Source organism: Cytobacillus sp. SAFR-174, from assembly GCF_051964675.1.
In the GTDB taxonomy this organism is placed as follows: Bacteria; Bacillota; Bacilli; order Bacillales; family Cytobacillaceae; genus Cytobacillus.
In genome coordinates this window covers 1-57,671 of the sequence record NZ_JBQCMZ010000003.1, presented here as the reverse complement: position 1 = coordinate 57,671, position 57,671 = coordinate 1, and the positions used below count along the sequence as shown (strand labels likewise).

Sequence of the window (57,671 nt, the reverse complement as noted above, 5' to 3'; positions counted from 1 at the left end):
TTGTAGACAGCTGTCTTGTACCTGTCTCCAATTTCATATGGCGGTTTGGATAAAGTGGTGTCAGACCAGGGAAGTGAACACGTTCTTTTGCTGATTCGGGATCATCGCCATTCACAGCTTCAACCTGCAGAAGGCCGAAATAACGCTCATTTTCTTTTGGAGGACGGACTTTTCCTGAAACTTTATCTCCGTTTCTCAAATCGAAACGGCGGATCTGGGAAGCGGAAATATAAATATCCTCTGAGCTTGGTGAATAGTTGATTGGACGAAGGAAACCAAACCCTTCAGACTGAATGATCTCCAGGACACCTTCCATGAAGAAGTAGCCTTCCTGCTCTGCTCTTGCTTTCAGGATGGCAAAGATTAATTCTTTTTTCGATAACTTGCTGTAATAAGAAACTTTATATTCACGGGCAAGTTCATAAAGCTCTTTAAGCTTCATATTTTCTAAACTTGAAATGTTTAAACCCATTTTTACACCACACTTTTGAAATTTTCAATTATTTCCTCCATATGCAGCTGTTCAAATGATTGGGCTTTATATGAAAGGAAAGGGAAAGATACTTTGAGGCACTGAAAATAGCTGAAGATTCTATCATTATGTTCTTAATTAAAGGTTTCGAGGAATGGAACGGTTTGCTGTCCGTTTTCGGTTAAAATTTTGAGGTATCCTATTCCATGAAAAACAATCTCTATTTTACCCCTTAATATGAAAATTAATCAATAACAAAATTTGATATGGAAAATATAGCAGGAAGGAAATGGAAATGAGCAGGCTGGCGCAATGCGGCCAGCACTCATTTTCTATCTGTTTATATATATTTATTTATTTCATAACAAGATTAGGCTTTTTCTTCAGACTATGGCGCCCCTCGACAAAGCGGACCGTTCCTGATTTGGCACGCATAACAATTGAATGGGTAGAACCATATGAGCCTTTAAACTGTACGCCTTTCAAAAGCTCTCCATCCGTTACGCCTGTTGCAGCAAAAATCGCGTCATCGCCTTTTACCAGGTCTTCCATAAGAAGGACTTTATTAATATCAAGGCCCATCTTCAAGCAGCGCTCAGCCTCTGCGTCATTTTGCGGAAGAAGTTTCCCTTGAATTTCCCCGCCAAGGCACTTTAGGGCAACAGCTGCCAGTACGCCTTCCGGTGCACCGCCTGATCCGAACAGAATATCGACACCTGTTTCATCAAAGGCAGTATTAATGGCTCCAGCCACGTCGCCATCATTGATTAATTTAATTCTGGCACCTGCTTCGCGAAGCTGGCTGATGATGTGTTCATGGCGCTCACGGTTAAGCACTGTCGCCACGACATCCTGGATATCTTTGTTTTTGGCTTTTGCGACCGCTTTCAAATTATCCAAAACAGAAGCGTTAATATCAATTTGTCCAACCGCTTCAGGACCGACTGCAATTTTGTCCATATACATATCAGGAGCATGCAGAAGATTTCCGTGGTCAGCTACAGCAAGAACAGCTAATGCATTCCAGCCGCCGGATGCTACGATGTTTGTTCCTTCAAGCGGATCAACAGCGACATCCACGCGCGGGCCATAGCCTGTTCCAAGCTTTTCCCCGATATAAAGCATTGGCGCTTCATCCATTTCGCCTTCCCCGATAACGACTGTTCCCTTCATTGGCACCGTATCGAATACATCTCTCATTGCAGAAGTTGCGGCATCATCCGCTTCATCCTTTAATCCGCGGCCCATCCAGCGTGCTGATGCTAAAGCGGCACCTTCTGTTACACGAACTAATTCCATTGACAAACTTCTTTCCATCGATTTTTCCTCCCCGGATTCTAAGGCTGGCAGCATGGCAAAAGCGGACCGGTTTCTTTCCTCCGGCACCGCATGCCTGCCTTAATTTATATTTTTCTGCTGATCTTACAAAGATCAGTCAGCTGTCAATATTCAAAGGTGTTCTATTTATGCGTTCTTCATTTGTTCCATTTCTTCTTTGCTCATTTCTTCGCGCCAGATTGTGGCACCAAGTCCATTCAGCTTTTCAACCAGGTGGCTGTAGCCTCTGTCGATATGCTCTAAGCCTGTGACTTCAGTAACTCCTTCCGCCATTAAGCCGGCAATTACCAGTGCAGCGCCTGCGCGCAAATCGCTCGCCTTAACTTTAGCACCCTGAAGCTGAACAGGCCCATTGATGATCGCAGAGCGCCCTTCCACTTTAATGTTGGCATTCATTCTGCGCAGCTCATCAATATGCTTAAAACGGGCACTATAAATGGTATCAGTGACCATGCTTGTCCCTTCTGCATTCGTTAACAGAGAAGTCAGCGGCTGCTGCAGGTCTGTAGGAAACCCTGGATAAACAAGTGTTTTAATGTCCACAGCTTTCATTTTCTCAGCTGGCCCGACAAATACCTGGTCATCGTTCGTTTCAATCTGAACGCCCATTTCGCGCAGCTTGGCAATTAAGGACTCCAGATGATGCGGAATGACATTGTCAATCAGCACGCCTTCTCCGGCCGCTGCACCAACAATCATATACGTTCCCGCTTCAATCCGGTCCGGGATGATCGTATGCTGGCAGCCATGCAGATGATCCACGCCATCAATGCGGATCACATCTGTGCCGGCACCCTTGATTTTTGCGCCCATATTGGTCAAAAGCGTAGCAACATCAATGATTTCAGGCTCTTTTGCTGCATTTTCGATAATGGTTCTGCCTTTTGCCCTGACAGCGGCAAGCATGATATTGATGGTTGCTCCCACACTGACAACGTCGAGATAAATACGGGCTCCGCGCAGTTCATCGGCACGAAGGTAAATGGCTCCCTGCTCATTGGTCACACGAGCGCCAAGAGCTTCAAACCCTTTTATATGCTGGTCGATCGGCCTTGGCCCGAGGTGGCACCCTCCTGGAAGTCCAATAACCGCTTTTTTAAACCGGCCGAGCATCGCTCCCATTAAATAATAGGAAGCGCGCAGTTTTTTTACTTTTCCGTTCGGCAAAGGCATGGAAATCATGGAAGAGGGATCCACTGTCATATCATTTTCAGAGAATTCGACAGTGCCCCCTATTTCTTCAAGCAAATCTTTTAGAATTTGTACATCCGAAATATCCGGCAAACCTTCAATTGTTACAGGCGATTCCGCTAAAATGGTAGCTGGAATCAGTGCGACGGCACTATTCTTCGCTCCGCTGATCCGGACAGTGCCTTTTAAAGGATATCCACCTGCAATCATTAGCTTTTCCATTTGTAACTCCCTTCTAAGCCGTTGTTAAACACATATGCTGGAATTTGACTTCAATATTTAAAAAATTGATAGCCCTTACAGCAAAAGCTACACACTACTTTTCTAACCAACTTTGGCAGGAAATAGCCATAGCTTCTATAAGAAACCCAATAGGCTTGTCTTTTTTTAATATCGGAAAAATATAGTCTTTGGGAAAATATGCACTTACATATTATCATGTATCTGCATTTTGCAACATTGCAAGTTGCATAAGGAACAATTTTCCATATGTTTTTTACAGAATCCGACATTATCTTTATCTTATAGTTTACACGAAAAATCAAATCTCATGTATTGTAATCAAAAAAAGTTAAAATTAGGCTCTTTTCAAATAAAATTATTTTTCACCTATCAATCTTGTCCGTTGATTTCCGCTCCAGGATGCTCAGCGAACCGCTTAGCAGACGGTGAGCCTCCTCGACGCCGCGCGTCTGCGGGGTCTCACCTGTCCCGCTACTCCCGCAGGACATTGAATAAGCTCCCTTGAGTAAACACCGCACGAAGAAAATGCGAATGCATTTTCGAGGATCTCGCACCTTCCGCTCCAATCAACTCAGTAAATAAGATACAAAAAGCAACAAACCTTGCTAAAACTGCCTAAAATTAAGAAAGAAGCACTAAAAAACCGAGGTACAAGTATTGGGGCTGGCTTGATCCGATTCAGCACCGAAACAAAGCCAGTTTTCTAGAGTATTTTTCCGAAGAACGCTTATCACAGTCTAACGTGCAGTAAGAACCCCCCACTTCAAGACTCAAAGAAATCATTGGAGGATAAGAGGGGGCAAACTGCCCGTAAAGGCCCGAAAAGAAGAACAAAGACTAATAACGCCATATCCTGTGGCAACGTCTTTGTGACCCACTCCTGTGGGCCTCAACTAACAATCAGCAGGGAGAAAAGCACTCCCAACTGATTGAGGTTTCACTTTATCCTCTTGAGTTCCAGTCTGCAAGGAACGCTTCGATTCCCTTATCTGTCAGAGGATGGTTGAATAATTGCTGGATGACTTTATAAGGAATTGTCGCGATATGAGCTCCTCTTAATGCTGCATCCGTCACATGCTGAGGATGTCTGATGGAAGCCGCGATGATTTCTGTATCAATGTCATGAATCGCAAAGATCTCTGCAATTGTGGAGATTAGATCAAGACCGTTGTGGCCAATATCGTCCAAACGTCCAAGGAATGGAGAAACGTATGTAGCACCTGCTCTTGCAGCAAGCAGCGCCTGGTTTGCACTGAAGATCAGCGTTACATTTGTTTTAATGCCTTCTTTTGAAAAAGCGCTTACGGCTTTCAGGCCATCCGGTGTCATTGGCACCTTGATTGTGATGTTTGGTGCAATCGCTGCAAGCTCTCTTCCTTCTTTAATCATGCCTTCAGCATCTAGAGCGATGACTTCGGCGCTGACTGAGCCTGGCACTAACTCCGTGATTTCGCGAAGGCGGTCAGGGAAGGATACATTCTTTTCCTTTGCGACCAATGATGGGTTCGTTGTTACTCCTGCAACCACCCCAAGGGCATATGCTTCTTTAATTTCGTCCATGTTCGCTGTATCGATGAAAAACTTCATATAAAATCCCACCTTATAAAATATTCTGATATCTATGTATTATTAAATAAAGCTGCGATTCTGTAAAGCCTTACATGCTAATTCGCCTCAATAAATAAGGCAAACCGCCCCTAATTCTAGAAGCGGTTTTTCGTGCAGTTATTTTATTATGCTTTGTTTGAAGAACCAAATTCGCGCATTTTGCCGATTACTGTTTCTTTAATCGCTTCGCGTGCCGGTCCTAAGTATTTGCGCGGATCGTATACTTCTGTATCTGCTGCCAATACTTCACGAACGCGTTTTGCGGAAGCAATTTGGTTTTCAGTGTTTACATTGATTTTAGCAGTTCCTAAAGAAACGGATTTTTGGATATCCTTTGTCGGGATTCCAGTACCGCCATGAAGAACCAGAGGAACACCTGTAAGGTTTCCGATCTCTTCCATTTCAGCAAAGCCAAGGTTAGGCTCACCTTTGTATGGTCCATGAACAGAACCCAGTGCCGGAGCAAGGCAGTCGATGCCTGTACGCTTAACCAGCTCTTCACATTCTTTTGCATCAGCATAAATAACGCCATCAGCAATAACATCGTCTTCCTGTCCGCCGACAGTTCCTAACTCTGCTTCTACTGAAACGCCTTTTGAATGTGCATATTCAACTACTTTTGAAGTAGTCTCCACGTTTTGTTCGAATGGATCATGGGAAGCATCGATCATAACAGATGTGAATCCGGCATCGATTGCTTCTTTACATTTATCAAAACTTGAACCGTGGTCTAAGTGAATAGCCACAGGAACGGTAATTTTGTAATCTTCAAGCAGTCCTTCAACCATTTTTACAACCGTTTTAAAACCGCCCATGTAGCGTGCAGCACCTTCGGAAACACCAAGGATAACCGGTGATTTTTCTTCTTCTGCCGCCTGCAGGATCGCTTGAGTGAACTCAAGGTTGTTTAAGTTAAATTGACCTACTGCATAGCCTTCTGATTTTGCTTTATTAAGCATTTCAGTCATAGAAACTAAAGGCATTTTTCTTCCTCCTTATTGATAATCGTTTAAGTTCAACAGACTAAATACTGTTAAAGTTTTCCCCTTAACACTATCGAATATGTACCCTTAAAATAGTCCGCTAAACTGAGACGACCCTTTGGAATTCATCTGTTATCATACCAAAAAGGACTTAGAAAAGCCATTATTCCAGCGCGTTTTTATGAATTGTCATAAAGCAAACGCTATCATTTTTATCGTGTTGGAATTTCAGGTTAAAAACGGATATTTTTGGCTTATTACGAGTTAGGGACCAGCAAATATTTCTTTACTGCCGCCCTGATATCATCAATATCGAATGGCTTCGCAAAGTGAGTAAGAGCACCCAGATCCTTTGCTTCCTGAATCATATCGAGTTCACCGTAAGCCGTCATGATAATAACGCGGATATCTTTATCCACTACTCTCATTCTTTTTAAAATTTCAATCCCGTCCATTCCCGGTATTTTCATATCAAGAAGAACAAGATCAGGCGAATGCTTGGAAACAATGTCGAGAGCCTGGACTCCATTGGCAGCCTGGTATGTGTCGTACCCTTCCTTCTGCAGTACCTCATTAAGTAAAATACGGATTCCGAACTGATCATCTACGATTAAAATTTTCCCTTTCATCAAGCCACCTCTTTCTGTCGTATTAAAAGCACTTAGGTTTAAAACCATACTGAATTATGACTGCAGGTCACTTAACTATACATTCTCCTACAGCTATTTTCTCTGTGAAACATGATTATTCCTTCTTATTTTAGCAATTACCTTTGAATATTTTACCTTTCTTTCTCTATTCTCTATAATAGAACCGCAGGAAGAGATGAAGGAGTGAACGGATTTGCTGAAGATGTTTTCTACCCAGCTGACAGGATTATTTAAAAGACTTCAGGAAAAAGAGGAATTTTCCATAGAGGACAGCGCCCGCCTTTTGGCCCAGGCTGCTGCCGGTGATGGAAAAATATATATTTACGGAACTAAAGAAATGGCTGCAATCGGCTATGAAGCCGTTCAAAGCCAGGAACCGCTTAGAGATGCAGCGATTTTGGAGAAAGATTCCGAAGTCTCTGAAACAGACCGGGTTATCATCTTTTCAAGATATTCGGATGACGAAGACGCAGCCGCTCTGGCAAAGTCTTTGTCCGAAAAAGGGATCCCATTTGTGGCAGTAAGCACTTTAAGAACTGAAAGTGGCGGCAGTCTGGCTGATTTGGCTGATGTTCATGTAGATTTAAAGCTTGCGAAAGGCCTTCTGCCTGACGAGGAGGGCAATCGCTTCGGCTATCCGGCCTCCATGGCTGCTTTGTTTGTGTATTATGGAATCAAGTTTACAATTGATGAGATTTTGGCGGAGTTTGAGTAGATTTTGGGGTTTCATCTGTAAAAAGGTTCGAAGCAAAAACAAAAAATCCCTCCGCATCCGGAGGGATTTTTCACATATTATAGTTTCTCGCTAACCTTCAATGATGCCCCGACAAATTCACGGAATAATGGCTGAGGGCGGGTTGGTCTTGAGATAAATTCAGGATGGAACTGGGAAGCGACGAACCAAGGGTGATCCTTGACTTCGATGATTTCCACCAGTCGGCCGTCCGGGCTTGTACCGGAGAAGACAAAGCCTGCTTTTTCCATATCCTGACGGTAGTGGTTGTTGAACTCATAGCGATGGCGATGACGCTCATATACCACTTCATCCTGGTATGCGTCAAAGGCTTTTGTATCCTCATTCAATTTACAAGCTTGTAAACCAAGTCTTAGAGTTCCGCCTAAATCCTCTATATCCTTTTGCTCAGGCAGAAGGTCGATAATTGGATGCGGTGTTTCAGGAGCAATTTCTGCTGAGTGCGCCCCTTCAAGACCCAGTACGTTTCTTGCAAATTCAATCGAAGCCAGCTGCATGCCCAGGCATATGCCAAGGAATGGCTTTTTGTTTTCTCGCGCATATTGAATGGCAAGGATTTTCCCTTCAATGCCGCGGTCGCCAAATCCGCCCGGAACCAGGATTCCGTCCACGTCCTGAAGCAGTTCATTCACGTTCGTGCTGTCCACTTCTTCAGAGTTGATCCATTTGATTTCAATATCAGAATCGTAGGCATAACCTGCATGTTTTAGGGCTTCCACAACAGAAATGTAAGCATCCTGCAATTCAACATATTTACCGACAAGGCCAATCTTGGTTTTCCTTGAAAGGTTTAGAACCTTGTCAACCAGCTGTTTCCACTCAGTCATCTCTGCTTCTCCGCAATCCAGCTTCAAATGCTTGCAGACGATTTCATCAAGCTTCTGATCTTGAAGAGATAGCGGGATAGAATATAAAGTATCCGCATCTGTTGCTTCAATAACTGCTTCTTTATCGATATCACAGAATAGCGCAATTTTGTCCTTCATATCCTGGGAAATTGGCATTTCTGTACGGAGAACGATGACGTTTGGCTGAATGCCAAGGCTTCTTAGTTCTTTAACACTGTGCTGTGTCGGCTTTGTTTTCATTTCGCCTGCTGCCTTGATGTAAGGAACCAGTGTACAGTGAATATACATGACATTATCGCGGCCGATATCGCTCTTGATCTGGCGAATCGCTTCAAGGAATGGAAGTGACTCAATATCCCCTACTGTTCCGCCGATTTCTGTGATGACCACATCAGAATTCGTTTCATGGCCTGCACGGAAAACTTTATCCTTGATTTCATTTGTGATATGCGGAATAACCTGTACCGTTCCGCCGTTATAGTCGCCGCGGCGCTCTTTTCTAAGGACAGTGGAGTAAATTTTACCAGTCGTTACACTGCTGTACTTTGTCAGGTTAATATCAACAAAGCGCTCGTAGTGGCCTAAGTCCAGGTCCGTCTCTGCGCCGTCACCTGTTACAAACACCTCACCATGCTGGTACGGGCTCATGGTTCCCGGATCCACATTTATGTAAGGATCGAATTTCTGAATCGTAACCGTTAACCCTCTGTTTTTCAGCAGGCGGCCAAGCGATGCTGCCGTGATTCCTTTTCCCAGTGACGAAACAACTCCGCCCGTAACAAAAATATACTTAGTCATGAAAAATTCCCCCTTGATATCAGTTTGTGCATAATGATGCCGGTTTAAAGACTTGATGAAAAAAATTCTATTGTTCAGCCTCCGTTTTTTTCAGCGGAAGCTTATCGCAAAGGGATGGTTTAGCTCTTCTTGAAAAGGCACATGGCCTGTAAAAAAAAATAAAAAGCGCTCCTCTTACTTAAGTAAGTAAGGGAGCGCTATTAGCGTCTAAACGAATCGTCCTTTTTTAAGGAGCCCAAAAAGTATTCTACAAGCCCTGAAACGAAAAGTCAAGGTTATAAATCTTCTTCCTCTTCATCAGCTTCGAGGTCATCTTCCTCAAGCTCTTCGTCATCATCGCCAAGGTCGAATTCTTCATCTTTTTCTACGATATCATCATCGTCTTCGAAATCATCATCATCTTCAAGATCATCGTCATCGTCGAGAAGATCTTCATCATCGTCATCAGTCAGATCATCATCATCGAATCCGTCGATATCATCGTAGTCGATATCCTCTTCATCCAGTTCATCATAATCTTCAAGATCGAGATCGTCGTCGTCCTTTTTCTTCGCCTTTTTCTTCTTAGGCTTGATTACCGTTACGACTTCTTCTTCATATTGGTCAACCGGATACCATGAACGAAGACCCCAGCGGTTATCACCTAATCCGATGAAATGGCCATCTATATTTAAATCTGTATAGAACTGTGCAATTTTCCCCTTGACTTGTTCCCCTGAAAGGTTCATAAGTTTAGCTACTTCATTCATGATGTCATTAAAGGCCATTGGTTCTTTTTTGCTTGTCAGAAGTTCATAAGCCACTTCGATTAATGACATTTCCTGCAATTCTTCTTTTGAGAACTGTTCCAAACTCAATATCAGCACTTCCTTTCCCTATGTAAACGCTCATACACGCGCAAATTATAAACTATAAAAGTTGAATTTCCGCAGGGCCCTGCAAATGCATGCGGACAGCCTGCAAGAAGGCATATTCTTCATTATAAACAAATTTTTACGGTTTATGCCAGTTATATCTGCTGTTCCGTACATTTTTATGGAGATTATTTTTCGTTCAGCATCTAAGGCCAGCAGGTAAAATCCATATGTGTCCGATTTACCTAATCTGCCCTTCTCCGCCTCCTGCCCCTCAGCGGCCGGTCCCATTTTTTATAGGCGAGCCAGGTGAAGTAGATGGAGAGCAGGAAGAATGCTATGGCTCCCAGCTGTTTTCCATATAAAAAGTAAACACCTGCAGCAGCGGCAAGTATGGCTGCGTAGAGCAAGATTTTTTTCATATTTTCACATCCCAGGTTTCCCGAAGTGCATTGCTATGTATTGATTCCATTATATAGGATATGGATGTATTTTATATTAATTCTATGTTAAAAAATAGTGCAGAAAACAAGGGCCTGCTGCTGCAGGCCCTGTTTTTACATATTCCGCCGGTACTGCCCGCCCACTTCGTATAATGCACGGGTAATCTGGCCGAGGCTTGCCACTTTGACGGTTTCCATCAGCTCGGCGAAGATGTTTCCGCCGCTGACTGCTGCTTCCTTCAATTGGTTCAGTGCCTCTTCCGATTTGTCTTTGTTGCGTTCCTGGAAGCTGCGCAGATTGCGGATTTGCGTTTCTTTTTCTTCCTTCGTTGCCCTTGCAAGCTCCATGTTGTTCATTTCATCCTCTGATGGAGGATTAGGGTTCAAGTAAGTGTTAACCCCGATGATCGGAAGCTCGCCGGTATGCTTTTTCATTTCATAGTACATGGACTCATCCTGGATTTTGCCGCGCTGATATTGAGTTTCCATGGCGCCGAGAACGCCGCCCCGGTCATTGATGCGTTCGAACTCTCTCAGCACCTGCTCTTCCACAAGATCTGTCAGCTCATCCACGATAAATGCGCCCTGAAGCGGATTTTCATTTTTCGACAAGCCATGCTCTTTTGTAATGATCATCTGGATGGCCATTGCCCGGCGGACAGACTCTTCCGTCGGTGTCGTGATGGCTTCATCATACGCATTGGTATGAAGCGAGTTGCAGTTATCCTGAAGCGCCATTAACGCCTGCAGCGTTGTGCGGATATCGTTAAAATCGATTTCCTGTGCATGCAGGGAACGTCCTGAAGTCTGGATATGGTACTTCAGCTTCTGGCTTCTCTCGTTCGCACCATATTTATCTCTCATAACCGTTGCCCAAATGCGGCGCGCCACACGGCCGAGCACGGTATACTCCGGATCCAGTCCATTCGAGAAGAAGAATGAAAGGTTTGGTGCAAAATCATTGATGTTCATGCCTCTGCTCAAATAGTACTCTACATACGTAAAGCCATTTGCCAGTGTAAAGGCAAGCTGTGAAATCGGGTTAGCGCCCGCTTCCGCGATATGGTAGCCGGAAATCGATACAGAGTAGTAATTGCGGACCTTGTGGTCAATGAAGTACTGTTGAATATCCCCCATCATTCTTAAAGCGAACTCTGTCGAGAAGATACAAGTATTTTGTCCCTGGTCCTCTTTTAAAATATCAGCCTGAACCGTCCCGCGGACAGTCTGCAGCGTTTGCGCCCTTACTTCGGTGAACTCTTCAAGTGTCAGCACATGGCCAAGCTCCTGCTCTTTTGCCTCAATCTGCTGTTCAATCGCCGTGTTCATGAACATGGCCAAAATAATCGGCGCCGGCCCATTAATCGTCATCGAAACAGATGTAGATGGATGGCACAAATCAAAACCGGCATACAGCTTCTTCATATCATCAAGCGTACAGATGCTGACGCCGCTTTCCCCGACTTTTCCGTAAATATCCGGGCGGTAGTCAGGATCTTCTCCGTAGAGGGTTACAGAATCAAAGGCTGTGCTTAAGCGCTTTGCGGCATCGTCTTTGGATAGATAATGGAAGCGGCGGTTTGTCCGTTCAGGCGTACCCTCTCCGGCAAACTGTCTTTTCGGATCTTCACCCTCGCGTTTGAATGGGAACACACCGGCTGTATAAGGGAAGGAACCCGGCACGTTTTCTCTGTATACCCAGCGGATGATTTCTCCGTAATCCTTGTACTTAGGCAGTGCCACTTTGGGAATAGACAGCCCGGATAAGCTCTTTGTTTTTAAAACCGTCACGATGTCTTTATCGCGGATTTTTGTTACAAATTGCTCGCCTGAGTACTTTTCCTTCAGATCTTCCCAGCCTGCCAGAATGTTCTTTGTTTCAGCCGTCAGCTTTTCTTCTGCTGCTGATTTAATGGCTTCAAGAGAAGCAATCACTTCTTCGTTTCCTTCTTGTTCTTTTACAGCAAGCATTGCCCCCTCAAGCTGGAACAGTTTGCGGGCAAGATCGGCCTGCTCTTCGGCTTTCTTATGGAAGCCGCGGACTGCTTCAGATACTTCGCGGAGATAATAGCGCTGTTCATTCGGGATAATGACATTCTGCTTTTCAACTTTTGCGTTCTTTGTAAAACTTGTTTTCCAGTCAGTTCCTGCTTTTTCATTAATCGTTTCCACCAGTGCCGCAAACACCGCATTTGTACCCGGGTCATTGAACTGGCTCGCAATGGTTCCGTAGACAGGCATGTCTTCAAGCTCTTTTTCAAAAAGCATCCGGCTGCGCTGGTACTGCTTTTGCACCTGGCGCATCGCATCCTCTGAGCCTTTGCGCTCAAATTTATTAATGACGATCAAATCTGCATAATCGATCATATCAATTTTTTCAAGCTGGGATGGCGCACCGAATTCACTTGTCATGACATACATCGAAGCATCACAAATTTCCGTAATGCCGGCATCCCCCTGCCCGATTCCGCTTGTTTCCACAATAATCAAATCAAAGCCGGCTGCTTTGACAACTGAAATCGCATCCTGAATCGCAAGCGACAGCTCACTGCGGGAATTTCTTGTTGCCAGGCTTCGCATATAGACTCGCGGATTAAAGATGGCGTTCATGCGGATTCGGTCGCCAAGAAGCGCACCGCCCGTTTTTTGCTTTGTCGGATCAACTGAAAGAATCGCGACCTTTTTCTCCGGAATTTCATTAATGAAACGGCGGATCAGCTCATCTGTCAGCGAGCTTTTTCCGGCACCGCCTGTTCCTGTAATCCCTACAACCGGAACCTGCTTTTCCAGGGATTTTACTTTCTCCATAACCGGCTCAAGCGCAGCTGCCGCTTCCTTGCCTACTGTTACCTGGTGCTCAGCCAGTGTAATGAGCTTCGCAATGGCATTTGTTTCCCCGTCCTGAAGCTTTTCGATCTGCTCGGATGCTTCAGCTGTGAACGTAGGGAAATCACACTCCTTGATCATTCGGTCAATCATTCCTTGGAGGCCGTATTGGCGGCCATCTTCCGGAGAAAAAATCCTCGCGATTCCGTAGTCATGTAATTCTTTGATTTCCTTCGGGATAATAACACCGCCCCCTCCGCCATAAATGCGGATGTGGGATGCGCCTCTTTCCTTCAGAAGATCATACATATATTTGAAATATTCTACATGTCCTCCCTGATAAGAGGAAATGGCGATTCCCTGCACATCTTCCTGAATCGCAGCATTTACGACTTCCTCCACAGAACGGTTATGCCCGAGGTGGATGACCTCTGCCCCGCTTGCCTGGATGATGCGTCGCATAATGTTGATGGAAGCATCATGCCCGTCAAATAGACTGGAAGCCGTTACAAAACGAATATGATTTTTCGGCTTATAGACTTCTGGATTGCTCATCGTTCTCCCCCTTGTCCGTAAACGCAAGGCTAATCCCTGCGCACTATTCTTAAGCTTTTTCCGAGACCTTGCCCGAATCCTTTATTCCCTGAAAAAGAAGATTGGTCTGCAGCTGGATATATTCCTCGATGCTGTACATTTTCTGCAGGGACCAGCGGCGGAATGCCCACATTTGCCCCTGAACAAAAATGTTATGGGCGATCATTTTGATTTTTTCCTCCGGCAGGTCCAGTTCCCCGTTTTCCACGCAAAGGGTTATGACATGCTCGAACATGCCAACCATTTCTATTTCTTTCTTGAGCACATATGGAAGGGCGTCCTTTGTCAGCGCCTTTACTTCCTGGTACATGACTAGCACTTCATCCTGCATTTCGTCGACCACTTTGAAGTAATCGGCGATGCCCTGCTTCAGGCTTTCAAGTGTGCCCTGTTTTGTATCAAGGCCTTTTTGAAGCCGCTCGGCGACCTGGTCGTAAATGCTGTCGCAAACCAGGTACAGCACGTCTTCCTTTGTCCGGATGTATTCATAAAGCGTTCCAATACTAAAACCAGATGCCTTTGCGATCTCTCTAGTTGTTGTACGATGGAACCCTTTTTGGATAAAAAGGGTGACGGCACCTTTAATCATCTGATCGCGTCTTTTTTTGACAAGACGCTCATCTTTAACAGAAGCCTGCACTTCCCGTTTTTTCATTGTTACCTACCGCCTCCCCCAGTCAGACATATTATTTCGTTACCATACGAGAGATTACAAGACGCTGGATTTCCTGTGTTCCCTCGTAAATCTGTGTGATTTTGGCATCGCGCATGTAGCGTTCTACCGGGTAGTCCTTTGTATATCCGTAGCCGCCAAAGATTTGAACGGCGTCAGTTGTCACTTTCATGGCCGTGTCACCGGCAAGAAGTTTGGACATGGCAGATTCTTTTCCGTATGGAAGTCCTTCTGATTCCAGCCATGCTGCCTGGTACGTTAATAGTCTTGAAGCTTCAATGCTTGTGGCCATGTCAGCCAGCTTAAAGCCGATTCCCTGCTGGGCAGCTATCGGCTTGCCGAACTGCTGGCGCTCTTTTGCATATTCAACCGAAGCATCCAGTGCGCCCTGAGCGATTCCGACTGCCTGGGCAGCGATGCCGTTGCGGCCGCCATCAAGTGTCATCATGGCAACTTTGAAGCCTTCGCCTACATTGCCCAGCACGTTCTCAACCGGAACCTTGCACTCTTCGAAAATAATCTCAGTTGTAGGTGAGGAGCGGATCCCCAATTTCTTTTCCTTCTTGCCGACAGAGAAGCCTTCAAAGCCTGCTTCCACGATGAACGCTGTTGTGCCTTTATGCTTGGATGATGGATCTGTCAGGGCAAACACGACATAGATATCTGCGATACCGCCGTTTGTGATGAATATTTTGCTGCCGTTTAAGACGTAATGATCGCCTTCAAGACGTGCTGTCGTTCTCATTCCGCCGGCATCAGATCCGCTGCCCGGCTCTGTAAGGCCGTATGCGCCGATTTTTTCACCTTGTGCCATTGGCTTTAAGTACTTTTGCTTTTGCTCTTCGTTTCCGAACTTGAAGATCGGCCAGCCTGCAAGGGACGTATGGGCAGAAAGAGTTACACCTGTAGAAGCACATACTCTGGAAAGCTCTTCAACTGCGATGCAATATGCCAGGTAATCACTGCCGATTCCGCCGTACTCTTCAGGCCACGGAATCCCTGTTAATCCAAGCTCCGCCATTTTGTCAAAAATCTCTCTGTCAAAGCGTTCTTCTTCGTCACGTTCAGCAGCAGTCGGTGCCACTTCATTCCTGGCAAAATCGCGCACCATTTTTCTGATCATTTCATGCTCTTCACTTAATTGGAAATTCATTGTTGGTCCCTCGCTTTATATGGATTCGTTGATTTTTTTATTAAAAGGCAGCTTTACAGCTGTTTGCTGATGACTATCCGCTGAATTTCGCTTGTGCCTTCATAGATTTCGGTAATTTTTGCATCGCGGAAGTAGCGCTCAACCGGGTAATCCTCTGTGTATCCATAGCCTCCGAATACCTGGATGGCCTCTGTTGTCACGTCTACTGCTGTTTTGGATGCAAACAGCTTTGCCATGGAGGCTTCTAGTCCGCACTTGATGCCGCGCTGGCGCATGTCTGCTGCGCGATAGATTAATAGTTTTGAAGCTTCAACGCTTGTCGCCATGTCTGCAAGCTTAAAACCGACACCCTGCTGAGCGGCGATCGGCTTGCCGAACTGTACGCGTTCCTTTGCATAACCTGCTGCTGCTTCAAAAGCTGCCTCTGCGATTCCAAGTGCCTGTGAAGCAATCCCGATCCGTCCGGCATCCAGATTAGCCATCGCAATCTTGAAGCCTTCTCCTTCATTGCCGAGGAGATTTTCAGCCGGAACCCGCATATCTTCAAATGTCAGCTGCAGAGTTCTGGAGCCATGCAGACCCATTTTGTGCTCATCTTTACCAAAGACAAGGCCTGGCGTATCCTTCTCGACAATGAAAGCGGAGATGCCTTTGCTGCCAAGCTCCGGATTTGTGGAAGCGAATACGATATATACGTCGGCTTCACCGGCATTCGTGATGAACACTTTTGAGCCATTAATGACATAATGATTTCCGTCTTTTACCGCGCGGGACTTTAAGCTTCCCGCATCCGAGCCTGCGCTCGGTTCCGTGAGGCAAAAAGCACCGAGATACTCGCCTGAAGCAAGCTTCGGAATATATTTCTGCTTTTGCTCTTCCGTACCGAAATAAAGGATTGGGTTTGTTCCAACCGATGTGTGAACCGATAAAATGACACCAACCGTCGCACTTACGCGGGACAGTTCATGGATGGCGATAATATACGAAGTAAAGTCCATTTCCGATCCGCCGTATTTTTCAGGAATGGGAATTCCCATCAGGCCAAGCTCGCCCATTTTGCGGAGAATCTCCCTTGGAAACTCGCCCTGCTCCATTTTTTCAACAAAAGGGGCGATTTCTGCCTGAGCAAAATCGCGCACCATTTTTCTCATCATTTCCTGCTCTTCTGTAAATCTCAGGTTCATTTGTATACCCTCCGATGCTGCCCGGGTCTGGTGGCCAAGGCTAATGGTTTATTCGTAAACGTAAAAGCCTCTGCCTGTCTTCTTGCCAAGCCAGCCTGCTTTTACATATTTTCTTAACAGCGGGCATGGGCGGTATTTATCATCGCCAAAGCCTTCATGCAGGGTTTCCATAATATACAGGCATGTATCTAGACCAATAAAGTCGGCCAAAGTGAGCGGCCCCATTGGATGGTTCATGCCAAGCTTCATCACTTCATCAATGGCCTCTTTTGTCGCGACCCCTTCGTAAAGCGTGAAGATTGCTTCATTGATCATCGGCATCAGGATGCGGTTGGATACAAACCCTGGGAAATCATTTACTTCTACTGGCACTTTTTTGAGTGTCTTCGTGATGTCTTCAATCGTTTGGTACACTTCGTCAGCAGTCGCAAGGCCGCGGATGATTTCCACTAGCTTCATCACCGGCACCGGGTTCATAAAATGCATGCCGATTACTTTTTCGGGACGTCTTGTTGCTGCTGCGATTTCTGTAATCGGAAGGGATGACGTGTTGCTTGCCAGAATCGCATGCTCTGGTGCAATTTCATCCAGCTGGCTGAAGATCTTCGTTTTAATCTCCATGTTTTCAACCGCTGCTTCGATGACGAGCTCTACGTTTTTGGCGTCCTGAAGATCGCTTGAAGCGGTTACATTTTTCAGGACTGCTTCCATCTCGTCCGCTGTCATGCGCTCTTTTTCCACCTGGCGGGAAAGATTCTTTTTAATCACAGCAAGGCCGCGTTCCACAAACTCCGGCTTTAAGTCATTTAAGATGACGCTATAGCCTGCCTGTGCACAAACCTGTGCTATTCCTGAACCCATTTGTCCAGCACCGATTACCATAATGTTTTTTACGTTCATTTTTGTATCCTCCGTTCTTGGGTTTGGCCGGTTGTTCTATATTTACTTTTATGGCCGCTGAACCGTTTTGGCTCGAATCGTGTTATCGCTAATCCCTATTCACTGCTGCTTTGGAACCTCAATCATCACCGCATCGCCCTGGCCGCCGCCGCTGCAGATGGCTGCGATGCCGATTCCGCCTCCGCGGCGCTTCAGTTCGTGCATCAGGGTCAGAATGATTCTTGCTCCGCTCGCTCCAATTGGGTGGCCAAGTGCCACAGCCCCGCCGTTGACGTTTACTTTTTCTGCATCAAGACCGGCAATTTTTCCGCTTGTAAGAGCAACGGCCGCAAATGCCTCATTTATTTCGAATAGATCAATCTCTTCCAGGGTTTTTCCTGTCTTTTTCAATAGAGCATTAATGACAAGGCCCGGTGTCTGCGGGAAGTCTTTGGCTTCCACCGCAAGGGCTGTATGGCCGAGAATATAAGCTTCCGGTTTTTTGCCTTCTCGTTCTGCACGTTCTTCGCTCATCAATACCAATGCTGCGGCCCCGTCGTTGACGCCAGGCGCATTCCCGGCAGTAATCGTTCCGTCAGAGTTAAAAACAGATCCGAGCCTGGCGAGCTTTTCCAAAGAAGTATCTTTACGAGGTGACTCATCCTGAGAAACAACGACCGGTTCCCCTTTTCGCTGCGGAACTTCCACCGGAACGATTTCTTCTGCCAGTTTGCCGGATTCGATTGCAGCAAGTGCACGTTCATGGCTTCTCAGAGCCCAATTGTCCTGCTCTTCACGGCTGATTTCGAATTCTTTCGCTGTGGAGTTTCCGTACGTTCCCATATGGACGCCTGTGAAGCTGCAGCTTAAACCGTCGTGGACCATTAAATCCTTGACCGTGGAATCACCCATGCGCAGGCCCCAGCGTGCTTTTGGCAAAATGTATGGCGCGTTGCTCATGGACTCCATGCCGCCTGCTACGATGACTTCCTCATCACCCGCACGAATAATCTGATCCCCTAATGTGACGCTTCGCATGCCGGAAGCACACACTTTATTGATCGTTTCCGTTTTCACTTCCCATGGCAAGCCTGCTTTTCTGGCAGCCTGGCGTGAAGGGATTTGCCCCTGTCCTCCCTGGAGAACGGTTCCGAGAATCACTTCGTCAACATCCTCCGGGTTAACGCCGGCACGGTTCAGCGCTTCTTTAACTGCAAATCCGCCAAGATCAGAAGCTGTAAAGCTGCTGAGACCTCCTGCAAATTTTCCAAAAGGTGTTCTTACTCCGCTAAGAATTACGGTTTTCCCCATAAAGAATCGCTCCTTTGTACTATCAATTTAAAATGTTCGAAAAATTATTTAGAAAAAAATAGAGTCTTTGCTGCAGATCTAGTTGAAGTTAACTGTTTGTGAAGGTGCTGGTCATTGACTGAACGCTCGCTCGAAAGGACCGCGTTAAAAAAGGATTTACCCGGTCTTCAGTCACCCGGTAAAATTGTAAGCGCTTTATCATTTTCTATTTTACTAGAAAAATAGCAGAAATTGAAACACTTTACACAAAATTCAGGCAAAAACATTTTTCGTCAAAATGCATTACATGAATTTTGCTGTGCTTCAATTTCCACTTTCAATATATTAGGATGCTACACTCCGGCTTTCACCTATAACGGACTTTTCCAGAATTTCAGCAACATCGTACGTATGAACCTGTTCTTCCACTTCTTTCGCTTTTGTTCCATCAGACAGCATGGTTAAGCAGTATGGACATCCTGAACTGATCACGGATGGATTTACTGCCAGTGCCTGCTCTGTACGTGATACGTTGATGCGGTGTCCGGTTTCTTCTTCCATCCACATCAGGCCGCCGCCCGCTCCGCAGCACATGCCGGTTTCGCGGTTTCTTTCCATTTCCACAAGCTTGACGCCCGGGATGCTCTTAAGGATTTCACGCGGAGGATCATATACCTCGTTGTAGCGTCCCAGATAGCAGGAATCATGGAAGGTAATCGTTTCTTCCACTGCATATTGCGGCTTCAGCTTGCCTTCTTCCACAAGCTGGGCAAGAACTTCAGTATGGTGATAAACCTCTGCCTCTAATCCGAAATCCGGATACTCATTTTTGAAAATGTTATAGGCATGAGGATCAATCGTGACAATCTTCTTCACTTCATTCTTCTCAAACTCTTCAATGTTCTTAGTGGCAAGCTCTTGGAACAGGAACTCGTTTCCAAGACGTCTTGGCGTGTCACCAGAGTTCTTTTCCTTGTTGCCAAGGATGGCGAACTTGACGCCCGCCTCATTCATTAGTTTCGCAAAGGAAAGCGCGATCTTCTGGCTGCGGTTGTCATAAGAGCCCATCGAACCAACCCAGAATAAGTATTCGAACTCTTCGCCCGCCTTTTTCATTTCCTTCACTGTCGGCACATGAACATCTTCACGTGCTTCTCTCCAGTCTTCACGCTCCTTGCGGTTCAGTCCCCAAGGATTGCCCTGGCGCTCGATATTAGTCATGGCGCGCTGTGCGTCAGCGTCCATTTTACCTTCAGTTAAAACAAGGTAGCGGCGCAGGTCGATAATTTTATCAACATGTTCATTCATTACCGGACATTGGTCTTCACAGTTTCGGCAAGTTGTACAAGCCCAGATTTCTTCTTCTGTAATGACTTCACCAATCAGGCTTGGGCTGTATGCAAGACCAGCCGCAGCTTCTTCTGCACCCTGGCCGGCAGCTGCAAGGGCAAGCTGATTGCCTTTCGTGCTGGAAAAAGCGAATGTCGGCACCCACGGCTGCTTCGACGTGACAACAGCGCCGTGATTTGTTAAATGATCACGCAATTTCAGGATTAAATCCATCGGCGAAAGCATCTTTCCAGTGCCGGTTGCCGGACACATATTGGTACAGCGTCCGCATTCTACACACGCATAGAAGTCAATCATCTGATGCTGTGTAAAATCTTCAATCTTTCCGACACCAAAGCTTTCCTGTGATTCATCTTCAAAGTCGATTGCCTTTAATTTCCCCGGATTGTCCAGACGGTTGAAATATACGTTGGCCGGTCCGGCGATTAAGTGAGCGTGCTTGGATTGAGGCACATACACCAGGAAGGCAAGCAGGAATAATAAATGAATCCACCATGCGATATAAAAGACAGCAATTGAGGCTGTCTCACCCATCCATGAGAATCCGCCGGCAATCAGGGAAGCAACCGGTTCTGTCCAGGTTCCTTCATGGCCATGCCAGATCATGCTCATGCCATTGCCAAGCAGGACGGAAAGCATGAGCCCTCCGATAAAAATAAGGACGAGACCTGATTTGAATCCGCGCTTTAAGCGGACAAGCTTTTCCACATAACGGCGGTAGAAAGCCCAGATTACCGCAACAAGGATCGTAAGGGTCACAATTTCCTGGAAAAAGGTGAACCCGGGATATAAAGGTCCAAGCGGCAGGTGTGCACCTGGCTTAATTCCTTTGATAATAAAATCAATCGCTCCGAATTGGACAAGAATGAAGCCGTAGAAAAACATCACGTGAATGATGCCGCTTTTCTTATCCTTTAAAAGCTTTTTCTGGCCAAAAACATTGACCCAGATCTTTTCAAGGCGCTCTTTCACCTTGCCGTCAAACTCCACCTTTTTGCCAAGCTTAATATATTCAATCCGCGTCTTCACAACATAGACAAACAGGCTGATAGCGTAAGCGGTTACAAGAAGGAATGCAATTAAGTTGATCCATAATAAACCGTTCATGGGCATGGTGCTCCTTTCCTCATCTTAGAAAATTTAAAAAACAGTATAATTTTCTGAATTTACTCTTACTCCCATTATATTATGAATGAGCATTCAGTCAACCACTTTTCTTAAAACTTGTTCGAAAAATTTTATTATTTCCATTTATTAATTTCTTTTTTAAAGCGGAAAAGTCCTTCCTGTTTGGAAATAATCCCTGATAGAAATGGAACGGCAGGAAATACTAACGGGAAAATCCTGTCGAGAGGAAGATTGCATTGACTGTCTGGAATATCCTTATGGCCGTTTTACTCGTCATATTCCTGTGGCTCTATATCGATTTTACATGGGGCCGGAAAAGCCATATGAAAAAGCTTGAGCGGACCGCCTTACCCATCCGGCAGTCTGATATGGAATTGTTTGCAGATGGGCCTTCATTATTTGATGATCTTTTCTCTGAGCTTAAGAAAGCCCAAAAGCACATTCATGTTTTATTTTATATTGTGAAGGATGATAAAATCAGCAAGGAGTTTTTATCCATTTTAATGGGTAAAGCAAAAGAAGGAGTGGAAGTCCGTCTTCTCTTGGATTGGGCAGGAAGTTTTCCTGTCAAAAGAAAAACCGTTAAGGAACTGAAAAGCAGCGGCATCAAATTTTCGTTTGCGCATGTGCCAAAGCTGCCTTTTCTCTTTTATTCATTTCAGGCCCGGAACCATCGGAAAATTACTGTTATTGATGGGAAGATCGGTTACAGCGGCGGTTTTAATATTGGCAAAGAATACATCAATCAGGACAAAAAGCTGAACCCGTGGCGTGACTACCATTTAAAATTTTTTGGGGAAGGCGTGCAGGATCTGCAAAGAGAGTTTCTGACTGACTGGTATAAGGCAACGAAGACCGACCTGCTCGCAAACAGCGTCTATTTCCCTGAGCTTCATGCAGGTAAATACCGCCATCAATTTGCGGCTTATAAAGGGGCTTTTCTGGAAGAAAGCTTCTCATCATTAATAAGGAATGCGAAAACGAGCATTACGATTGGGACCCCCTATTTTATTCCGGGCAAAAGACTTTTTAAGGATCTGCTCCATGCCCTGAAACGCGGCGTCACGGTCAAGATTCTCGTCCCATGCGTGACAGATCATATTCTTGTAAAAGAAGCCTCTTATTTTTATCTGAGAACCTTGATAAAAGAAGGCGCTTATGTGTATGAGTACAAAAAGGGCTTTTACCATGCAAAGGCGATTATAATCGATGATGAGATTAGTGATATCGGAACAGCCAATTTCGATAAGCGGAGCCTGTTCTTAAATTATGAAATCAATTGCTTTATTTATGACAAAGAGTTCATAGAGCAAATCCAGGCTGTTGTAGACAAAGACATACTAAATGCAAAGAGATTGACCCTAAAAGAATTAAACCGTCTGGATCCTTTACGGACATTTAAAGAGATGCTTGCCCGGTCTGTGGCAAGTTTTCTGTAAGAAAAGCGGAAGCGCCTTGCCCACCCCCGACAAGCACAAGACGAGCCTTCCGGAAAGGCGTTCTTTGCCTTTATGGAAGGTTTGGCTTGTGACCTCGAGGGGTAGGCGCTGGAGCTAGACAGCTCTCGAAATACAAAGATTTACATTCTGTCAGAATATAAATCGGCATAAAGAAGGTGCTGCAAATTGAAAATCAGACTGGGGTATGTTTCCCATGCGATCAGCCTGTGGGAGGCATCTCCTGCAAGAACATTAACATTTACACGCTATCAGCAGCTGCCTGAAGAGGAAAGGCTGGACAAGCTGAAGGCCGTCACAGCGGTGAATCTGCAAAATACGCTGCGAATGCTTTATTTTAATATCGCCCATGAAATTCAGCTGTATCGGCTCTCAAGCTCCATCGTGCCTTTGGCCACCCATCCGGAGGTTTTATGGGATTTTGTCACCCCCTTTAAAGAAAAATGGCTTGAGATTGGCGATTTGATTAAAAAACATGACCTCCGCGTGAGCTTTCATCCCAATCAATTCACCCTGTTCACTTCTCCGCGCGATGATGTGACCCGGAATGCAGTTAAAGATATGGAATACCATTATCGAATGTTCGAGGCCATGGGTGTTGAAAAGAAAAGCGTCATCAACATCCATATTGGCGGGGCTTACGGTGACAAGCTCTCGACCATTGACAGGTTCCATGAAAATCTGAAGACACTGCCGTCTCATATTAAAGAGCAGATGACACTTGAGAATGATGATAAAACCTATAATGCGGATGAAACCCTCCTGGCCTGCCAGAAGGAAAACATCCCTCTTGTATTCGATTATCATCACCATATGGCGAACCTCAGCACCCGCCCGCTGGAAGAAATTCTCCCGGAGATTTTTCAGACATGGGACAAAACAGGACTCAAGCCGAAAATTCATATTTCCTCGCCCAAATCGGAAAAGGCCTTTCGATCCCATGCCGACTATGTTGACCTGGATTTTATCCGGCCCCTTCTCGACGTGCTGAAGACCTTTAATCAGGATGTCGATTTTATGATCGAGGCGAAAGCCAAGGACAAGGCTGCACTTAAGCTGACAGAGGATATCAGCAGTATCCGCGGGGTGAAAAGGATCGGCGGAGCGGAAGTAGAGTGGAAATAATGAAGGCGTTCCATGTGCGGAACGCCTTTTATTTTAACTGAATCTCCCTCACCTTCTGTCTCTGCTCCTCCGGCCACCAGGCTCCGCAGTCTTCAGAGACTACACAGGCTGCACATTTTCCCAGGTCGTACACCCTCATTCCCGTAATCGGAGGCGAATAGAGGTGCAGTGTGACAAGGTTTTCCCTGCCTGCGCTCTTCATTTTGTGCACACCTTTTTTTGGCGCAAAAAAGAAGGAGCCTTGGGACTTAACCTCTGCAAAAAGCTCAATTGGGACATCTTCCTTCACTTCAAAAACAGTGTTTTCCGAATCTCCATTTAACACTTGAATCCATCCCTTTGAGTTTCCATGATCATGCGGAGCGCATTCGATATCCGACCAGTTCATAACGAGCAGCTCCACTTCATCATTTTGATAAAGCAGCTTGCGGTAATAGGGTTTTCCATCTGGCGGCTGCAGGTGTGGAACCAGGTCATCAAGCCTGATATTCAGTGAGGCCAAAGCTATTTTTAGTTCATCTGCAGAGGGTGATTTTAAAGAAGCCAAAATGCTTTGAAACCGTTCAATCATTAAACGATTCCCCCTTTTCATGTGGATTATCGTTTTCTCCCTGAAAAATATTTCAGCTGACCATTCACCATGATCACTCCTATAATAATTATGATTCCGCCCATACTGCTTATGAAGAAAATTTTTTCACGAAGCAGAAGAATGGCCGCAATAAGGGTAAATAACGGCTCCATATAGATAAACATCGATACCTTGGAGGCTTCCAAAACCTCGAGTGCCTTGGACCAGTACCAATAGCCGATCCCTGAAACAAATATGCCCAGAAATATTATATGGGCCCATTCAGAACCAGATAATAGATGGAATTTCTCCCATCCCCTATCTCTCAATAAAAAGGGAATCGTCAGCATGCACCCAAGCAGACTCATATAAAATGTGACCACAAGGGAAGGCAGCTTAATGTGCAGTTTTTTTACCAGGATGGAATATACGGCCCAATTCAGTGTACTTAGAATCATTAGGAAATATCCTATATTTAAAGCAAATCCCAGCGTCTGACCGCTCCTCGCTCCCGTTACCATGAGCACGCCGGAAATCGCAGTTATAATGCCCAGTGTCTTAAGGAATGTCAATTTTTCATGAAGAAAGATCATGGAGAGAAGCACAGTAAATACAGGTGAAAAAGAAATAATCCATCCCGCAGAGGAGGCGTCTATCGTCTCTAAGGCTGTGACCTGGATGACCTGATGGATGAAAACGCCAAGTACACCGAGAACAATTAAATGGGGAATATATTCAAGCGGAATCCGGAGCGGATATCTTTTCAAGAGAAGCACAAGGAGCAGAAAAGCGGCTCCGATGGCAAACCGGAGCATGATTAAAGTATAAGGGTCCAGCTTATCCAAAACCGCTTTTGTGGAGACAAAAGAGACTCCCCAAAAACTGATCGAAATGGTTGCATAAAGTGAGGCTGCAAACTGTGGCTTCATGGGCGGGCATGTCCTTTCCGGAAGGGTTTTTACCATGATATGCTCGTCCGGAAGTAACATGCGGTGTTTTTTTGGCGGTTTTGACAGGTTAGTTCCTAAATTTATCATTTGGCTGCTGATTTGGCTGGTTTGCTGACTACTTTTTTGAGAATTGCTCCTTAGCTTTCGGTTTGCTGTCTGGATTTCGGTTTTTGCGGGGTTTGTTTGTAGTTTTCCGAATCTATTTGCTGATTTCCCAGGTTTATTTGCAAAAATCCCGGATCTATTTGCTGATTTCCTATGTTTATTTGCAGACATTCCAGATCTATTTGCAAAGTTCACATTTAAACCAAAAAGGATGCCCAAAACTCCCTCGGACATCCTTTCCCAATCTATCTCAATATCCCCTGCAGCCAGGGCAGAACCACTTCATATGCTTTAAACCCAAGATAAATGCCGACAATTCCCATAATCCCGGGAAGCGCTGGCGGTGCGGGAATCGGCAGCTTCATGAAAGCAAAGACGAATCCGACTACAAATCCTGTAAGAATAGATAATAGAACGATTTTCATGAGACCCTCCTAAAATGACCTACTATGTTTTACCAGTTTCACAATACCCTTAAACATATGGCTTTAGCTTTCCCTTTTTCGTCTAAAACATGAAAAAAGCCGGCACCAATAAGTGCCAGCTTCCATCATTACATTTTTTCCGGAGCAGATACGCCGATTAATTTCAGTGAGTTCTTTAAAGTAGTCTGAACCGCTTTGATCAGTGCCAGACGGGCTTTCGTTCTTTCCGGATTTTCCGCATCCAATACTTTTTCAGCATTATAGAAGCTGTGGAAAGAGGAAGCCAGTTCATAAATATAGTTCGTAATTCTGTGCGGCATGCGCTTTTGCGCTGCTTCGCCGACAGCCTGCGGGAATTCGCCGATTTTCTTCAGAACGTCGATTTCCTTTTCCGCAGAAATCAGGGAGTAATCTGCCGCTTCAGCAGACATGCCCTGTTCTTCACCCTGGCGCAGAATGCTGGAAATACGCGCATGTGCATACTGTGCATAGTAAACAGGGTTTTCATTGGATTGGGATACAGCCAGATCAAGGTCGAAATCAAGATGTGTATCCGCACTTCTCATCGCGAAGAAATAGCGTGTTGCGTCCAGTCCTACTTCTTCTACAAGGTCACGCATTGTTACAGCTTTGCCGGTACGTTTGCTCATCTTCATTTTTTCGCCGTTTTTGTACAGATGTACAAGCTGGATGATCTCGACTTCAAGAGCATCACGGTCATAACCAAGAGCCTGGATGGCCGCCTTCATGCGCGGAATGTAGCCATGGTGGTCAGCGCCCCAAATGTTGATCAGCTTTTCAAAGCCTCTTTCAAGTTTGTCTTTATGGTAAGCGATATCTGGAGTCAGATACGTGTAAGAGCCGTCATTTTTAATAAGGACACGGTCTTTGTCATCACCGAAAGTGGTGGAACGGAACCATGTTGCGCCCTCTTCCTCGTAAATGTGGCCGTTATCCTTTAATGCCTGAAGAGCTGTGTCGATTTTGCCATTATGATAAAGGGATGTTTCCGAATACCAGACATCGAATGGAACGCGGAAATCTTCAAGATCCTGCTTAAGCTTCGCCATTTCATATTTCAAGCCGTATTCACGGAAAAAGTCAAAACGCTCTTTTTCATCCGCATTTACATATTTATCGCCGTGCTCCTCAGCGAGCTTTTTGCCGATGCCGATGATGTCTTCGCCATGATAGCCGTCAGCAGGCATTTCTTTTTCTAAGCCAAGAGCCTGAAAATAACGGGCTTCAACTGATAGAGCCAGATTGTTGATCTGGTTTCCGGCATCATTGATATAGTACTCACGGGACACATCGTAGCCGGCTTTGTCTAAAATGTTGCATAGAGAGTCGCCGACAGCTGCTCCGCGGGCATGTCCAAGATGCAGGTCCCCTGTCGGGTTAGCGGAAACAAACTCCACCTGGATCTTCTGATTGTTGCCAACTGTTGTTTCTCCATACTGATCTCCTGCTTCCAGAACGGCCGGAATCAGGTCAGTCAGATAAGAATTATTCATGTAAAAATTGATAAAGCCAGGTCCGGCAATTTCAATTTTTTCAATGGAAGCTTTTGAGCTGTCAAAAGAAGCAATAAGCTCTTCTGCAATCATTCTTGGCGCCTTTTTGGCCACTCGCGCCAGCTGCATCGCCATATTCGTGGAATAATCGCCATGCGACTTTTCCTTCGGGATTTCAAGAATCACATCGGGAATCTGCTCTTCCGCTGCCAAACCGGCTTTTACAACCGCATCCTTAATTTCCTGCTTTAATTTGCCTTGCACCTGTTCAACTATGTTCATTGTTCTCCTCCTCAAACGTAATCGCCAAATGGTATGTACCTGCCTGGGATCCCTGCATTTTCAGGTCGTATAAAATATCAATCGAACCTTCGCCGGAGTCGCCATCATATTGATGGGCCAACCGCTTGGTCACCGTACCCATCTCAAACACTCCATACGGCGTCTCGTAGCTGCCGCGGAGCTTTTTATTCATTCTGAAAGGGAGCCTCATTTTCACGGCGCCGCTTCGTAAAATCAGCCCGTCTGCATCGGACATTTTTATAATCGTCTTAACTGTTCCCTCTTCCATCACTTCATCATACTGAAGGAAACGGGCGGAATCTTTTATATAGTATCGGCCAAAAGCAGTCAATTCAAAAGTCTCTTTGCTGCCTCCACTGCGAATATCTGTCTTCACATTAATCTTCACAGGCATTTGTTCCGCTGAGCGACTGGACAACGGCAACACATCCTTTTCATCATATATAACTATATAAGTATAAATATTTGATGGGGAAAGTGCAAGGAGCTGGTGACAGTTTGAAAAGCGGAAGCGCCTGGCCCACCCCCGACAAGCACAAGACGAGCCTCACGGAAAGGCGTCCTTTGCCTTTTTGGGAGGATTGTCTGAAAAGTGAAGGCGACTGTCCAGGGACGACAAGCATAAGACGAGCCCTGCAAGAAGGTGTTCTTTCCTTCTGGAAGGGATCGGCTTATGTCTCGAGTCCCTAGGAGCCGCAACTAGACAAGCTTGTGACCTCGAGGGGGTAGGCGCTCCTCCTAAAAACTAACGCTTTTAGTCGTGCGATGATGATGCTGTCGAAGCGTTCCTTGTGGAGCTAGACAGGCACCCCCCGAAATTTGCCGAATAAAAAAACGGAGACCGAGGTCCCCGTTATTTTTTATTCACCCATCCAAGAATCATTTCCCGGATCAGTTTGCTGGCTGTGTTGGCCGTTTGTTCAGATGGGTCATAAATTGGCGCCACCTCGACAAGGTCGGCTCCAACAACGTTAACATCTGAATGGGCAATTTCATGAATAGAAGCAAGAAGCTCTCTTGAAGTGATGCCGCCTGCATCGACTGTGCCTGTTCCCGGCGCATGGGCAGGGTCTAAAACATCAATATCAATCGTTACATAGACCGGACGGCCGGCAAGCTTCGGAAGAATCTCCTTCAATGGCTGGTGCACTTCGAATTTCGAGATGTGCATGCCGACTTCCTTCGCCCATTGGAATTCTTCTTTCATGCCGGAACGGATGCCAAAAGAATAGACATTGCCTGGCCCAATCAGGTCAGCTGCTTTGCGGATTGGAGTTGAGTGGGATAATGGCTCCCCTTCATAATCCACCCGAAGATCCGTATGGGCATCCATGTGGATAATCGCCAGATCCGGATATTTCTTGTACATCGCTTTGATGACAGGCCAGGAAACCAGATGCTCTCCTCCCATGCCAAGCGGGAATTTACCCTCAGCCAGAAGCTGATCAATAAACTCTTCAATCATATCGATGCTTTTCTGCGGATTTCCGAATGGCAGCGGAATATCGCCGGCATCATAATATTTTACCTCTTCCAGCTCACGGTCCAGGTACGGGCTGTACTCTTCAAGCCCGATGGACACTTCGCGGATGCGGGCAGGGCCGAAACGGGATCCCGGACGATAGCTGACTGTCCAGTCCATCGGCATTCCATAAATGACTGCTTCACTTTCCTCATAACTAGGATGGCTTTTAATAAACACATTGCCTGAATAGGCTTCATCAAAACGCACCAAGGTCATCCCTCACTTTTTCTGTATTCAGGAAGGCTGCTCTGAATAGCAGCCTGTCCATTACTTCACTAAGTCTGCAACAAATTTAGGCAAAACAAATGCCGCTTTATGCAATTCTTTAGTATAGTATTTTGTTTCAATCTCATGGAAGCGATCTTCGCTTACTTCTAATGGATCGTATTTTTTAGATCCGATTGTGAATGCCCACATGCCGCTTGGGTAAGTAGGGATATTCGCAGTGTAAAGACGAGTGATTGGGAAAATTTCTTTCACATCGCGCTGTACGTTGCGGATAAGGTCCGCTTTGAACCAAGGGTTGTCAGACTGGGCCACAAAGATGCCGTCTTCTTTTAAGGCTTTAGAGATTCCAGCATAGAAGCCTTTTGTGAATAGATTTACCGCAGGTCCTACCGGCTCAGTTGAGTCAACCATGATTACATCATACTCATTTTCGCTTTCAGCAATGTGCATGAAGCCATCGCCCACCTGTACATCTACGCGCGGGTCATCAAGCTTGCCTGCAATCTCAGGAAGGAATTTCTTTGAGTATTCAATTACCTTTCCGTCGATATCTACAAGAGTCGCCTTTTTCACGCTTGGGTGCTTAAGGACTTCACGGATAACGCCGCCGTCCCCTCCGCCTACTACAAGAACGTTTTCAGGGTTTGGATGTGTGAACAAAGGAATGTGCGCAACCATCTCATGGTACACAAACTCATCCTTGATTGAAGTCATAACCATGTCATCAAGAAGCAGCATATTGCCCCACTCTTCTGTTTCCACCATATCTAGCTTCTGGAATTCTGTCTGTTCTGTATGTAAAGTACGCTTCACCTTCATCGTAATGCCAAAGTTCTCTGTTTGTTTCTCTGTAAACCAAAGTCCCATTCTTTAATCATTCCTTCCATAAAAAAATGAATTATCACTAAAGAGCAGCAAAAAGCATTTTCATCTTTTATACTTCCCTAACATGCAAATAACAAACACAGAAAAAGTATAGATGAATCTAGCAAAATTGCAAGAAAAATTTCGCTTTTTAATAGAGAAGATGTTTAAAATCGGACTCTTTTTTCAATACTAAAGTTATGTACTTATGTTTATTTTATTTTTCGCATTGCACTTAGAAAGATTCAGGGGGTGCCACACTTGGAGTTAATGACCGATCAGCGTTTCAGAAAAACAATGAAATATTTGCGTGCATTTCTCATTATTAGCTTAATAGGAATGGCTTTAGCCGCTGTGATGATTGGGGGCATTCTGGTATATGCCAAAATCCTGGGACCGCCGCCGCTCGCTGTTCCGCAGTCGACTTTATTTTTCTCTGAGGATGGCACGGTGATTGGAGAAAGCCACAACGGGCAAAAGCGCTACTGGGCACCTCTTGATGATATCAGCCCGCATCTGGTTGATGCGACGGTTTCGATTGAGGATAAAAATTTCTTCGATCACAATGGCTTTGATTATAAAAGAATTGCCGGTGCCGCGCTCGCTGACCTCAAAGCAATGGCTAAGGTTCAGGGGGCCAGCACCATCAGCCAGCAGTATGCCCGCAACCTGTTTCTCGAGCACGAAAAAACCTGGAAGCGGAAGCTGCTTGAAGCTTTTTATACCATAAGGCTTGAGATGAATTATACGAAGAAGGAAATCCTTGAAGGCTATTTAAATACGATTTATTACGGCAATGGAGCTTATGGCGCACAGGCAGCAAGCCAGTTTTATTTTGGGAAGGATGCCAGTGATCTTACATTGGCTGAGGCGTCCATTTTATCCGGAATCCCTAAGGGTCCTGGCATTTATTCGCCATTTGCATCAGCGGAAAAAGCAGAACAGCGGCAGAGGGTGATTCTGCAGACGATGGTGAAGAATGGGATGGTCAGCCAAAAGGAGGCGGATCTTGCTGCGGCAGAGGAGCTTGAGCTGGTCGGAGAGCACATGCACCCGAGAGCGAAAACAGCCCCCTATTTCCAGGATGCGGTCCGCAATGCTCTTAAAACGCAGCTGAAGCTGGATGACCGGACCATTGAATTGGGCGGATTGAAGGTTTATACCACTTTGGATCTGAAGGAACAGGAAATCGCGGAAGAAACAGTAGATAAGATGATTTCACAAGACTCGGAGATTCAGGTCGGAGTTGTGGCCATGAATCCGAAAAACGGCTACGTCAAGGCGATGGTCGGCGGCCGGGATTATGAGGAGAGTCCCTTTAACCGGGCAGTCCAGGCCGTCAGGCAGCCGGGATCGACGATCAAGCCGCTGCTTTATTACGCAGCATTGGAGCAGGGATTCACCCCATCCACTCCAATCCGAAGCGAGCAGACGACATTCCGCTTCGAAGACGGCACACCGGACTATACGCCGCATAACTTCAACAGCAAATATGCGGATGACGATATTACCATGGCCCAGGCCCTGGCTTTATCTGACAATGTGTATGCAGTGAAGACCCACTTATTTTTAGGAGAAGAGACGCTTGTCAATACAGCTAAGAAATTTGGCATCACTTCTAAAATGGCGAAGGTTCCTTCTTTGGCACTCGGCACATCGGGTATGAGAGTCATTGAGCTGGCTAATGCCTACAGCATGTTTGCCAACGGCGGGAAGAAGGTATCGCCGGTGCTGATTAAGCGAGTGGAAAATCATAAAGGCGAAGTCATTTACGAGCAGAAGCCATTCCAGATGAAGGTTCTGAAGCCTGATCTCGCCTTCGTCATGACACATATGATGACTGGAATCTTTGACCGGAAGCTGAACGGCTATGCCCAGGTAACCGGCAGCACCGTTATCAATGATATGACCCGCCCATATGCAGGCAAGTCGGGCTCAACCGAAACGGACAGCTGGATGGCAGGCTTTACACCTCAGCTGGTTACCGCAGTATGGACCGGCTATGATAAAGGCCAGGTCATTACAAAAACCGTTGAAAAAACGTATGCCAAGAACATTTGGATCCGGTTCATGGAAGAAGCCCATAAAGGGAAGCCGGCCAAGGAATTCAAGGCACCTAAAGGTACAGCCGGCGTCTACATCGACCCGGCCAACGGAAAAATAGCCGGGGAAAACTGCCCCGTCAAGCGCCTTACCTACTTCGCAGAAGGCACAGAACCTGCGGAATACTGTACAGACCACCTGAACCACAAAAAAGAGGAAAAACCAGAGCAGCCTGAAAAGAAGCCGGAGACACCTTGGTATAAGAAACTGTTCCGGTGGTGACAGGTACCTATACCACTTCCTTCAACTGGTATAGGTACCTGTCACCTTAATGAATAAAAAATGAAAAACCCCGGGGTCCGAATCCCGGGGTTTTTCGTGTCCTAGTGCTATACTGTGCCTTCACACTGTTAATTAGTTTACTTTTTTTACGGGAATTGTACAAGTAGTTAGAAAATCACGTCAAAAAAATGTCACAATTTCGTCACAAAATTAGACTTTTTTTCTAAATGGCTTGTAAATCTGTTTTTAGCTGTTCCGCCGACCTTTCCCACATGCCTGCGTCATGGTTTTTCAGGAAATCGGCCAGCACTTTCTTGGACTTCTCGTCCATATGATCCACGATGATATGTCTTTTAATCGATTTATCCATGCGGTTCACATGCTCGGGAAGCGATTTATAGCCCCGGCGAATCTCCCTGTCGACCGTCATTTCGCAGGCCGTAACGCCTGCATAGTAGGCGCCTCCCTCTTTGCGGTCAATGGTAATCCAAATCAGCCAGTACGGTTTTCCGTTGGGCACTTCCTCTTTGCTTTTCAAAAACTTGATGCCTTTTTCCACTGGACTGCGCGCATGCATGGCACCCACTTCAATAGACGCCTCCCCGGCATCCACATCAATGATGACCGGTGTCACATTATCAAGGCTCAGGGTACCGACCCCGAATCCGCCATGTCCATCTGTCGGGTCGCTCTTGATAATATTAAAATCGACTTTCTTTTTCTTTTTTTCTTCCATCTTCACGTCCTCCTATGCAAGTACTGGGTTCTTATTATTATGTCATAAATAATTCATAGAAAAAATCATTTAGGCCGCTCGCGAGAACCGGCAATACGGTGTTAAATATCGGCTGGATGGTGTATTGATCCAGCGGGGTAATGACAAGAATCAGGAAAATTACGGAGCCATATGCCTCAAACCGGGTCATTTTCGGGCGAATATGGGCCGGCGCCAAATCCTCAATAATTCTGTAGCCATCGAGCGGCGGAAACGGCAGCAGGTTGAATACAAACAGCACTAAATTCAGCTGAATAAAGATATTCAGGAAATCTGCCACAAACGCTGGAAACGAAGCTGCGAGTCCGGTTCCGGCAAGGGCATACCAGATGAAAAAGCCCAGAACAGCCATCACCAGATTGGATATCGGCCCCGCAATGGAGACAGAGATCCCGGCAAGCCTCGGATTTTTGAAAAAGAAGCGGTTGACCGGTACAGGCCTGGCCCATCCGAAACCTGCAATAAAAATCAGGATCGTCCCAATCGGATCCAGATGCTGCATGGGATTTAACGTTAACCTTCCCTGGTTTTTTGCAGTGGAATCCCCAAACTTATAAGCCATATAGGCGTGGGCAAATTCATGAACCGTAAAGGCAATCATCAATGTTACCGCCACATAGGGAATCTCCCTGAGAGAAAACGCCAAAAATTGTTCCAAAAGCCAAAACTCCCTCTCCTGCCGGCTAAATGCCAGGCTTTATTTATACATACTATGTAGGAAAAGCCGCTGCTATTTACCTAAAAGTATACATGAACGCCTGGTCAAAGGGAATCAGGCTTGCACATTGCAGGAAAAAGTGGAAAAATACAAACAAGCATACATAATGAGGAGGAAAAGAAATGCCATATGTAACCGTAAAAATGCTTGAAGGCCGTACTGAGGAACAGAAAAAAGCGCTCGCTGAAAAAGTAACAGCGGCCGTCAGTGAAACAACTGGAGCACCAGAAGACAAAATCGTCGTATTTATCGAAGAAATGTCCAAAAATCACTATGCTGTCGGCGGAAAACGCTTAAGCGACCAGTAGAATTGCGTAAAAAGAGGCAGTTTCCTATAACAGAGACTGCCTTTTTCTATGAGTTTTTGCATCATGAGCGGTTTTATTTGCGCATAGCACGGTTTTACTTTCGCATAAAAATTTTTCTGTGCGGTCAGCCCAATTTCAGCGCGCATAAAACTATTTATGTGCGGTAAGACTTTTTCAGCAAAAAACAAAGCCGGGCGCTCAATGCAGCCCGGCTTTTTCTCTTAAGCTTTCAATATATTGATACGCCTGTTCCACTTCTTCATCCGTGTAGCGCTGTTTGCTTTTCAGGGTAAAGACTTTTTCTTTCACTTCTTCCTTAGGCAGGTCATTGAAATAAAGGACCGTTGAGACGAGTTCAAGGAATCTGGCATTCTGGCCGTTCATATCGAGCAGGCAGTCCTGGAGGCTCGGCATCTCGACTGCGTTGATGCCCAAAAATTCCTTGCCGGTTTCAGTAAGGGTATAGCGATACTGATAGTAGCCGCCCTTTTTTTCCTTTACTTCGTTTAAGAATCCCATGTTGCAAAGTTCTTCGACCCTTAGTGTCAATTCTTCCGAATATGGCCCATAAAAGTGAAATTGAAATCTTTCCTGAAAGGGAAAGGCGATGTTCTTGGCGATATAAATCATTTTCTGCAGCTTTTTCCGTCCCACGATTTCTTCAGAGACTGCAATGGCGTGCATTAGTTTGGCGTGATCCTTTAACAAAGCTCTTCATCTCCTACTCCGTTTTTTCCCGTATCTATGTTTTAGTCGATTTCCAGCAGCATTTTAATCTGCTTTTTAATGTTTGGCTTTTTGCTGTCGTCTGCAATAAAATCAGCCGGAAAGTACAGCTTATGATCCGTTCGGCGTTTCCCGGAAATGGCATCTACAATCTCAGATTCACGGGAAAGCTCGCGGATATCCCCATTTTTCAGCAGCAGATGAATCGGCAGTCTTTCTTCTTCCTCGCCCGGACGGTAAAAATCATAAGGCAAATCCGATGAAGAATCGACAACCAGGTAATATTCAGGATCCATGCCTGCCTTTTTAAACAATGCAGACAACTCTGCCAGCTTCTTGTATTCTTTCGCCGGGTCGAATTCGACGTATTTATATAAATTCCTGTCCATAAAGCGGCAGCAGAGATCCTTCAGAATCGGATCTTCTTCCTCCTGCCACATCTGAAAATAATAAAGAATAATAGCTTCATCAAGCTTTATATAATCCTCAAGAGTGATTTCTCCATTGAATAAAGAATAAAAATGGATCGGATCATATTTAAATTTGTATTTCTGTTCATGCAGATCTTTTGCGCGATGCAGGATTTTCGTCAAGATGACCTCTGCACTCCGGGTTACCGGATGGAAATACACCTGCCAATACATTTGATAGCGGCTCATTATGTAATCCTCAACAGCATGCATCCCGCTCTGCTTGATCACGACCTGGTCTTCCCGCGGCCTCATGACGCGCAGAATCCGCTCCATGTCAAAATGGCCATAGCTGACACCGGTAAAATAAGCGTCCCGCTGCAGATAATCCATCCGGTCCGCATCAATCTGGCTGGAAATCAGGCTGACGACCAGCTTATTCTTAGACGTTTTGGCAATCACATCCGCCACTTTCTGCGGAAAATCGGCACTTACCCTTGTAAGGACATGATGAACCTCGGTGTCTCCGAGAATGATCGCCCTCGTATAATGTTCATGATCCAGGTCGAATACTTTTTCAAAAGAGTGCGAGAACGGACCGTGCCCCAAATCGTGGAGAAGTGCCGCGCATAAAGTCAGGATACGGTCTTCTTCATCCCATTCCGGCCTTCCCAAAAAGACATCGTCGGAAATGCGGCGCACAATCTCGTAAACTCCGAGCGAGTGATTAAAGCGGCTATGCTCAGCACCATGGAAGGTTAAATAAGTTGTCCCGAGCTGCTTAATTCTTCTGAGGCGCTGGAACTCTTTTGTCCCGATTAAATCCCAGATGACTCTGTCCCTGACGTGTATGTACCGATGAACGGGATCTTTGAATACTTTTTCCTCATTTAACTTTTCCGCTGAATATGCCATTCCGTACCCTCCGCTTTTCCTGTTTCCACGCACTCCGAACCTGTTGTTTCCCATTTTCTGGCGTAAACTTATTATATCCCGATTATAGTGTCAATTCATCACAAAATTCACCGTTTTTCATGGCTGTTCGACAGAAACCGCGATACATCAATCATCTGGCCAAGAAATATTTTTCGACTTTTCTAAAAACAATATTGCCTCCTAAGTCTATTTACCAATCAGGATTAAATCATAAACTCAGGCAAAAAATAAAATCACCTCAGAACAGGAGTCAGGGTGATCTTTATTTTTTCAGCTTTTTATTAATTTTCTCCATCAATTCCTCTTCCGTCAGTGCGGCAAGGGGACGGTTATTGACGAAAGCAAATGTTTTTTTGCGGCCTGGTCCGCAATAGGACTGGCAGCCGACGTCAATTTTTGCTTCTGGATCTATTTCTTTTAATCGCGGTACCAATGTCTTCAGATTTACTGCCTGACAATCGTCGCAAACACGGAATTCGTTTGCCATCTTCGTACAACCCTTTCTGCGGTCAATCTTTTATATAATCCCGGCGCTATTTGGCCTGAGTATCTTCTTCGTTAAAGCATGTCCGCTGCACGGCATTCCTATTCAAAGTAAAGGACTGCCCTGCCCAACTGCTACAGGCTATTTTAAAACTAATCGATCTTCATTGCAAGCTGTAATCATTAACTTGAGTGGTGAATCTTAGTAAACTTCACAAAACTGCCATACGTATCTAGCGAAAATAAAAATTTTTAAAATAATCTACTATCCTTTTAATCACCTTTGTATAAAATCTGCAAGGTTTGTCCATCCTTTAACTAAGGCAACAGCAAAAAGTAATATTTAGGGAGTTGAGGTTATATGAAAATACGTCAGGACGCTTGGACAGATGAAAACGATTTATTGCTGGCAGAGACCGTTTTGCGGCATGTGAGGGAAGGCAGCACACAGTTAAACGCATTTGAGGAAGTTGGGGACAAGCTGAACCGCACCTCGGCGGCATGCGGATTCCGCTGGAACGCTGTGGTGAGGCATCAATATGAAAAAGCGCTAGGGCTGGCCAAAAAACAGCGCAAGCAGAGACAAAGAATGCTAGGAAAGGATCAGGGCGGCAAGAAGAAACTCTTATACTCTCCGCCAGTTCCGACGATGCAGGAGGTCTCAGCAGCGCCAGTTCAGACAAATGCGATCGTACCGCCGTCACCGGCAGACTTTTACGAGGAGCGCACAGAGGATGAAGCAATTGTGCAGACAGAAACGGTTCCATCCTACACCTATTCAGAGCCGGTTTACACGGCACCTGCACAGCTGGATATGGATACCGTTATCGCATACTTGCAAACATTGAATCATTCGGGTATTCAGGTTGATATACTAAAGAATGAGAATGAAAGATTAAAGCGCGAAAATGCGGATCTCAGAAGCCAAAATGAAGAGCTTGAGAGCAAAATCGGCAAGCTGGAGCAGAATACGGTAACCATTCAGGAAGATTACGAGACACTGATGAAAATCATGAACAGAGCCCGCAATTTTGTTCTGTTTGATGAAGAAGAAAGGCCGGCATCCAAGTTTAAAATGGACCGCAACGGCAATTTGGAGAGAGTCGCGGAATAAGAAAAGCGGAAGCGCCTTGCTCACGAAGGAACGCAGACTAAGTACGCCACGTCCTGCGGCAACGCCTGCATGACCCACATCCTGTGGGCCTCAAGCATAAGACGAGCCCTGTAAGAAGGTGCTCTTTCCTTCTGGAAGGGATTGGCTTATGTCTCGAGTCCCTAGGAGCCGCAACTAGACAAGCTTATGACCTCGAGGGGGTAGGCGCTGGAGCTAGACAGTTATCAAAGTTCAAAACTCTTTCCGGCATCGGGAGCAGGAGAAAATGGCAGCAATTCCTTTCAAGGAGGGCCGCAGATCGATATCGACTGCGGCTCTTCTTTTATTTATTCGCTGCCAAGCACTTTCTCATTCCGATCCATTACACGGCGGGAATAGCCCTCAAACAGGCCTGCCTCCTCATTTGTCAGCTGCCCTGCATAAAGGCGGCCGGATTTCTTTTTCAAGGATTGGAGAAAGCGGAGCATCACATCCTGAACCGTCAGCTCTGTCCCCAGCAATTCCGACAGTGATGCCATGACAGCCGGCTGAATTTCAGGGTATTGGAATTTCGTCTGTTCTTCTTTTTTAGCAAGAGAGTAGAATTTGCCAATCAGATCGGCACGCTCACTTCCGCTTCCATCCACACACAGATAGATTTGCACAGCTACGCCATTGCGGAGGCGCCTCTGCGAAATGCCTGCAAACTTCTGTCCCCCGATGCTTAAATCATAGCTTCCCGGGCAATAGGAGCCGACAATTTCCCGGGCTTCTATTTCTTTATGAAAATCGGAAAACATCTCCTGGATGAGCATCCACATCGCATCATAGCCGCGGTTGATATCAATTCCCTTTTCCCTTTCAGGAAAAATCAGCGAAATATTCAGGACCCCCTGATCCAGGACAACGGCCAGGCCGCCGGAGTTTCGGACAATCACTTCATACCCCCGGCTTTTTAGAAAGTGAATGCCGTCATTCAAAAAAGGCAGCTTCGTATCCTGGATGCCGAGCACGATCGTATTGTGATGCACCCATGTCCTCGCAGTGGCAGGCGCCGCACCGGCTCCGACAGAAGCACAGAGCGTATCATCCATTCCGAATGAGTGCAGGGCATTTAAGTGGATTCCCGCAGCAGACTGGTCAATAACCCGCCAGTCTTCCTGAAAAAGCAAATCTTGTTGCGAATTCATCTTTATTTGATCCCCTTTTGCCGATATTTAGAGTTAATCGGCAGAAATTATCTATTAAGTATCCATTCCAAAGTTAAATCAGCTAGTTTATCGGCCTAAACTACAGTTTTATCGGCCACTGGCCATATCCAGATACATTATAGCAAAAAAGCCAGTCACAAGGGACCGGCTTCTAAACTGCTGTATTATTGATTTAAAGCCTGAGCTGCTGTAATTAAAGCAAGCTTATAGACATCTTCCTCGTTGCAGCCGCGGGACAGGTCATTAACCGGGCGGTTCAAGCCTTGAAGAATTGGTCCCACTGCCTCGAAGTTTCCAAGGCGCTGGGCAATTTTGTAGCCGATGTTGCCGGCTTCCAGGCTAGGGAAAACAAATACATTCGCATCACCCTGAATTGGTGAATCCGGAGCTTTTTTCTCTGCTACAGATGGAACAAATGCCGCATCAAACTGGAATTCCCCATCTATGATCAATAGCGGATCACGAATCTTAGCTGCTTCAAGTGCTGCTGAAACCTTTTCCGTTTCCGGAGACTTGGCAGAGCCCTTTGTGGAGAAGCTGAGCATTGCTACACGCGGTTCGATATCGAACATCCTGGCTGTCTTGGCACTTTCAATCGCAATTTCCGCCAAGTCCTGGCTGTCAGGTGAGATGTTGATGGCACAATCGGCAAAAACATATTTCTCATCGTCACGGACCATGATGAAGACACCTGATGTTTTGCGCACGCCTTCTTTCGTTTTAATAATTTGCAGTGCCGGGCGCACTGTATCAGCTGTTGAATGCGCTGCACCGCTCACTAGGCCGTCTGCTTTGTTCGCATAGACAAGCATGGTACCGAAATAGTTTTCATCCAGAAGGATTCTGCGCGCATCTTCTTCTGTCGCTTTGCCTTTGCGTCTTTCAATAAATGCAGCCACAAGCTCATCCATCATTAAAAAGTTGCTTGGGTCATAAATTTCAGCTGAATCCAGGCTGATATCCATGTCTTTTGCTTTCGCTTCAATTTCCGCGATGTTTCCGATCAGGATTGGAGTGATGATTTTTTCTGCAGCCAATCTGCCGGCAGCCGCTAAAATACGCTCATCCTGTCCTTCCGGAAAAACGATTCGTAAATTCTGTCCTGTTACTTTTTCTTTCAATACTGTGAATAAGTCACTCATGCTAATTCCTCCTACGGCCATAATTTTTCCGTACAAATTAATAGAAATTCTCCTATATACTCCCTTAGAATACTCTTCATCCTAAGAATTTCAAGGAGTTCACCCGCTGTTAGCGTTTCCAAATAAAATGTTTTTGTTTTCGGTAAATTTCCAATAATAAATAACCTTCTGCTGGCGCATCTTCATACCTTTTTTAAGATATCCATAATGCCCTCTTTGTAAACGGGTTTTAATGCTGGTGACAGGTACATACCAGGAATTCCAACATTTCAAGTTTTGTACACATGTTAATTGGAGAAACTATGGTATAGTAGGGATGAGAATTTCAGTACATATTAGGAGTGATTATAATGAGTGAAGCAGCAGTAACGCTTGATGGCTGGTATTGTTTACATGACTTCCGCACAGTTGATTGGACAACTTGGAAAATGGTACCCAGCGAAGAGCGCCAGGCAGCGATCCACGAATTTATGGCCCTAGTGGACAAGTGGAACACAACACAAAGCGAGAAAAACGGCAGTCATGCCCTTTATACAATTGTCGGCCAAAAAGCTGATTTTATGATGATGATCTTAAGGCCTACAATGGAAGAGCTGAATGAAATTGAAAACGAATTCAACAAATCAAAATTAGCTGAATTCACGATTCCGGTTCATTCATATGTGTCTGTTGTCGAGCTGAGCAACTACCTGCCTGCAGGAGAAGATCCATACCAGAATCCGCAGATCCTGGCACGCCTTTATCCTGAATTGCCAAAAGCGAAGCATGTCTGCTTCTATCCGATGGACAAGCGCCGCCAGGGCAATGACAACTGGTACATGCTTCCTATGGAAGACCGCCGCAATATGATGCGCAGCCATGGCATGATCGGCCGCCAGTATGCCGGCAAGGTAAAACAGATCATCACAGGCTCTGTTGGCTTCGATGATTACGAATGGGGCGTTACCCTTTTCTCTGACGATGTTCTTCAATTTAAAAAGCTTGTATATGAAATGCGCTTTGATGAAGTAAGTGCCCGCTACGGCGAATTCGGCTCTTTCTTCGTTGGAAACATCCTGGAAGAGGACAAAGTAGAAAAGTTCCTTCACATATAATGATGAAAGCTCCCGGCTTCGGCCGGGAGTTTTTCTTTTTCTTCCGGTTATAAAAGAATATGCCCTTACATAGTAATGAAATAGTGAGTTTCTATTTTAAATTCAACCCGCAGGACTGTCCGGCAGTCTATTCTCAAATACGCGGATAGAACATGCTGATTTTAATACTTAGGAGGGACTAAATTGAGTCAATCAAATTATGGTCAATACCCTTATTATGGTTACCAGCAGCGTTATAGCGACGGCACTCAAATGCCGCAGAACTTTCAGGGCCAGCCGCAGTTTCAGCCGGCACAAACAGGCGGAGCCATGCCAAATGCGAGCTCAGGGGGAATGTTTCCGGGTGCAGGCGCAGGCGCTGGCGGCGGAATGGGCGGCATGGCAGCTGCTCCATCTGTTCCGGGAATGCTTCCGCTTGAACAATCCTATATCGAAAACATTCTTCGCCTGAACAAAGGGAAACTTGCGACAGTATATGCCACATTTGAGAATAATACGGAATGGAACGCCAAAATATTTAAAGGCCTCATTGAGGCGGCCGGGCGGGATCACCTGATTCTGAGCGATCCTCAAACAGGCCAGCGCATCCTCCTTCCGATGATCTACTTAGACTATGTGACGTTTGATGAAGAAATTGAATATGAGTATCCATTTGGCGGAGGACAGGGAATGTCACAATATTCGCCGAGATAACAGGAAAGGCTTTCCTTCTGACGGCTGAACACGTCTGGAACTGGTCAGCTTCCGCAACAAAAAGGAGCTTTGACCCCAAGTCAAAGCTCCTTCCTTTTACAAATATTTCACTGCCGCAATAATCAGCAGCACCCAAGCCGCAAGGAATGAGACTCCGCCAAGCGGAGTGATAGCACCAAGCACGCTGATTTTCGTTAAAGTCAGCACATATAAGCTTCCTGAGAACAGGATGATGCCGATCACCATCAGCCAGCCCGACCAGGATAATAAAGACGTTGCCGGCAGCTTGCCAAGCAGAACGCCAATGATCAAAAGTCCTGTTGCATGGAACATCTGATAGGTTACACCTGTTTGCCATGTCTCCAAGTACTTCGGCTCCACTCTTCCTTCAAGTCCGTGAGCTCCGAAAGCCCCTAATGCAACTGATAAAAAGGCATTAATTGCCCCAATAATAATAAATAGCTTCATAGTCCCCTGCACCTCTTATCTCTTTATTAAAAATCAAACAATGAATCGCCATTCGCCTCATCATCCATCTGCATTTTCTTTGGCTGCAGATTCGCTGGCTGAGCTGCTGGCGGCGCATTGTATGTATGGCTAATAGACGAAACAGCAGCCACACTGCCTGCATCCGACTCATCCAAAACCAGCTCGCATAACGACTTGATCGCCTGTACTCTTTCTCTGATTCTGGCGTCGGAAGAGCTGCTTTTCGCTTCCAGCAATTCCTTCTCCATTTTCCCTAAAAGCTTCTGAACAGAGATATTCACCCTCTACACCTCTTTCTATAAAAAAGCAGCCCTTGTCCATCCCCGGCACTCGGGGCGGGAAACTGCCTGCCTAAAAGCGGCCAGTATGACCGGCATATAAAGTTTATCAGGTTTTCTTTTCAAAACGCAAACAGGGATGGCCGGATGCCCGGAAAACTTCAAGTGAGGGCAGCTGCCTTGTTTTAAACTGAAAGGCCCTGCAGCCTTTTGGATGATTCCGGTCCCAGGTCACATAGAAATATTTGCACTTAAAACAATCGATCTTCTGTGAACTCATTTGTTTTTCTCCTTTGTGCACAGAGCATATTTCGAGCACTTCTTGCATAAAACGGTATGTTTCACGTGAAACATGGCGAAACGAATCAGAGATTAGGAATCTGCCAGTCAATTGGCTCCTCTCCAAGCTTCTGTAAGATTTCATTCGTCCTTGAAAATGGCCTGCTCCCAAAGAACCCTTTTCTGGCCGAAAACGGGCTGGGATGCGGTGATTTTATGATAAAGTGTTTGGAAGCATCAATCAGCACTTCTTTTTCCTGTGCCGGTTTTCCCCATAATATAAAAATAGCGGGCTGTTCCCGCTCATTCAATTTTTGTATAACCGTGTCGGTGAACGTTTCCCATCCTTTCCCCTTATGCGAATGCGCCTGCCCTTTGCGGACGGTCAGAACGGTATTCAGGAGCAGTACCCCTTCCTGAGCCCATTTTAATAGATATCCATTATTTGGCACATCGAAGCCCAGATCTTCCTGCATTTCCTTAAATATATTTTTCAGTGAAGGAGGCAGCTTTACATCAGGCTGAACCGAAAAGCTTAATCCATGTGCCTGCCCCGGCCCATGATAAGGATCCTGTCCCAATATCACTGCCTTTACATCTTTATAAGCTGTATATTGGAGCGCATTGAAAATATCCTCCTGCCTTGGATAAATGATCTGCTCCTCATATTCCTTTTTCAAAAATTCACGAAGATGAAGATAATAGGGTTTCTCGAATTCCTCTGCCAAAATCTCCTGCCAGTCATTTCTTAAGATACGCTTCATTTGCCAACTCTCCCTCCTCTTATTTGAACTGTTATTCTCATACCCATTGGCTATCATGCCATAATCCAGCATTCTTGCCTACATGTTTAAAAAATCTCTGAGCGGATATGTAATATATAGAACGGGCAGGAAAAGCTGCCCTTAAGAATAAATCTGCTAAATCTTTTAAGGAGGATGTTATATATGTATAAAATCGAAGTTGTCGAAAATGGTGTACAAGCTACTGATGCGATTGGAATGCTGCAAAGCCAAGGATTCAATAAGGAAAACATCTATATTTTCGCACACGACAAGGATCGCTCCGAGCACCTATCTGATGCGACAGATACAGGCGAAGTCGGCATGAAGGAACAGGGCTTATTCGATTCTGTCGGAAATGTCTTCAAAAAGCGCGGAGATGAGCTTCGTTCAAAATTTGAATCTGTTGGGTTAACAACGGTAGAAGCAGAACAATATGAAAAAGTATTGGATGAAGGCAAGTTAGTTATTGTGGGTACAGATGAAGCGAAATAATTAGAAAAGCGGAGGCGCATTGCTCACCCCCGACACCTCGAGGGGGCAGGTGCTGGAGCTAGACAGTAAGCAAAAAAGCGATGAACTTTTTCATCGCTTTTTTTTGTGCCCTTAAAACATCCAAATCCATAACCCTATAAGCAGAACCGGGTACAGTACATACCACCATACTCTGGTTATATGGACTTTTGACAGGATGAAAAATACCATTTCAGGCAATACAATCAACCCTGCCTGAATCCAGATGAACGTATAAAAATGCTCCGGCGCTATCATGCCGTTCCCTGTCGCCCAATCTCCGCTATTGAATAAAAAGTAGAAGAAATTCAGGAAAGGGAGAATGATAGCGAAAAGAATCCGGCTGATATGAACTATCAAATCGGCAGGACGCTTGTTTTTATACAATGGCGTAACCGGCATGATAAAACTATATAAAATCATAACGAACCCCAAAAAATTAACTAACAGCTGATCAAATAAATACCCGATAAAATACATAAATGTAATCATTGTTATCCTCTTCTGCCCTTTTGTCTTTATTTTACAGAAAAGGCAGAGGGTTATATATGATAAATAAGCACTAGTTTAGTTCAAACTCACTGATTGAAGCTTCACCTTACCCCATAATCCGCTGGTAAATGGACTTCGCCTGTGCTAAATCCTTTGTGCCATGGATCAGGGCGCGTCCGTCTTTGAAAAGGACCATCCGCTGCTCCTCCATGTCGACGGAAAGCAGATATGGATTGCCTTTCACCTGATAGCCGAGCGATTTCAGCTGCCGGGCGATTTCCGTGAACTCGATTCCCAGTTCTTTCGGAGGGCGGATCTGAACAGTGTCCCTTCCGCAGAGAACGGTGGATTTCATCATGTTTTCCTGCTGCAGATAAGGATAGGTTCGATCTTTTCCGCAGGATAAGCAGCCTTCATCCTTCGCTTTTGACACCTTCATGCTTGTATACTGGTTTCGCCATAAATCAAAGCTAACCATCGAAGTCCGAACCGCTTCCCAGTCCTCAGCCAGAATTTTCAGTGCCTCTGCCGCCTGATGGGCCACGACCATTTGTACAGCAGGCGCAATGATCCCGCCGGTGTCACAGGTCATTCCCTGGATCGGGATTTTTTTCAATAAACAATTCATGCATGGCGTATTCCCTGGAATGATGGTCATGCTCATGCCGAAGCTGCCGACACATGCTCCATAAATCCACGGAATAGAATATTTCTGGGAGATATCATTAATAGCCATTCTGGTTTCGAAGTTGTCAGTTGAATCGAGGATCAGATCCACCCCTTCAGCAAGCTCCTCCAGCTTTTCCGGAGTAGCATCGCCAATAATTGCGCAGATCTCAACCTCGCTATTAATCTGTTTCAGCCGTTTTTCTGCAGCAGCCGCTTTTGGCATTTTTTCCGCGGCATCGCTTTCTGCAAAAAGCTGCTGACGCTGCAGATTGCTTTCCTCGACATAATCGCGGTCAATAATCGTCAGTTTGCCGGCCCCGGAACGCGCCATCAATTCCGCATTTCCCGAGCCAAGTGCGCCGGCGCCGATGATCAGCACATGCTTGGAGCGGATTTTTTCCTGCCCCTCTTTTCCAATCGGCGCAAACAGGGTCTGTCGTGAATACCTTTCAGACAATAGGGCCCCTCCTCTCTATAAAAGAAAAGCTGCATCACCCGCCGCTGACAGGAGGGATAAAAGCAACCGCATCTCCGTTCTGAATGACTTCATCATCTGAAGCGAATTCTTCATTCACAGCTGCCATGACCGAATCAAGCTTCAGCCCGAATTCTTCCTCAAGCAGCTGTTTCAGCTCAGCGACGGTTTTGCCGCTGACATCCCTTGTTACAGACTCTTCTCCAACACGGTCCCGCAAATGGGCAAAAAACATGATTTTATTCATTTAAATCTTCCCCCTCCGGTTTCCCTTTTGGATATGCCACTGTTTCCAGCTGGTTGCCGATCCACTCTTCACCGTCTTCCCAATGTTCCTTCTTCCAGATCGGCACAATTTCTTTAATTCTTTCAATCGCATAACGGTTGGCTTCATAAGCATCGGCACGGTGTGGAGTAGAAACGGCAATGACCACCGCTACATCGGTAATATCCAGCTTGCCTGTGCGGTGGGTAATGGCCACTTCTGCCCCGTTCCAGCGTTCTTTTATCTCGGTTCCAATCTGCTCCAGTTTTTTCACAGCCATGGACTCGTATGCTTCATAGATTAAGTAAAGTGTTTTTTTGCCGTGAGTCAGCTCGCGGACGGTTCCGATGAAGGTCGTAATCGCTCCGGCTTCCCGCTGTACCACTTTATCGATCACACTTTGAATATTGATCGGATCTTTTGAAATCTCAAAATTCATGGAATCACCTCATTTATTATAGAAAAAAACTCTTCTAGTCTTATTTGTTTCATTTTGACATATCCTGTGCCGGAAGTGAAATGGCGGGTTGTTTAATTTGACTTCCCTTCCTCTTCAGCTGCCATATTCAGTGCCTGCTGGTACTCATCCGGATGATTCATATTAAAAAAATAGGCATCCCTGGCTAGAAAACCTCTTTTCTTCAGTTCTTCATCCCTTAATATGGCGGTGTCTATTTCATTTAAAAACTCACGGATTCTTAATTGATTATTCATCAAAGCATGTTCAGCCGCTTCTTTAGCTTCTTTTCGGTAAGCTGCAAACAGCGGATGAAGGCGGCCTTCCATTTCCGGTACAGCGGCCTGACTGCTGTTTAGTTCTTCTAGCAGAATTCTCCCTAAATCCACAGATATGAAGGGCATATCACAGGCAACAATCAGATTTTTTGAGGTTGATGTCGCTGACAGCCCTGCTTGAATTCCTGCAAGCGGCCCTTTTTCTATCCATTTGTCACTGACTATCGGAAGCCCAAGAAACCGGTATTCTTCCTGTTTATTCGCAACGATGATCACCTGGGATGTATAAGAAGCCAATGAATCTGCGATGCGTTCAATCACTGTTTTTCCCTGTATTTTTAGCAGAGCCTTATTCTCACCCATACGGCTCGAGTGCCCTCCTGCCAAAATAATGCCTGTTGTACTCATATTCTTCACCTGACTTTGTGTGATGTGGAACAGGGACATTCTATCCTTATGGTTTTATTTTACCATCTAATCCAATGTGTTTCTTTGATAAAGGCCTGCCGGTTGTGCGGATCGCTTTGGATCCCTCCTACTTTCTTCTTATCTCTACTCCGCTACCAATTACCTTTTTTTAGAAAAACCTATAAACCGATGGAATCATTTTACATGTAATGTGCAGGTATTACCCTTCAGCTATTAGAAAGAACTTCATATATTTCTATATACGGGAGGGAGTACATTGAGATTTAAAAAGCTATCATCAGCCATTTTAACGTTGACCTTAACCGCAAGCCTCTTGGCTATCCCCGCTGACTTTACACCAAGCGCAACTTCTGCAGCCTCAACAGAAAACAGCATTGAAGCGCACCACTTGCAAAAGGCTTTTGAAAAAGCGGCGAAGGAATTTGGAGTACCTGAATCTGTCCTTCTCGCCGTCGCTTATAACCAGTCACGCTGGGAGCACCATGAAGGCCATAGTGAGGTCGGAGGCTATGGCATTATGAATCTTGCAGACTTACCAGCCGACATGAGCGCCAGGGGCAAGCACGATGATGGAATCATTGAGGCTTCAGATAATGAGAATAGCACACTTAAAACAGCCGCAAATCTTCTAAATGAAGATCCGGAAACCTTAAAAAAAGACCCTGAACAAAATATCCGGGGCGGTGCAGCTCTATTAGCAGAGTTTGCACGCCAAACGACAGGGGAACTCCCTTCCGATGCAGCAGACTGGTACGGTGCCGTCGTTAAATACAGCGGAACAGATCAGGAAGTCATTGCTAAGGACTTTGCAGATCAAGTCTTTGAGACCATTCAGCAAGGTGCTGCCAGAAAAAACCTTGATGGACAAAGAGTCGTATTAAACGCCAAAGAAATCACACCAAATAAGACTACAGCGGGCTCTATCCCTCTTCGCAACACCAAATACACAAATACCGATTGTCCCAATGGCCTTGATTGCACTTTCATTCCTGCTGCTTATAAGCAATTTTCGAGCAGTGCAGGTAATTACGGCAACTACGATATCGCCAATCGGCCAAAGGACGATTTAGATATTCGCTATATTATTATCCATGATATTGAGGGCACGGCTGAATCCGCCATCAGCCACTTCCAGAATCCGTCCTACGTTAGTGCACACTATGTCATAGATTCAGAGACCGGAAAAATCACCCAGATGGTACGTCCTGAAGATGTGCCATGGCATGCAGGAAACTGGTATTTTAATATGCATTCGATCGGATTGGAGCATGAAGGGTATGCTGCAGAAGGCGCTGACTGGTACAGTGAGCAAATGTACCGCTCTACTGCAAAGCTTGTAAGATACCTTTCAGACCGATTTAACATTCCTTTGGACAGGCAGCACATTATCGGCCATGATGAGATACCAGGCTTAACAACAGCAAAACATAAGAGCATGCACTGGGATCCGGGTGCTTATTGGGATTGGGGACACTTTTTCGACCTTCTTGGAGCTTCCATTAATCCAAGCAGCGGAGACAAAGACAGTAATATCGTCACAATCCGCCCAAATTTCAATACAAATCAGCCAGACTTTACTTATAGAGGAATTAAACAGGAACCTGAGTCTTCAAGCTTGATTCATTTATACAGTGAACCCAGCTTTGAGGCACCATTGGTCAGTGATCCCCTGCTTCATCCTGGCGGCACCAGCACAAAAAATATTAATGACTGGGGCAATAAAGCTGCGATTGGACAGAGTTTCTATAAAGCCGGGCAGGAAGGCGATTGGACAGCTATTTACTACGCCGGCCAAAAAGCCTGGTTCTATAATCCGGACAATAAAAATAGCGTCCCAGGCAGCGGGACCCTTATCAAGCCAAAAGAAGGGCTTGATTCCATACCTGTATATGGTGCCGCCTATCCTGACGACGCTGCTTACGATGAGGCCGGGATTGCAGAATGGGCAAGAGGAAAAGCACAGGTTCTATACCAGATGCCGGCTGGCCAAATCTATACAGCAACAGCACCAATTCAGTCCGATTACTATCATGCGAAGTATTATAATGACCCGGCTACGAATAAGGTTGTAAAGGGAAATGATGAATACTATCAGATTTTTTACAACCATCGTCTGGGATTCGTGAAGAAAAGCGATGTAGAAGTTGTAAATTAAAAGACTGACCTGGAGTTATTCTACTTTGAGGAATAGCTCCTTTTTTGTTTCATTGATCTCTTTTGTATTTTTGAAAACAATAGCGGACAACTTAATGCTGAGAAATCATCTAATCGGTCCGTTATAGTTTTTCCCTTTTTCAATTATTGTTATAATTAGTAAAAGATATCAGCAAGGAGGAATTAGGCATATGACAATGAAAAAAGTAATGACCATTGCAGGTTCGGATACGAGCGGCGGCGCCGGCATCCAGGCTGACCTTAAGACATTCCAGGAGCTTGGCGTTTACGGGATGACTGCGCTGACTACGATCGTGACGATGGATCCTAAAAATAACTGGAGCCACAATGTATTCCCGATTTCTACAGATATTCTGGAAACACAGATCGAAACGATTATCTCGACCGGAATCGATGCAATGAAAACAGGCATGCTCGGTTCTGAAGAAGTGATTAAGATTGCCGCAAAGACCATTAAAGAGAATAGCCTGGATCACGTTGTCATCGACCCGGTCATGGTCTGCAAGGGCGAAGATGAGCCGATTCATCCTGAATTGAACGAAGCATTAAGAGATTTGCTTGTCCCGCTTGCAACAGTGGTCACACCAAACCTGTTTGAAGCATGGCAGCTGGCTAAAACTGGCCCGATCAAGACGGTTGAGGACATGAAGGAAGCAGCTGTTAAAATTCATGAACTTGGCGCAAAGTATGTATTAATCAAGGGCGGCAGCAAGCTTCAGCACGAAAAAGCCGTCGACCTTCTTTATGATGGACAAGAGTTCACTCTTTATGAGAGCGAACGCGTTGAAACGACTTACACTCATGGCGCAGGCTGCACCTACTCTTCTGCCATCACAGCAGAAATTGCAAAAGGCAAGTCTGTTAAAGAAGCGGTTCAAACCGCGAAGGACTTCATTACTGCGGCCATCAACCATGGCTTCCAATTAAATGAGTATGTTGGCCCGACCATGCCTGGTGCATACCGCAAATATGGCGCAGGCCGTACTGAATCAGAATAAAAATGAGGGAACAGAGTCCGGATGGGCTCTGTTTTTTTGGCAATGGGCGGTTTCGCGATTATATTTATTTTTTCGCGAATAAAGTTAAATTTTCGCGATTATATTTATTTTTCCGCAAAAAAATCAAAACCTCGCGATTATATCTAAGTCCTCGCTGAGATTACTTTTTCGCTTTTCATTCCTTTTTTTAGTAAGATAAACAGAAAGATAATATGAAAGGGGGACTATAAAATGGAACCAGCAGTGAAGGAACATGTGCAAAAAGAGATCGACCGTCTTGCCGGGAAAGAGGTCTTTATTCATCTGGAAACAACGAATGGGGCATACGCTTCCCATTTTGATGAAACCTTCTTTTCTTCAGGCGCCTATATCCGCAATGCCCAATTGGTTTATGAACATGGAAAGGTCACCGGCAAGGGCCCTTACCGGGTTGGATTAAAAATGAATTTTGGCTGGGTGTATGCTGAAGGAATTACCCACTTTGAAGTAGATGAAGAGAAAAGGCTTCTTTTAGCCGGCCATGATTTCAGCGGCAAGCTGGCAGTCGCCCTGCAAATTAGTGAAACTCCTTTTGAATAAGAGGACATGAAATGAAAGGAGCACGACCAAGATGGAAAAGGAAAGACATGTACTCGTCATCTTCCCTCATCCGGATGATGAAGCATTTGGCGTATCAGGAACGATTTCCTTACATATCGATAATGGCACACCTGTCACCTACGCATGCCTAACGCTTGGAGAAATGGGGCGCAATATGGGAAATCCTCCTTTCGCCACCAGAGAAACTCTGCCGAAAATCCGCAAAGAAGAGCTGGAGGAAGCAGCCAGGGTTTTGGGCATCCAGGATCTAAGAATGCTGGGGTACCGGGATAAAACTGTCGAATTTGAAGATGAGGAAATGCTTGCGAACAGGCTTGGAGCCATCATCGGCGAGACGAACCCTTCCCTCGTCATCACGTTCTACCCGGGATACGCTGTGCACCCGGACCATGACGCGACAGGAGCCGCCGTCATCCGTGCGGTAAAAGAGCTGCCTGCTGACAAGCGTCCGAAGGTTCATTGTGTGGCATTCTCCAATAACTGTGAGGAAGAAATCGGCCAGGCTGATGTGGTCAATGATGTAAGTGCGGTTATCGACCGGAAAATTGCAGCCATTAAGGCGCATGCCTCCCAGACACAGCTGATGGCAGCGAACATGGAAGAAAGCATTAAAAATCAGGATCCGGAAGTACTGGCAAGAATGTATAAAGAGCGCTTTTGGACTTATAAAATATAAAAAATGTTAGAACCGGGAGCTGCAGATGCAGCTCCTTTCAATTTGTGCGATCGGCTGGCCCCTTGCGGCATGTATAAAGAAAATGTAAGGTGAGAAACTAGTTTAAATAAATCATCCATAGAGGGTGACTGTTCCGTGGACAATTATAAAAATGATAACACCGCAAGATATTATAAAGCCCATGTCAGCGTTTGGGGCACTTCTCAAATTCATTTAAGAAACCCTTATATCATAGGCTGGTGGTCAGCTGCGTTTCCTGGTTTTGGACATTTGCTTTTGTCAAAATACCTAAGAGGCTATGCCTTATTTATTTGGGAAGTCCTAATAAATATAAAAGCAAATGTCAATTTAGCTATGGTTTACTCATTTCAAGGTAATATTGGTATGGCTAAAGAAATTTTAGACACGAGATGGCTTCTTATGTATATTCCTGTTTACTTTTTTGCTATATGGGATAGCTACCGAACAACTGTAGATATGAATAAGGTGTATATTTTAGCCAAAAACGAAGGACATCAAATCAATACTTTTAGTTTAGGGCCATTGGAAATTAATTATCTTGATAAAAGAAATCCTATTATGCCCATAATGTGGACTTTATTTGTACCCGGGCTCGGACAGCTCTATATACATAGAATTTTGACAGCGTTCTTTCTTATATTTTGGGTTGTTGTCTTCTTTTACTTTTCACATGCACAACAAGCCGTGTCTCTCTTATTTCTTGGAAAAATCCCAGAGGCAACCTCAGTTTTAAATCCAGAGTGGTTATTATTTCTTCCATCCCACTATGGTTTTGCTACGTTTGATTCCTATATGAATACAGTCGAAAATAATAAACTTTATGAAGAGGAACAAAGAAGATATTTAACTAAAACGTTCCAGCCGAAAAGTTTCCGGATATTAAAAAGACAAAAAAGCGGAGTGATTAAAATGCAGTTATTTTCAACCTTTGAAAGTAACTCCTTTTTAGAAATGGCGATTTCAACACTTGAGAAAAATGGAATAAAAAAAGAGGATATTTATGCTCTCCCACTTTGTAATCGAACCGAAGAACGTAAAGTGTTTGATTCTCTTCATCGCTCAGATGGTACGTCACTCGTCGATATAGGAATAGCGCTTGCCACAGCTTTTGCTGTAATTGGCGCAAGTATCGGATTTAAATTAGCATGGGGGCCAATATACTGGGGACTTATCAGTGCGTTCATTGGTTTTGTTATAGGTTTCTCTATTAGAATATATACGGAAGTTATCTTAAAGAAAAAGAAACGAATACGGAGAGGTAAGCACTCTGAAATTATTCTCATTGTTAATTGTGAAGAACCTCAATCTGAGTTAATAAAGGAGATTCTTTTCAACCATTATGCATTCGGTGTTGCAGCAGTCAAATAAGATTGTAAATCACTGTTAAATAAGAAAACAGGATTATAACCATAAGAAATAGGCAGCGGATTAGCTGCCTGCGTTATTTGGGAATACTCTCCCCCGAAACGGGGCTCCCCTTATTGCTATTTCTCCATCATTTCCTTCAAATACTGAAGCTGACTTCCGTCTTCCTGCTTCACAATATTCACGATGAAACGCCTCGTCAATCTGGCAACAATCCCGCTGGTTTTGACGGTTGCTTCCATCTCCACCTGGGTTCCTTCTTCTATTTCATGAAAATCATATTTATATTCGGTGATCAGTCCATTGGCATTGCTGCGGGTGGTATAGGTTCTGTCCTGTTCAAAATCAATGATTTCAACTTCTGCGCTGATCTTTTTTCCTCTGACCATGCGTGTTTCAACAAACTTTGTTCCTTTTCCGGTCTCACCCTCGGTCTGTTTTTCCACTTTCACGACAAACGGCATAAGTTCAGGAACATTTTCCATCTTAATCATATAATCAAATACTTCATGTACAGGTTTTTTGATAATCTCACTCGAACGAAAATCAGCCATGCTTTGCACCTCAGAGTCATAAGTCTATGACTCTATTATATAACAAAAAAGCAGGCTGGAGTAAAGACGATCCCCTACAGCTTCTGGCGGTAAAGAGAGCAAAATTTGCACCAGTCCACAATAACGATTTTCCTTCCTGTAATTTCGATGATTCCTTCTTTTTTCAGTCTGGAAAAAACACGGCTGACACTTTCCCGGGATGTTCCGACAAGGGTGGAGAATTCCTGAACGGTTATCGGAAGCTCAAGATGCATCCGGTTGCAGTAGTTGGCGCCGAACTTCTCCGCAAGCCTTTCCAAAGTCCGGACTGTTTTCGTATACACATCAAGCAGCGCAATATCCCTCATAATGGAGGTCATATCACGCAGAGATTCACTCATAAAGCGGATAATCTGTACGGCCATTTCCGGCGAATACAGAAGCTCCTGCTCCAGTTCATCGGTATTCAGAAAATAAATTTCACCATCCTGCACCATTGTACCTGTCGCAGGATACGTATGGCCCTCCTGGTTAAAGAGGTTGGCTTCAGCAAAAATCTCGCCCTTTTTCTTAATGCAGACAATCAGTTCATTTCCATGTTCATCCTGCTTCGTCAGCTTCACAATGCCGGAGTGCACAAAGTAAACTCCTTTGGCAACCTCATATTCAGACATAATTCTTTCGCCTTTTAAATAAGCTTTCTTAATAATTCGATTATCAATCCGCTCTAGAGATTCAATGGGGAGCTCTTTAAAAATCTCAATCTTGCCTAAAAATTCGTTGATTAACGGCCTATGATCCTGCTTTTCATATTCCATTCCCATCCCCCGCTTTTACCATTCTTAAGAAATATTTTAGCTGAGACCCGCTTGAGAAGAAGTGACTTAACTCACAAAACGATCATCTCATGCAGAATATTGGATAAAGTAAGTGATTACTCACTTTACAAACTGCTAGCGGTTCATTTATGATTATAATGAGTGATTACTCACTTTTTAAAAAGGAGTGAACAAATGAAAAGTCCAATCGTTTCCATTCAACATGTATCCAAAAATTACGGAAAGCAACAAGTTCTAAAAGACATCAGCCTTGAAATTTATGAAGGGGAGATTTTCGGCCTGCTCGGCCCATCCGGAGCAGGCAAGACAACGCTTGTTAAACAGCTGGCAGGCCTTGAGGAACCAGCACAGGGTGAAAATTATATTTTTAGCGAAAAAATGCCCAGGCTGGACCTGATCAAACGAATCGGCTACATGGCCCAATCCGATGCTCTGTACACCGACTTAACAGCAAAGGAAAATCTGGATTTCTTTGCATCGCTGTATGGGTTAAGCGGCAAAGAAAAAAGGCAGCGGATGAATGAGGTGATGGAATTGGTTTCATTAACAGACCACCTTCATAAAATGGTTTCCGACTATTCAGGGGGAATGAAGAGAAGACTTTCCCTTGCCATTTCCCTTCTGCATAGTCCCGGTCTCCTCATTCTCGATGAACCTACTGTTGGAATTGATCCCGTCCTCAGAAAAAGCATCTGGGAATCGTTTAAACGCCTGAAGGAGAAAGGGACCACCATCCTGGTGACAACTCATGTCATGGATGAAGCAGGAAAGTGCGACAGGCTGGGCATGATTAGAGACGGACAGCTCATTGCAGCAGGGACACCGGAAGAATTAATGCAGCAGGCAGGCGCAGCCAATATAGAAGATGCCTTCCTGGCATATGGAGGTGCCTAAGATGAGGATTATGGCTCTGGTTATTCGAATACTGCGCCAGATTGTCAGAGATAAACGGACAATGGCTCTATTGATCCTCGCCCCGATTCTGGTCATGACCATGCTTCATCTTGTGTTTAACGGAGATGAATATACGCCAAAAATCGGCTTCGTGAATCTGCCTGAAAAAATAGAGGCTCAGCTTAACCTGGAACAAGCCAAACTCGAACACTATGAAACAGAGAAACTCGCGGAAAAGGACTTATCAGCCAAGAAGCTGGATGCGTATCTGGTGTTTGATCAAATGCCGCCGTCAGTGGTTCTCGAAGGCAGTGACCCAAGTGTAAACGGAGCTGTGATGAGATGGGTTCAGGGTGCATTGAAGCCACTGGAGCCAAATGGCGGGAATCAGGAAGTAAAAGCCGATTATTTATTCGGCTCCGGGGACATGGGGCAGTTTGATTATTTCGGGCCGGTGCTGCTGGGATTCTTTGTCTTTTTCTTTGTATTCCTGATTGCCGGGGTATCCTTTTTAAGGGAACGGACAACCGGAACACTCGAACGGCTTTTGACCAGTCCGCTCAGGAAGTGGGAAATTGTTACAGGGTATATTATTGGATTTGGAATTTTCACGATGATCCAGGCAGCCATCATCGCCTGGTATACGATCTATGTGCTCGGCATGGTGATGGAAGGCTCTTTTGGCTATGTCCTTCTGATCACACTTCTCCTTTCGCTGACAGCATTGACTCTGGGAATCCTGCTGTCTTCGTTCGCCAACAATGAGCTGCAGATGATCCAATTCATTCCCATTATAGTGGTTCCGCAGATCTTTTTCTCGGGGCTTTTCAATCTTGAGACCATTTCAGAGTGGCTCAGCTGGGTCGGCCCTTTCACACCTTTATATTATGCGGCTGAAGCATTAAGAAATGTAATGGTGAGAGGCTTTGGGTGGGATATGATTTATAAAGATCTGCTGATGCTGCTCGCTTTCTCCCTGCTCTTTATGGCTCTTAATATCGCTGCTTTAAGAAGGTACCGGAAAATATAAAATTTCTTTTTATAATTTCATTCCTTTATAATAAAGCTATAGATTTTGCACGTATAAAGGAGTTTACCATGCCAGAGCAGGATTCCATTTTAGAAGAGTTATTTCAGGAAGAAGAAAAGCTTACGGAGAAGCAGAAGAAAATTATCACGGCTGCGATTGAATCGTTTTCTGAAAAGGGCTATGCCGCCACTTCGACAAGCGAAATCGCCAAGAAGGCAGGAGTAGCCGAAGGAACGATCTTCAGGCACTATAAAACCAAAAAGGATTTGCTGATGGGGATCGTTTCGCCGATGATGGCAAAGCTGATTGCTCCATTCGTCATTAAAGATTTATATAAAGTCATCAATCACGAATATGAACACTTTGAAGATTTCTTAAGAGCCATGATGGAAAACCGGATCGAGTTCCTTAAAAACAATATGCCTCTTATCAAGATCCTGATCCAGGAAATTCCGTTCCACCCCGAACTCAAGGAACAGTTTAAAGAGCATATTGCCATGAAAGTATTCGATCGTTTTGCCAGTTTGGCTGAATACTATCAGAAAAAAGGGCAGATTATTGATATCCCGCCCTACAGTGCTGTCCGAATGACTTTTACATCCATCTTCGGCTTTCTTATCGCGAGGTATTTAATCTTGCCTGAAGCCGACTGGGATGATGAAAAAGAAATCGAGCTGACCATTCAATTCATCATGCATGGACTTTCAGCTAAAAACTAAAGCCTGGCACTGCTGCCAGGCTTCAGACTGTCGACAAACTCGATTAAAATCGTGCTTGTCTTCAGTCTTTTTTGTTTTACAATAGAAGTAATACAATGCTTGAGGTGATTAAAATGCTTTCCAAACATAATCCAATTCAACGGGATCAAATTGAAATGATTGCACTAGACGAACT

The 57,671-nt window shown here is 45.1% G+C and carries 56 protein-coding genes and 1 pseudogene (1 of these 57 running past the window's edge); 17 read left to right on the top strand and 40 right to left on the bottom strand.

Annotated elements, in window-relative coordinates:
* The 6 genes from rho to ACTHRG_RS04185 all read right to left on the bottom strand — a co-directional run.
* Positions 1-472, bottom strand: the 5' portion of a protein-coding gene (gene rho / locus ACTHRG_RS04210) for a transcription termination factor Rho (RefSeq protein ID WP_009332281.1). 794 nt of this gene lie to the left of the window's left edge; the window shows 472 of its 1,266 coding nt (coding positions 1-472); its start codon is at positions 470-472; the stop codon falls past the left edge of the window.
* Positions 473-826: 354 nt separating this feature from the next.
* A complete protein-coding gene (glpX, locus tag ACTHRG_RS04205) occupies positions 827-1,789 on the bottom strand; it encodes a class II fructose-bisphosphatase (protein WP_076257280.1) in 963 nt (320 codons plus the stop codon).
* A 147-nt stretch (positions 1,790-1,936) separates the two neighbouring features.
* Positions 1,937-3,223, bottom strand: a complete 1,287-nt coding sequence (locus ACTHRG_RS04200) for a UDP-N-acetylglucosamine 1-carboxyvinyltransferase (RefSeq protein WP_076257077.1) — start codon at positions 3,221-3,223, stop codon at positions 1,937-1,939.
* A 963-nt stretch (positions 3,224-4,186) separates the two neighbouring features.
* Complete coding sequence (fsa, locus tag ACTHRG_RS04195; RefSeq protein ID WP_048009439.1) at positions 4,187-4,831, bottom strand: fructose-6-phosphate aldolase; 645 nt, start codon at positions 4,829-4,831, stop codon at positions 4,187-4,189.
* Positions 4,832-4,977: 146 nt separating this feature from the next.
* Positions 4,978-5,835: a class II fructose-bisphosphate aldolase gene (locus ACTHRG_RS04190; RefSeq protein ID WP_048009440.1), complete on the bottom strand. Its 858-nt coding sequence runs from the start codon at positions 5,833-5,835 to the stop codon at positions 4,978-4,980.
* A gap of 257 nt (positions 5,836-6,092) precedes the next feature.
* The gene (locus tag ACTHRG_RS04185; protein WP_172581936.1) at positions 6,093-6,467 is read right to left on the bottom strand and encodes a response regulator; all 375 of its coding nucleotides are present in this window, start codon (positions 6,465-6,467) and stop codon (positions 6,093-6,095) included.
* A 211-nt stretch (positions 6,468-6,678) separates the two neighbouring features.
* Here ACTHRG_RS04185 and ACTHRG_RS04180 point away from each other — a divergent pair, with 211 nt between their 5' ends.
* The gene (locus ACTHRG_RS04180; protein WP_076257076.1) at positions 6,679-7,200 is read left to right on the top strand and encodes a DUF2529 domain-containing protein; all 522 of its coding nucleotides are present in this window, start codon (positions 6,679-6,681) and stop codon (positions 7,198-7,200) included.
* 77 nt (positions 7,201-7,277) lie between these two features.
* Here ACTHRG_RS04180 and ACTHRG_RS04175 read toward each other — a convergent pair whose 3' ends face one another.
* The 10 genes from ACTHRG_RS04175 to ACTHRG_RS04130 form a co-directional block, all read right to left on the bottom strand.
* The gene (locus ACTHRG_RS04175) at positions 7,278-8,885 is read right to left on the bottom strand and encodes a CTP synthase (protein ID WP_076257074.1); all 1,608 of its coding nucleotides are present in this window, start codon (positions 8,883-8,885) and stop codon (positions 7,278-7,280) included.
* Positions 8,886-9,160: 275 nt separating this feature from the next.
* Positions 9,161-9,742: a DNA-directed RNA polymerase subunit delta gene (gene rpoE / locus ACTHRG_RS04170; RefSeq protein ID WP_440230625.1), complete on the bottom strand. Its 582-nt coding sequence runs from the start codon at positions 9,740-9,742 to the stop codon at positions 9,161-9,163.
* 242 nt (positions 9,743-9,984) lie between these two features.
* On the bottom strand, positions 9,985-10,161 hold the full coding sequence (locus ACTHRG_RS04165; RefSeq protein ID WP_197087643.1) for a hypothetical protein: 177 nt from the start codon (positions 10,159-10,161) through the stop codon (positions 9,985-9,987).
* 135 nt (positions 10,162-10,296) lie between these two features.
* Positions 10,297-13,563 carry a fused isobutyryl-CoA mutase/GTPase IcmF gene (gene icmF / locus ACTHRG_RS04160; RefSeq protein WP_076257072.1) on the bottom strand — a complete coding sequence of 1,089 codons (3,267 nt, stop codon included), beginning with the start codon at positions 13,561-13,563 and terminating at the stop codon, positions 10,297-10,299.
* 49 nt (positions 13,564-13,612) lie between these two features.
* Positions 13,613-14,257, bottom strand: a complete 645-nt coding sequence (locus tag ACTHRG_RS04155) for a TetR/AcrR family transcriptional regulator (RefSeq protein WP_035328010.1) — start codon at positions 14,255-14,257, stop codon at positions 13,613-13,615.
* A 31-nt stretch (positions 14,258-14,288) separates the two neighbouring features.
* Entirely contained in the window at positions 14,289-15,428 is a 1,140-nt protein-coding gene (locus tag ACTHRG_RS04150; RefSeq protein ID WP_076257068.1) for an acyl-CoA dehydrogenase, read from the bottom strand.
* A 53-nt stretch (positions 15,429-15,481) separates the two neighbouring features.
* Entirely contained in the window at positions 15,482-16,612 is a 1,131-nt protein-coding gene (locus ACTHRG_RS04145) for an acyl-CoA dehydrogenase (protein WP_076257066.1), read from the bottom strand.
* A gap of 48 nt (positions 16,613-16,660) precedes the next feature.
* Positions 16,661-17,512 carry a 3-hydroxybutyryl-CoA dehydrogenase gene (locus tag ACTHRG_RS04140; RefSeq protein ID WP_076257064.1) on the bottom strand — a complete coding sequence of 284 codons (852 nt, stop codon included), beginning with the start codon at positions 17,510-17,512 and terminating at the stop codon, positions 16,661-16,663.
* Between the two features lie 99 nt (positions 17,513-17,611).
* On the bottom strand, positions 17,612-18,802 hold the full coding sequence (locus ACTHRG_RS04135) for an acetyl-CoA C-acetyltransferase (protein WP_076257062.1): 1,191 nt from the start codon (positions 18,800-18,802) through the stop codon (positions 17,612-17,614).
* Positions 18,803-19,126: 324 nt separating this feature from the next.
* On the bottom strand, positions 19,127-21,238 hold the full coding sequence (locus ACTHRG_RS04130; RefSeq protein WP_076257060.1) for a (Fe-S)-binding protein: 2,112 nt from the start codon (positions 21,236-21,238) through the stop codon (positions 19,127-19,129).
* A 278-nt stretch (positions 21,239-21,516) separates the two neighbouring features.
* On the opposite strand from ACTHRG_RS04130, the gene cls reads away from it, so the two are divergent.
* Positions 21,517-22,698 (top strand): cardiolipin synthase, encoded by a 1,182-nt coding sequence (cls, locus tag ACTHRG_RS04125; protein ID WP_076257279.1) that lies wholly within the window; start codon positions 21,517-21,519, stop codon positions 22,696-22,698.
* Positions 22,699-22,884: 186 nt separating this feature from the next.
* A complete protein-coding gene (gene uvsE / locus ACTHRG_RS04120) occupies positions 22,885-23,841 on the top strand; it encodes a UV DNA damage repair endonuclease UvsE (RefSeq protein ID WP_076257058.1) in 957 nt (318 codons plus the stop codon).
* A 28-nt stretch (positions 23,842-23,869) separates the two neighbouring features.
* On the opposite strand, the gene ACTHRG_RS04115 is transcribed toward uvsE, so the two are convergent.
* The 7 genes from ACTHRG_RS04115 to speE all read right to left on the bottom strand — a co-directional run bounded on the left by ACTHRG_RS04115 (position 23,870) and on the right by speE (position 30,329).
* A complete protein-coding gene (locus ACTHRG_RS04115) occupies positions 23,870-24,412 on the bottom strand; it encodes a cysteine dioxygenase (RefSeq protein WP_076257056.1) in 543 nt (180 codons plus the stop codon).
* A gap of 26 nt (positions 24,413-24,438) precedes the next feature.
* Positions 24,439-25,341, bottom strand: a complete 903-nt coding sequence (locus ACTHRG_RS04110; RefSeq protein WP_076257278.1) for a DMT family transporter — start codon at positions 25,339-25,341, stop codon at positions 24,439-24,441.
* A 371-nt stretch (positions 25,342-25,712) separates the two neighbouring features.
* Positions 25,713-25,892, bottom strand: coding sequence for a XapX domain-containing protein (locus ACTHRG_RS04105; protein ID WP_035328032.1), 180 nt, complete (start codon positions 25,890-25,892; stop codon positions 25,713-25,715).
* 128 nt (positions 25,893-26,020) lie between these two features.
* The gene (gene argS, locus ACTHRG_RS04100) at positions 26,021-27,688 is read right to left on the bottom strand and encodes an arginine--tRNA ligase (RefSeq protein WP_076257055.1); all 1,668 of its coding nucleotides are present in this window, start codon (positions 27,686-27,688) and stop codon (positions 26,021-26,023) included.
* Positions 27,675-28,127, bottom strand: coding sequence for a DUF1934 domain-containing protein (locus ACTHRG_RS04095; protein WP_076257053.1), 453 nt, complete (start codon positions 28,125-28,127; stop codon positions 27,675-27,677). The genes argS and ACTHRG_RS04095 overlap by 14 nt, the downstream gene beginning before the upstream one ends.
* A 435-nt stretch (positions 28,128-28,562) precedes the next feature.
* Entirely contained in the window at positions 28,563-29,441 is an 879-nt protein-coding gene (gene speB, locus ACTHRG_RS04090) for an agmatinase (protein WP_076257277.1), read from the bottom strand.
* A 60-nt stretch (positions 29,442-29,501) separates the two neighbouring features.
* Positions 29,502-30,329 (bottom strand): spermidine synthase, encoded by an 828-nt coding sequence (gene speE, locus ACTHRG_RS04085; protein ID WP_009332318.1) that lies wholly within the window; start codon positions 30,327-30,329, stop codon positions 29,502-29,504.
* Positions 30,330-30,587: 258 nt separating this feature from the next.
* On the opposite strand from speE, the gene ACTHRG_RS04080 reads away from it, so the two are divergent.
* The gene (locus ACTHRG_RS04080) at positions 30,588-32,651 is read left to right on the top strand and encodes a transglycosylase domain-containing protein (RefSeq protein ID WP_076257051.1); all 2,064 of its coding nucleotides are present in this window, start codon (positions 30,588-30,590) and stop codon (positions 32,649-32,651) included.
* Positions 32,652-32,874: 223 nt separating this feature from the next.
* Here ACTHRG_RS04080 and ACTHRG_RS04075 read toward each other — a convergent pair whose 3' ends face one another.
* Together ACTHRG_RS04075 and ACTHRG_RS04070 are read right to left on the bottom strand one after the other, a co-directional pair.
* Positions 32,875-33,387, bottom strand: a complete 513-nt coding sequence (locus tag ACTHRG_RS04075) for a YwhD family protein (RefSeq protein WP_076257049.1) — start codon at positions 33,385-33,387, stop codon at positions 32,875-32,877.
* 37 nt (positions 33,388-33,424) lie between these two features.
* On the bottom strand, positions 33,425-34,084 hold the full coding sequence (locus ACTHRG_RS04070; RefSeq protein WP_048009457.1) for a site-2 protease family protein: 660 nt from the start codon (positions 34,082-34,084) through the stop codon (positions 33,425-33,427).
* 182 nt (positions 34,085-34,266) lie between these two features.
* On the opposite strand from ACTHRG_RS04070, the gene ACTHRG_RS04065 reads away from it, so the two are divergent.
* Positions 34,267-34,452, top strand: coding sequence for a 2-hydroxymuconate tautomerase (locus ACTHRG_RS04065; protein WP_009332324.1), 186 nt, complete (start codon positions 34,267-34,269; stop codon positions 34,450-34,452).
* 198 nt (positions 34,453-34,650) lie between these two features.
* Here the strand turns inward: ACTHRG_RS04065 and ACTHRG_RS04060 are convergent, their stop codons facing one another.
* The 3 genes from ACTHRG_RS04060 to ACTHRG_RS04050 form a co-directional block, all read right to left on the bottom strand.
* Positions 34,651-35,160: a YwgA family protein gene (locus tag ACTHRG_RS04060; protein WP_076257047.1), complete on the bottom strand. Its 510-nt coding sequence runs from the start codon at positions 35,158-35,160 to the stop codon at positions 34,651-34,653.
* A gap of 41 nt (positions 35,161-35,201) precedes the next feature.
* Entirely contained in the window at positions 35,202-36,503 is a 1,302-nt protein-coding gene (locus ACTHRG_RS04055; protein ID WP_048009459.1) for an HD domain-containing protein, read from the bottom strand.
* 283 nt (positions 36,504-36,786) lie between these two features.
* Positions 36,787-37,011: a DUF1450 domain-containing protein gene (locus ACTHRG_RS04050; protein WP_048009460.1), complete on the bottom strand. Its 225-nt coding sequence runs from the start codon at positions 37,009-37,011 to the stop codon at positions 36,787-36,789.
* Between the two features lie 357 nt (positions 37,012-37,368).
* Between ACTHRG_RS04050 and ACTHRG_RS04045 the strand changes: the two genes are divergently transcribed.
* Entirely contained in the window at positions 37,369-38,121 is a 753-nt protein-coding gene (locus tag ACTHRG_RS04045; RefSeq protein WP_076257046.1) for an RsfA family transcriptional regulator, read from the top strand.
* A 326-nt stretch (positions 38,122-38,447) separates the two neighbouring features.
* Here the strand turns inward: ACTHRG_RS04045 and ACTHRG_RS04040 are convergent, their stop codons facing one another.
* Together ACTHRG_RS04040 and pta are read right to left on the bottom strand one after the other, a co-directional pair.
* Positions 38,448-39,290, bottom strand: coding sequence for a lipoate--protein ligase family protein (locus tag ACTHRG_RS04040; RefSeq protein ID WP_076257044.1), 843 nt, complete (start codon positions 39,288-39,290; stop codon positions 38,448-38,450).
* A gap of 185 nt (positions 39,291-39,475) precedes the next feature.
* Positions 39,476-40,453 carry a phosphate acetyltransferase gene (gene pta, locus ACTHRG_RS04035; protein WP_076257042.1) on the bottom strand — a complete coding sequence of 326 codons (978 nt, stop codon included), beginning with the start codon at positions 40,451-40,453 and terminating at the stop codon, positions 39,476-39,478.
* Positions 40,454-40,803: 350 nt separating this feature from the next.
* Here pta and hemQ point away from each other — a divergent pair, with 350 nt between their 5' ends.
* Positions 40,804-41,547 carry a hydrogen peroxide-dependent heme synthase gene (hemQ, locus tag ACTHRG_RS04030; protein WP_035328069.1) on the top strand — a complete coding sequence of 248 codons (744 nt, stop codon included), beginning with the start codon at positions 40,804-40,806 and terminating at the stop codon, positions 41,545-41,547.
* A 183-nt stretch (positions 41,548-41,730) separates the two neighbouring features.
* On the top strand, positions 41,731-42,240 hold the full coding sequence (gerQ, locus tag ACTHRG_RS04025) for a spore coat protein GerQ (protein WP_076257040.1): 510 nt from the start codon (positions 41,731-41,733) through the stop codon (positions 42,238-42,240).
* A gap of 96 nt (positions 42,241-42,336) precedes the next feature.
* On the opposite strand, the gene ACTHRG_RS04020 is transcribed toward gerQ, so the two are convergent.
* The 3 genes from ACTHRG_RS04020 to ACTHRG_RS04010 all read right to left on the bottom strand — a co-directional run bounded on the left by ACTHRG_RS04020 (position 42,337) and on the right by ACTHRG_RS04010 (position 44,050).
* A complete protein-coding gene (locus ACTHRG_RS04020) occupies positions 42,337-42,708 on the bottom strand; it encodes a DUF423 domain-containing protein (protein ID WP_035328075.1) in 372 nt (123 codons plus the stop codon).
* A gap of 26 nt (positions 42,709-42,734) precedes the next feature.
* Positions 42,735-43,010 (bottom strand): YwdI family protein, encoded by a 276-nt coding sequence (locus ACTHRG_RS04015; protein WP_076257038.1) that lies wholly within the window; start codon positions 43,008-43,010, stop codon positions 42,735-42,737.
* Between the two features lie 362 nt (positions 43,011-43,372).
* Positions 43,373-44,050 carry a uracil-DNA glycosylase gene (locus ACTHRG_RS04010; protein WP_076257034.1) on the bottom strand — a complete coding sequence of 226 codons (678 nt, stop codon included), beginning with the start codon at positions 44,048-44,050 and terminating at the stop codon, positions 43,373-43,375.
* Between the two features lie 183 nt (positions 44,051-44,233).
* Here ACTHRG_RS04010 and ACTHRG_RS04005 point away from each other — a divergent pair, with 183 nt between their 5' ends.
* The gene (locus ACTHRG_RS04005; protein WP_076257032.1) at positions 44,234-44,563 is read left to right on the top strand and encodes a general stress protein; all 330 of its coding nucleotides are present in this window, start codon (positions 44,234-44,236) and stop codon (positions 44,561-44,563) included.
* Between the two features lie 111 nt (positions 44,564-44,674).
* Here ACTHRG_RS04005 and ACTHRG_RS04000 read toward each other — a convergent pair whose 3' ends face one another.
* From ACTHRG_RS04000 to mobA, 5 genes are all read right to left on the bottom strand, one after another.
* On the bottom strand, positions 44,675-45,073 hold the full coding sequence (locus tag ACTHRG_RS04000; protein WP_076257029.1) for a hypothetical protein: 399 nt from the start codon (positions 45,071-45,073) through the stop codon (positions 44,675-44,677).
* Between the two features lie 106 nt (positions 45,074-45,179).
* On the bottom strand, positions 45,180-46,199 hold the full coding sequence (locus ACTHRG_RS03995; RefSeq protein ID WP_440230618.1) for a thiazole biosynthesis adenylyltransferase ThiF: 1,020 nt from the start codon (positions 46,197-46,199) through the stop codon (positions 45,180-45,182).
* A gap of 34 nt (positions 46,200-46,233) precedes the next feature.
* Positions 46,234-46,464, bottom strand: coding sequence for a molybdopterin converting factor subunit 1 (gene moaD, locus ACTHRG_RS03990; protein ID WP_076257025.1), 231 nt, complete (start codon positions 46,462-46,464; stop codon positions 46,234-46,236).
* Positions 46,457-46,921: a molybdenum cofactor biosynthesis protein MoaE gene (locus tag ACTHRG_RS03985; RefSeq protein ID WP_035328092.1), complete on the bottom strand. Its 465-nt coding sequence runs from the start codon at positions 46,919-46,921 to the stop codon at positions 46,457-46,459. The genes moaD and ACTHRG_RS03985 overlap by 8 nt, the downstream gene beginning before the upstream one ends.
* Positions 46,922-47,013: 92 nt before the next feature.
* The gene (gene mobA / locus ACTHRG_RS03980) at positions 47,014-47,625 is read right to left on the bottom strand and encodes a molybdenum cofactor guanylyltransferase (RefSeq protein WP_076257023.1); all 612 of its coding nucleotides are present in this window, start codon (positions 47,623-47,625) and stop codon (positions 47,014-47,016) included.
* Between the two features lie 277 nt (positions 47,626-47,902).
* Here mobA and ACTHRG_RS03975 point away from each other — a divergent pair, with 277 nt between their 5' ends.
* The 5 genes and pseudogenes from ACTHRG_RS03975 to ACTHRG_RS03955 form a co-directional block, all read left to right on the top strand.
* Positions 47,903-49,801: an N-acetylmuramoyl-L-alanine amidase gene (locus ACTHRG_RS03975; RefSeq protein ID WP_440230616.1), complete on the top strand. Its 1,899-nt coding sequence runs from the start codon at positions 47,903-47,905 to the stop codon at positions 49,799-49,801.
* A gap of 190 nt (positions 49,802-49,991) precedes the next feature.
* Positions 49,992-50,819 (top strand): pyridoxine/pyridoxal/pyridoxamine kinase, encoded by an 828-nt coding sequence (pdxK, locus tag ACTHRG_RS03970; protein ID WP_440230614.1) that lies wholly within the window; start codon positions 49,992-49,994, stop codon positions 50,817-50,819.
* A 231-nt stretch (positions 50,820-51,050) separates the two neighbouring features.
* Positions 51,051-51,398, top strand: coding sequence for a YojF family protein (locus ACTHRG_RS03965; RefSeq protein WP_440230613.1), 348 nt, complete (start codon positions 51,051-51,053; stop codon positions 51,396-51,398).
* A gap of 31 nt (positions 51,399-51,429) precedes the next feature.
* Positions 51,430-52,095 carry a bacillithiol biosynthesis deacetylase BshB2 gene (gene bshB2, locus ACTHRG_RS03960; RefSeq protein WP_251172050.1) on the top strand — a complete coding sequence of 222 codons (666 nt, stop codon included), beginning with the start codon at positions 51,430-51,432 and terminating at the stop codon, positions 52,093-52,095.
* Positions 52,096-52,230: 135 nt separating this feature from the next.
* Positions 52,231-53,010: pseudogene (locus tag ACTHRG_RS03955) on the top strand (hypothetical protein); the annotation flags it as partial.
* 590 nt (positions 53,011-53,600) lie between these two features.
* Here the strand turns inward: ACTHRG_RS03955 and ACTHRG_RS03950 are convergent.
* Together ACTHRG_RS03950 and ACTHRG_RS03945 are read right to left on the bottom strand one after the other, a co-directional pair.
* A complete protein-coding gene (locus ACTHRG_RS03950) occupies positions 53,601-54,035 on the bottom strand; it encodes an SRPBCC family protein (protein ID WP_076257014.1) in 435 nt (144 codons plus the stop codon).
* A 74-nt stretch (positions 54,036-54,109) separates the two neighbouring features.
* Entirely contained in the window at positions 54,110-54,832 is a 723-nt protein-coding gene (locus ACTHRG_RS03945) for a Crp/Fnr family transcriptional regulator (RefSeq protein WP_076257012.1), read from the bottom strand.
* Between the two features lie 195 nt (positions 54,833-55,027).
* Between ACTHRG_RS03945 and ACTHRG_RS03940 the strand changes: the two genes are divergently transcribed.
* From ACTHRG_RS03940 to ACTHRG_RS03930, 3 genes are all read left to right on the top strand, one after another.
* Positions 55,028-55,747 (top strand): ABC transporter ATP-binding protein, encoded by a 720-nt coding sequence (locus ACTHRG_RS03940; protein ID WP_076257010.1) that lies wholly within the window; start codon positions 55,028-55,030, stop codon positions 55,745-55,747.
* Position 55,748: 1 nt separating this feature from the next.
* Entirely contained in the window at positions 55,749-56,777 is a 1,029-nt protein-coding gene (locus ACTHRG_RS03935; RefSeq protein ID WP_440230610.1) for an ABC transporter permease, read from the top strand.
* A gap of 68 nt (positions 56,778-56,845) precedes the next feature.
* On the top strand, positions 56,846-57,496 hold the full coding sequence (locus tag ACTHRG_RS03930; protein WP_076257006.1) for a TetR/AcrR family transcriptional regulator: 651 nt from the start codon (positions 56,846-56,848) through the stop codon (positions 57,494-57,496).
* Positions 57,497-57,671 lie beyond the last annotated feature (175 nt).

Bases quoted from the DNA above. Each gene is read 5' to 3' on its own strand.
- glpX (WP_076257280.1), bottom strand. From the start codon at position 1,789: ATGGAAAGAAGTTTGTCAATGGAATTAGTTCGTGTAACAGAAGGTGCC.
- ACTHRG_RS04200 (WP_076257077.1), bottom strand. From the start codon at position 3,223: ATGGAAAAGCTAATGATTGCAGGTGGATATCCTTTAAAAGGCACTGTC.
- fsa (WP_048009439.1), bottom strand. From the start codon at position 4,831: ATGAAGTTTTTCATCGATACAGCGAACATGGACGAAATTAAAGAAGCA.
- ACTHRG_RS04190 (WP_048009440.1), bottom strand. From the start codon at position 5,835: ATGCCTTTAGTTTCTATGACTGAAATGCTTAATAAAGCAAAATCAGAA.
- ACTHRG_RS04175 (WP_076257074.1), bottom strand. From the start codon at position 8,885: ATGACTAAGTATATTTTTGTTACGGGCGGAGTTGTTTCGTCACTGGGA.
- ACTHRG_RS04165 (WP_197087643.1), bottom strand. From the start codon at position 10,161: ATGAAAAAAATCTTGCTCTACGCAGCCATACTTGCCGCTGCTGCAGGT.
- icmF (WP_076257072.1), bottom strand. From the start codon at position 13,563: ATGAGCAATCCAGAAGTCTATAAGCCGAAAAATCATATTCGTTTTGTA.
- ACTHRG_RS04155 (WP_035328010.1), bottom strand. From the start codon at position 14,257: ATGAAAAAACGGGAAGTGCAGGCTTCTGTTAAAGATGAGCGTCTTGTC.
- ACTHRG_RS04150 (WP_076257068.1), bottom strand. From the start codon at position 15,428: ATGAATTTCCAATTAAGTGAAGAGCATGAAATGATCAGAAAAATGGTG.
- ACTHRG_RS04145 (WP_076257066.1), bottom strand. From the start codon at position 16,612: ATGAACCTGAGATTTACAGAAGAGCAGGAAATGATGAGAAAAATGGTG.
- ACTHRG_RS04140 (WP_076257064.1), bottom strand. From the start codon at position 17,512: ATGAACGTAAAAAACATTATGGTAATCGGTGCTGGACAAATGGGTTCA.
- ACTHRG_RS04135 (WP_076257062.1), bottom strand. From the start codon at position 18,802: ATGGGGAAAACCGTAATTCTTAGCGGAGTAAGAACACCTTTTGGAAAA.
- ACTHRG_RS04130 (WP_076257060.1), bottom strand. From the start codon at position 21,238: ATGAACGGTTTATTATGGATCAACTTAATTGCATTCCTTCTTGTAACC.
- cls (WP_076257279.1), top strand. From the start codon at position 21,517: ATGGCCGTTTTACTCGTCATATTCCTGTGGCTCTATATCGATTTTACA.
- ACTHRG_RS04115 (WP_076257056.1), bottom strand. From the start codon at position 24,412: ATGATTGAACGGTTTCAAAGCATTTTGGCTTCTTTAAAATCACCCTCT.
- ACTHRG_RS04110 (WP_076257278.1), bottom strand. From the start codon at position 25,341: ATGAAGCCACAGTTTGCAGCCTCACTTTATGCAACCATTTCGATCAGT.
- ACTHRG_RS04105 (WP_035328032.1), bottom strand. From the start codon at position 25,892: ATGAAAATCGTTCTATTATCTATTCTTACAGGATTTGTAGTCGGATTC.
- argS (WP_076257055.1), bottom strand. From the start codon at position 27,688: ATGAACATAGTTGAACAGGTGCAAGGCAAATTAAAGCAGGAAATTAAG.
- speE (WP_009332318.1), bottom strand. From the start codon at position 30,329: ATGGGACTTTGGTTTACAGAGAAACAAACAGAGAACTTTGGCATTACG.
- ACTHRG_RS04075 (WP_076257049.1), bottom strand. From the start codon at position 33,387: ATGGAAGAAAAAAAGAAAAAGAAAGTCGATTTTAATATTATCAAGAGC.
- ACTHRG_RS04065 (WP_009332324.1), top strand. From the start codon at position 34,267: ATGCCATATGTAACCGTAAAAATGCTTGAAGGCCGTACTGAGGAACAG.
- ACTHRG_RS04055 (WP_048009459.1), bottom strand. From the start codon at position 36,503: ATGGCATATTCAGCGGAAAAGTTAAATGAGGAAAAAGTATTCAAAGAT.
- ACTHRG_RS04050 (WP_048009460.1), bottom strand. From the start codon at position 37,011: ATGGCAAACGAATTCCGTGTTTGCGACGATTGTCAGGCAGTAAATCTG.
- ACTHRG_RS04045 (WP_076257046.1), top strand. From the start codon at position 37,369: ATGAAAATACGTCAGGACGCTTGGACAGATGAAAACGATTTATTGCTG.
- ACTHRG_RS04040 (WP_076257044.1), bottom strand. From the start codon at position 39,290: ATGAATTCGCAACAAGATTTGCTTTTTCAGGAAGACTGGCGGGTTATT.
- pta (WP_076257042.1), bottom strand. From the start codon at position 40,453: ATGAGTGACTTATTCACAGTATTGAAAGAAAAAGTAACAGGACAGAAT.
- hemQ (WP_035328069.1), top strand. From the start codon at position 40,804: ATGAGTGAAGCAGCAGTAACGCTTGATGGCTGGTATTGTTTACATGAC.
- ACTHRG_RS04020 (WP_035328075.1), bottom strand. From the start codon at position 42,708: ATGAAGCTATTTATTATTATTGGGGCAATTAATGCCTTTTTATCAGTT.
- ACTHRG_RS04010 (WP_076257034.1), bottom strand. From the start codon at position 44,050: ATGAAGCGTATCTTAAGAAATGACTGGCAGGAGATTTTGGCAGAGGAA.
- ACTHRG_RS04005 (WP_076257032.1), top strand. From the start codon at position 44,234: ATGTATAAAATCGAAGTTGTCGAAAATGGTGTACAAGCTACTGATGCG.
- ACTHRG_RS04000 (WP_076257029.1), bottom strand. From the start codon at position 45,073: ATGATTACATTTATGTATTTTATCGGGTATTTATTTGATCAGCTGTTA.
- moaD (WP_076257025.1), bottom strand. From the start codon at position 46,464: ATGAATAAAATCATGTTTTTTGCCCATTTGCGGGACCGTGTTGGAGAA.
- ACTHRG_RS03985 (WP_035328092.1), bottom strand. From the start codon at position 46,921: ATGAATTTTGAGATTTCAAAAGATCCGATCAATATTCAAAGTGTGATC.
- mobA (WP_076257023.1), bottom strand. From the start codon at position 47,625: ATGAGTACAACAGGCATTATTTTGGCAGGAGGGCACTCGAGCCGTATG.
- pdxK (WP_440230614.1), top strand. From the start codon at position 49,992: ATGACAATGAAAAAAGTAATGACCATTGCAGGTTCGGATACGAGCGGC.
- ACTHRG_RS03965 (WP_440230613.1), top strand. From the start codon at position 51,051: ATGGAACCAGCAGTGAAGGAACATGTGCAAAAAGAGATCGACCGTCTT.
- bshB2 (WP_251172050.1), top strand. From the start codon at position 51,430: ATGGAAAAGGAAAGACATGTACTCGTCATCTTCCCTCATCCGGATGAT.
- ACTHRG_RS03950 (WP_076257014.1), bottom strand. From the start codon at position 54,035: ATGGCTGATTTTCGTTCGAGTGAGATTATCAAAAAACCTGTACATGAA.
- ACTHRG_RS03945 (WP_076257012.1), bottom strand. From the start codon at position 54,832: ATGGAATATGAAAAGCAGGATCATAGGCCGTTAATCAACGAATTTTTA.
- ACTHRG_RS03940 (WP_076257010.1), top strand. From the start codon at position 55,028: ATGAAAAGTCCAATCGTTTCCATTCAACATGTATCCAAAAATTACGGA.
- ACTHRG_RS03935 (WP_440230610.1), top strand. From the start codon at position 55,749: ATGAGGATTATGGCTCTGGTTATTCGAATACTGCGCCAGATTGTCAGA.
- ACTHRG_RS03930 (WP_076257006.1), top strand. From the start codon at position 56,846: ATGCCAGAGCAGGATTCCATTTTAGAAGAGTTATTTCAGGAAGAAGAA.